Raw genomic sequence first — 43,712 nt, forward strand, 5'->3', positions numbered from 1 at the left:
TTATAGAATTATAATTATCGGATGAGTTTTCAACGATTTTTTGCGTTATGTCTCCTCATCCTGTTCGGAATGGGGGCGATCCACCCGCTGCAGGTTGTGAAGGCGGACGAAGTCCAGTCTGCCCCGGCGCAGCAGGTCAGCGCTTATGAGTTGATCCTTGCGATGAACACACTGCGCGTTGCGTACGGATTCCCCGCTCTGATCGAAGACCCGATCGTCAATGCGGTTGCCCAAAATACAGCGGCGATCATGGCGGCCAATAATATGTCGTGGCATATCGGCGATGTGCGCGGACGGATCGCATCCGCTGGGTATGGCGGCGGCGGAACAGTCTGGGCCACGGAAAACTTTGCTGTCAGCAGCGGAGGCATGGGCATTGACGAGATCATGGCGGTCTGGGCAGACGCGGAACACATGCGCCCGGCGGTCACTGCCGCGTATTGCAATGTCGGCGCGGGCGCGGCTCAAACCTCGGATGGGCGGATCTATTACATCCTGCAGGCTGCCTATGTCTCCGGGCAGGAATGCGGCAGTTCATCCCCTTCCATAGGCGGGACTCCACAAGTTGGGACCATTCCAAACCCGGTCTCGCAGTTGATCCTGCCGGTCAAGATCGCCACAGCGGATGCGGAAGGCAAGGTCTTTCATGAGGTTCAGGCGGGGCAATCCTTCTGGTCGATCGCGATTGCCTACCAGATCACCATCCACGACATCGAGGTCTGGAACAACCTGTCCCGTGATACCCCGCTCAAAGCGGGTCAGCGCCTGTTCATCCCGGGCAAGGACACGGCCGGCTACGCCACGCCGACTCCGATCGGCATGATCGTGCCCGCGGCACCGGACGCGGACGGCAGGATCGTCCATGAAGTGCAGGCCTATCAGGCGTTGATCACGATCTCTGACGCGTATCACGTCCCGATGGACCGCATCCTGGCATTGAATGGACTGCAGGCGGATTGGCCGCTGCAAATCGGGCAAAAGCTGTTGATCTCACCGGGCAACATCACCCCCAGCCCGACCCTGAGTTCCATCCAAAAACTCACCCCTGAAGCCGATGGCAGGTATTACCACACGGTCCAGAGCGGCGAAACACTCTTCTGGATCTCCGGCCTGTATGATGTTTCACTCACGAATCTGATGGCCTGGAATGGGCTGGATACCAGCTCCGTCATCCGCCCGGGACAAAAATTGCTGCTGCTCGTCACCCCGCCGCCAACGGCCACTGCCATCGAAACGCCGACTCTCCCCCCCACGCCGGTTACGCCGTCTGCAATCCCATCCCTGACTCCACCGCCGCCAACGCAAACTCCGCTTGTCACTGAGACAGAAACTCCGCGCGGATTTAGCCTGATCCTTATTTTAGGTGTGATCGTTCTTGTGATCGGCGGCTTGCTTTGGTGGAGGTTTGCACGCAAAAGTTAGAAATAAACTTTTGCGGTAACAGCAAAAAATTCAAATCTGCGCAACACCGCACTGGCGTACGGCGCAAGTGTCTGCCAAACATGTTGAGTGAAAAATATTCCACTCCACGAGCAACGCCGGACGCCAAAACAAAGCTCCGAGATCATCCTCGGAGTTTTTTATTCCCCCATCCTGCTGATCTCGGTATGCATATTACTGTTTGCAATTCTCTTCAATTAATCGTATGATATATGTAAAATCTGGAGAGAACATGTCCGAAAACCCTGCCGAACTGTTTATCGAAGTATTGTTGGAAGAGGGGCACGAAGCCGAGCTGGATGAATTAACGCGCCAGTTGAAAGCCGAGGTACAAGACCTGAGCGTGGATTCGGTTGAAGACGTCACAAATGGAAGCGCCCCAGACGGCACAAAAGCGCTGGATATCACAGTCATCGGTCAGATGGCTGTGACATTGGCCCCGACCATCATTCCTCCGCTTTTTGAATTGCTGAAATCATGGGTGGAACGCAAACCGTCCACACCGGTCAAGATCAAGGTCAGGATCGGGAAAAGAACGGCACAGATCGAATATGATCCAACGAAAACAACCGCAAAAGATATGGAAGTTCTTGTAAAGACTTTGGGCAAATCCCTAAAGGTGTGACCTTCCATGAAATACGCGCTGATCATCGGTAACAATCAATATGACGACCCAAAACTGGCACAGCTGAAAACTCCCGCCGCCGATTCACAGGCGCTGGCAAAGGTGCTGGCAGACAAGGATATCGGCTCCTTTGATCAGGTCACGCCGCTCATCAATAAAAATGAAACCGAGATCCGCCGCGCGATCAGCACTTTCCTGACCAATAAAAAACCCGATGATCTTGTTTTGGTTTACTTTTCAGGGCATGGAGTTTTGGATGACCGCGGCCGTTTATTTCTCAGCCTGAAAGATACAGAAACCACTTTGCTGAAAGCGACAGCCATCCCGTCCACATTTATTTCGGATGAGATGGATAGCTGCCGCTCGAGAAGACAGATCCTGATCCTGGATTGCTGCCACAGCGGAGCGTTTGCGCGCGGGACCAAGGGCGAGCAAAAGGCGGTCACCGAAGCGACCTTTGAAGGCAGCGGATATGGACGCGTCGTCATGACCGCCTCCGACTCGACACAATATGCATTGGAAGGGGATCAGGTCATCCGCCAAACCGACCTGTCCCTGTTCACCCACTTTTTATTGGAAGGTTTGAAAACGGGGGAAGCTGACACGGATCACGACGGGCATATTTCTCTTGACGAATGGTATGACTATACCTATGCCAAAGTCGTCTCGGAGACTCCCAGACAGATTCCACACTGCTGGTCGTACAACCAGCAGGGCGACCTGATCATTGCCCGAAATCCGAACGCCAGAAAAAGAGTCGTGGAACTTCCGCTTGAACTTGCGCAGGCTGTGGAAAGTTCGTTCACGTCCATTCGGGAGAGCGCCGTCCATGAATTGGGAAAGTTGTTAAGTTCACGTGATACTGAACTGGCAAATCTGGCGCGCCTCTCTCTTGAGAAAATGACGGGGGACGACAGCCGAAGGATCTCTTCCGCGGCAGAGAGATTACTTTTGGAATTTGAAAAGACGCATGTCCCAGCGAGCAAAACGGGAGTTTCCGCGCCACCTGTGGAGATGAGACCTGAAACAGCAAAGTTGTCGAGTGACGCTGCGACGGCTGAAATCGACATGCCACCCACGCCAGAGACCATATCATCACGGCCGGTTGCTGATGGCACTTCAGAGTCCTTTTTTAATCGTTCGTTCTGGCCCAAATGGATCCAAGCCAGTATTGCAGCAATTTTGCTCTCAATCGTATTCTATTGGTATAACATGTCACAACGCCTGTTCATCAATTCACGGTGCTGGCATTCGTATCGAGCTTGATACAGTGGTATGTCTTTCGAGATCGATTGAATATCGGGTGGATCGGGACCAATACGGTCGCAGGGATCGTTCTTTCTATGGCTTTGCATAACTTTCTCTACTCCAGTCCGGGTCTTGATTGGTGGAGTCTTCACCTGGGAATATTACTGGCTGGCTGTGGCCACGGGGAATTTTGCCTTCGGACGAAAACTGGTTGGCTGGGCGGCATTTTTAGGTGGGAGCAAGTAATTTTCGTAAAAGCTTTGTGGCTGTTGGGTTTTGTCTGGGGGTTGTCAGGTGTTGAAACTCGCATGCCTTCATGGTTAAACAACTGGTAAAATCACCTCACTATGGCAAATGAATCCCTTGTAATCTACTCCATGAACAAAGTGGGACGTCTGATCCCATCCAGCAACAAAATGATCCTGCGCGATATTTCGCTCGGGTTTTATTACGGCGCGAAGATCGGCGTGCTCGGTCTGAACGGCGCGGGCAAGTCCACGCTGCTGCGCATTATGGCGGGCATCGATCACGACTACATCGGTGAAATATCCGCGGCGAAAGGCTACACGGTCGGCTTTCTCGAACAGGGAACCAAAGCTCGATGAAACAAAAACAGTCATCGAGGTCGTGAAGGAAGCGGTCGCTCCGATCGTTGAAATGCTGGCGCGCTTCGATGAGGTCAACGCCAAATTCGCCGAACCCGATGCGGACTTCGACGCGCTCGTCACCGAGCAATCCAAACTGCAGGAACAACTCGACAAGCACGATGCGTGGAATCTGGATTCACATCTCGAAGTGGCGATGGATGCCTTGCGCTGTCCACCGTCGGATACGCCGATCGAGATTCTTTCTGGCGGAGAAAGACGCCGCGTCGCGCTGACCCGCTTGCTGCTCAGCGAACCAGACATTCTCCTGCTCGACGAACCCACCAACCACCTCGATGCCGAATCCGTGGCGTGGCTCGAACATCATCTGCGCGAATATAAAGGAACCGTCATCGCTGTCACGCATGACCGTTACTTCCTCGACAACGTGGCGGGCTGGATCCTCGAACTCGACCGCGGCTATGGAATTCCGTGGAAGGGAAATTATTCTTCATGGCTCGAACAAAAAGAGAATCGACTCGCCAATGAAGAGAAGGCTGAAAGTCAACGCCAGAAGACTCTCATGCGCGAACTCGAATGGATCCGCATGTCGCCCAAGGCGCGTCAGTCCAAAGGCAAGGCGCGTGTCACTTCCTATGAACAGCTGCTCAACGCGGAAGCCGAGAAGCGCCGTGAGGACCTGGAAATTTATATCCCGCCCGGTCCGCGGCTCGGCGACCTGGTCTTTGAATTTGACAAGGTAACCAAATCCTATGATGATCGCCTCATTCTCGAAGGATTTTCTGCTTCCATTCTCCCGGGCAGTATCGTGGGAATCATTGGTCCCAATGGCGCGGGTAAAACCACGTTGTTGAAAATGATCACGGGTAAAGAGACTCCCGACAGCGGCACGATCAAGATCGGCGAGACCGTCAAGCTGGCTTATGCCGACCAAACCCGCACTCTCGACCCCGAGAAAACCGTCTACGAAGAGATCTCAGGCGGCGCGGACTTCTTGGAGCTTGGCAAACGCAAAGTCAACGCGCGCGGATACTGCTCCTCGTTCAACTTCGCAGGCGCAGATCAACAAAAGAAAGTCGGCGTGCTCTCCGGGGGTGAACGCAACCGCGTGCATCTGGCCAAGACATTAACCGAAGGCGCGAATGTGTTATTGCTCGATGAACCGACCAATGATCTGGACGTGAACACACTGCGCGCGTTGGAAGAATCCCTTGAAGAATACGCGGGCGTGGCGGTCGTCGTCAGCCATGACCGCTGGTTCCTCGACCGCATCTGCACCCACATCATCGCTTTTGAAGGTGAGTCGATCGCAAAGATGTACGTCGGCAACTGGTCTGATTATGAAGAAATGATGATGGAAAAATTCGGAAAGGACCTGCAGCCGCACCGGGTCAAGTATCGACAGCTGAAACGCTAAGCTATTTTCCTAAAGCAAAGGAACCGCCCAAAAGGGCGGTTCCTTTGCTTTATTGGGTATTGACTTAAATAATATGTTGATATATTATATTAATATATGATAAGCATATAAGATAAAAGGAGCAGTAATGTCAACCGATAACTCACCTCACGATCAATTAACGGGGCTGATCACGCGCAAAGGCTTTGAAGAAAAATTAAAGGCGGCGGTGTTACACGCCCAGCAAACAGACCGGCCCCTCTCTCTGGCGTTTCTCGACATAGATCATTTCAAACGCCTGAACGACAGCCTGGGACACGAAGCGGGAGACGTGATCATCAAAGCTGTCGGGGACATTGTTCAGCGTGTGGCGGGAGACAAGGCGATCGTATGCCGCTATGGAGGCGAAGAATACACACTGATCTTCCCCGATACGGAACGGGAGCAGGCCTTCCTGGTCATTGAAAGCGCGCGCGCGGAAATCGCTCAATTAAAAAGCCTTTCTGACGGGAAGAAAAAAGTTAATGCTCAATTGACCATCAGCGGCGGGATCGCAGCCTTCCCCATTGATGGACAGGATGAAAATGAACTTCTCCGCAAAGCAGATCAGGCTTTGTATAAGGCGAAAATTAATGGAAGGAACAAGATCGTCCTCGCCTATGAAGAAAAGATGTCACCCAAGACATCGCACTACACTCTTACACAACTGGAACGTCTCTCCGAACTCGCAAAGGAGCAGGGCGTGGGTGAGGCGGTCCTTCTGCGTGAAGCGCTTGATAATCTATTGGTCAAATACAAACATGCTTTCGCATCAAAAAAATGACCCGTTGACTTCAAAGGCCAGTCCGTCACAAAAACGCAGACTGGCAACTGGTTCTATTATGAAGAGCTGCCGATTGAAAAAATTGCAGGGAAAAGCAGGCGGATCGACAGGCAAAGAGATAAAGGGGTCTAATCAGCCGGGTATTTTTTAGAGCAGATCTTTCATTGCGAACACAGGTCCATCTTTACAGATCATCTTCCATTCATGACGGATCGTTAATGCGCAGACGCCGCATTCAGCCAGCGCCCCGCATGGCATGGGAGCGCGGACCAAAACCTGCGCTTCACGCGGAGACTTTGCCTGCTCTTTCCCCCCAAACTTTTCTCTCCATGGCTTCAAATTCTCACGCCCCACGTCGAACGCGGCGTAATCAGCCCATTGATAAATTTCCAGCATGGCCTGAATGGGTTGAACTTCGACATCTTCGGGGACATTGTCAATGATGGAGTTGGAGACAAGCACAACTTCCGAGCCCTGCCGCAACGCAATGGAGATCAAGCCGTGTAATCGCGCAGGCGACTCGTCGAACGCGATCAATGCCACTTTGCGGGCAAATTGCGGGATCGAGAATCCATGTCCGAGCGGACCGCGCAGGTTGAGGCGTGTACCGGGCTGCCAGTCAATATTGCGCAATGGCGCGGAGCGGAATCCATTGGGCGCTGAGTCGCTGAAGAAAACAGGGACTGCCAGAGGTGAATCAGATCCGCCGGCGTGGGCGAGCAGATATTGCCCGGGAGAGGGGATCAGTTCGGGCGGACAAATGACCCCAAAAGAACGATCCAAATAAATTTCAAACAGTTGACCCGCGCCAAGTTTCATAGGAGAAATATTAACACGCAACGGGGGCATATGCAAGCGAGTTATAATTAATAATGTTAGATTTCGTACTCTCAAAAAACGTGCTATAAAAATATGTTTCGGAGGAAACCATGAATATTTCAACTTTACTGCAAGGGATCGCATCCTTTGCCTGGATCGGGTTTATTGGCGTGTTGGTTTTGATCTTTGTGCGCGCGAGCCGCAACCAGCCTGCCAAGGGACTGACCTCGCTTGTACTTGTTTTGCTGGTCGCCGCGCTTCTCTTGACCACAGTGGGAGCGGGACTGGTGTTCCTGCAAGCCAATGAATATGGCGTGGTCATTTCAGCGTTCGCGCCGAAGGGGTATCGCGAAGTAGCATTGACACCGGGCCTGCACTGGATCATCCCGTTCGTGGAGAGCGTACAAAAATATTCCATTGCGCGGCAAACGTACACAATGTCTTCCACAAGCAGCGAAGGCGCAGTGCAGGGTGACGATTCAATTCAAGCGCGCACAAAAGACGGCCAGCAGATCTTTATTGACGCTTCGGTCATTTATGCCGCAGACCCCACACAATTGATCCAATTGCATACAGTTTGGCAAAACCGTTATGAAGAAAATGTGGTGCGGCCGGTATCCCGCGCCGCGATCCGTAACGCAGTATCGCAATTTGGTGTGGAGGAATTGGTCAGCACCAAGCGCTCCGAATTGGAAAGCGCGATCCGGGCCGAGATCGAAACAAAATTAAAAGTCAATAACATCATCATGTCCGATTTCCTGATGCGCAACATTCGCTTTAGCGATGAATATGCTGCCGCAGTCGAACAGAAGCAGGTCGCCGAACAGCAGGCACAGCAAGCCAAGTTCGTTGTTGAGTCAAAAAAGCAGGAAGCCGAGCAGGCCCGTCAGATCGCGCAGGGTCAGGCAGATGCAGCGGTGATCGCTTCGAAAGGCGCGGCGGAGTCGGCAGTGATCGCAGCCAAAGGCGCAGCGGAAGCGCGTCTGGTTCAAGCCGATGCCGAAGCAAAAGCCAACACATTGCTCTCGCAGTCCCTCACGCCCACACTTTTGCAATATCAATATATTTTGAAACTCGCCCCCGGCGTGCAGACCATCTTTATTCCAAGCGGCAATCAATTCATCCTGCCGCTGCCCAATACAGAACAGATCCCCCAGTAGGCAGAACGAACGGGACAGGTAGGTATCAATGTGACCAGTGCCAGAAAGACTGGACACTGGTCACATTTTCTTTTGGAGGCAGAATGGCAATCCCACAAAGTGGACGCGAAATCCGCCTGACGACTCTTTCCGCCTGCGCGGGCTGAGCGTCCAAACTTAGCGCAGATGCGCTGACGCAGGTCCTGCGTCCCCTCAAAGATATCTTTGACCCCGCCTCGTATCCGGACCTGTTGGTTGGTCTTGCGGAACCGGATGACGCGGCTGTTTGGCGTTTAAGCGAAGACAAAGCCATCGTGGTCACCACGGATTTTTTCACGCCCGTCGTGGACACTCCTTATGAATACGGCGCGATCGCGGCTGCCAACAGTCTCTCGGATGTATATGCCATGGGCGGTCAGCCCTTTCTCGCGCTAAACATTGCCGCGCTTCCAGATAATTTACCGAATGAGATCTCCAGTGAAATATTGCGCGGCGGCGCTGAGAAAGCCCGCCACGCGGGAGTGGTCATTGCAGGCGGGCACACTGTCAAGGACAAGGAACCCAAGTACGGGCTGGTGGTGATCGGCTTTGTAGATCCGCGCAAGATGATCAGCAAAAGTGGATTGAGGGTCGGCGACGCGCTTATCCTCACCAAACCGCTCGGCGGCGGTGTGACCACCACCGCGCTCAAACAGGAAAAATCCACAGAAAGACATATCCAGGAAGCCATCCAATGGATGTCGCGCTTGAACAAAAAAGCGGGGCAGCTTGCAACTGAGTTTGACCTGCGCGGCGGCACGGACATTACAGGCTTTGGCTTGCTCGGTCACGGCATGGAAATGGCGGATGCATCCGGCGTGATGCTGTCATTTAAAAATTCCACACTTCCCATGCTCAGCGGCGCACACAGTTACGCAAATAGCGGAATTTTCCCCGGCGGTGCATTTGATAATAAAGATCATTATGGCGGAAAGGTCCGTTTTGACGAGGATGTTAGCGAGCCGGATCAAATGCTGCTGTTTGACCCGCAAACCAGCGGCGGATTGCTGCTCGGGGTGCCACAGGCAGAATTGAATTCATTGATAAAACGCGCCGATGAGATCAATCAGCCTGTCTGGGTGATCGGGGAAGTCCAGCGCAGGAAAGGGATTTGAGGTTCGGTGTTTGGTGGTCCCTCATTGTCCCGCTGATTCTGAAAAGCTTTTTCACGCAGATGGATAAGCGTTTGAAGAATATCGAAAACAAGATTGAAAAAAGAAGGAATAAATATGTGGGAAAATCTTTCACCCCAGTGGCAGGCTGCGCTTGAAATGGCGTGGGAAGCCTATTGCAGCGGAACAATTCCGATCGGTGCTGTGATCGCGGATGCGGAAGGAAACATCTACGCGCGCGGGCGCAATCGCATCATGGATACAAGCGCGCCAGACAACCAGGTTTGCGCCAATGAACTGGCTCACGCGGAGCTCAATGCGTTGTTAGCATTGAAATTGGATTACGCTGAATGTAAAGCAAAAAACGTTGCGCTTTACACGACCATGGAGCCATGTCCGCTTTGCATGGGAGCGGTATATATGTCAGATGTAAAAACGCTCCATTACGCGGCGCATGATCCCTGGGCGGGAAGCACGAATCTGTTAGGCACAACTCCCTATCTCAGTCGAAAGAACTTTAAGGTCATTGCGCCATTTGACCCGATATTGGAAGACTGCCTCTCCGCGCTTTGTGTTGAGTCGGAGATTCAAAAACGCGGCGAAAGCATCCTATCCTCCCGCTTTTATGACCTACTGCGCGAAACCCTGCCGAACGCCGTGGAAAAAGGCATCGCGCTTTATCGCTCAGGTGAATTACGTAAAAAACAAAAAGCAGGATTGCCTGCAAATCAGGTCTTTGATTGGCTTGCACATCAGGTACAATAAGAAAAGAAAAAGAGAAATCAATTAAAAACAACCATGTCAGAAATCCCCATAGAAACCAATTTTAGCGGCGGTCTCATCGCCATTGCCATTTTGCTGTTGTTGAACGGCGTGCTTGCCATGGCTGAAACCGCTTTCCTGTCAGTAAGAAAAACCCGCCTGCAAAACCAATTCAACAAAGGGGATGTAGCGTGCAGGGGTTGTTCTCAAATTGACCGATAACCCGAATCAATTCCTTTCCGTGATCCAGATCGGTATCACATCCATTGACCTGTTGATCGGTGCGTTGACCGGGGCTACTCTCGGCGTCTGGATCAACATGGAATTGGAAAGATTCCCAGCCCTGGAAGCCTACAGCGAAGTCATCAGTATTGTGATCGGCGTTTTTTCAAGGTGTGTTTTCTCCGATCGTAAAACTGCTCAGCTTTTCAACAGAAGCGATCTTGAACTTGATGGGCGTAAAGCTTCATCTGAAGAGCCGCCCATTACGGAAGAAGAACTTCAAATGCTGATCAGTCAGGGGACACAGGCCGGCGTCTTTGAAGAATCTGAACAGGATATGGTCGAGGGAATTTTCAGCCTCGGCGACTCGCGTGTTTATTCGTTGATGACCCCGCGCACAGATATTGTCTGGCTGGATGTCACAGATTCGATCGAAGAGATCCGCGAAAAAATTGCAGACTGCCCATTTTCGCGTTTTCCTGTCAGGCAGGATTCACTTGAGACGATTATTGGCATTGTAAAATCACGCGACCTTCTGGTTGAAAGTTTATCGGGGAATGAGATCGACCTAAAGACTTTGCTCAAGCCCGCATACTTCATTCCTGAAACCATGTTCGCTTCACGCGCTCTGGAATTATTTAAAGAGAAGAATACTGAATTGCTCCTTGTGATTGACGAATTTGGCGGTCTGCAAGGATTACTGACCATCAATGATATTTTGGAAGAGATCGTCGGGGCGATGGAATTCGAAGAACCGCAAGCCACCCAAAGACAGGATGGATCGTGGCTATTGGACGGCATGTTGGAAGTGGATGAATTCAAAGAGCTGTTCGAATTTACAACGCTTCCACATGAAGATGAGTACGAGACATTAAGCGGCTTCGTCATGACCTCGCTTGGGCGCGTACCGCAAGCCTCCGACAACTTCGAGTGGAACGGTTTCCGCTTTGAAGTGATGGATATGGACGGCCGCCGCGTGGACAAGGTGCTTGTCACGCTTCTCCCCAAACCGCAAGCCTAATGACAGATACTCAATTCCCCTCGCGCCGCTCGCCTGTGATGGGACGCAATGGCACGGTCGCCACATCACAACCATTGGCTACCGCGGCGGGGCTTTCGATTCTCGCGGCTGGCGGCAATGCGGCAGATGCGGCAGTTGCAACAGCCGCCGCGCTCAACGTCACCGAGCCGACTTCAACGGGTATCGGCGGAGATATGTTCGCGCTATATTATGATGCGCACACAAAACAAATCACTGCGCTGAATGGCTCAGGCCGCGCACCATCCGCTCTCTCATTGGAACGTTTACAAAAAGAGAACATTAAGGAACTTCCCCCCTTTCATCCATACACGATCACCGTTCCCGGCGCATGCGCGGGCTGGTTCGATCTGATCGAAAAGCACGGCACGCTTCCAATGTCGCAAATCCTTGCGCCTGCCATCAACCTCGCCGAAAACGGATTTCCCGTAGCACCCATCACCGCTCATTTTTGGGAGCGCGGAGCAGGGCGCCAACTCGCCTCTGCGTTGAACGGACATGAATTAACTATTGATGGCCGCGCGCCAAAAGCTGGCGAGATTTTTTCCAACAAAGGGCTTGCTCGCACCTTTCGCAAAATTGCCGAAGATGGAAAGAAAGCCTACTATGAAGGCGAGATCGCCGAGTCCATCGCGCAGGTCATCCAGCAGTCGGGCGGATGCCTGACCACGGCCGACCTCGCCGCGCATCATTCCACTTGGGATGAACCCATCTCGGTCAATTATCGCGGCTATCGCATTTGGGAATGTCCACCCAATGGGCAGGGACTCGCTGCGCTGTTGGCTTTGAACCTGCTCGAAGGCTTTGATCTCGCCTCGCTCGCGCCTCTCTCCACCCGACGACTGCACCTGCAGATCGAAGCCATGCGCCTCGCCTTTGCAGATGCGCGCTGGTACGTTTCCGACCCCGCCTTCTCATCCATTCCATTGAATGAACTGCTTTCCAAAGCCTATTCCGATGAGCGCAGAAAACTCATCAACTTGAAGAAAGCTACTTTGGATCAAAAACACGGTACGCCGATAAAATCTTCGGGCACGGTATATTTCTCAGTCGTGGACAAAGACGGCAACGCCTGTTCCTTCATCATCAGCAACTACATGGGATTCGGCACAGGCATCGTCCCCAAAGGCTGGGGATTCACCCTGCAAAATCGCGGACATAATTTCAACCTCGAAGCGGATCATCCCAACTCATTACAGCCAAACAAGCGCCCATATCACACCATCATCCCCGCCATGGCAACCCGTGAAGAAGATGGCAGTCTGTACGCATCCTACGGCGTGATGGGCGGATTCATGCAGCCACAGGGACACATGCAAGTCGCCTGCGCGTTGATCGACGATGGCATGGACCCGCAGACCGCATTGGATATGCCGCGCTTCTGCATCGAGCCAACCGAAGACGGCGGATTCGCCAGCCTCGAAGAAGGCATCCCTGACAAAACCATCGCCGCGCTCGCCCGCCGCGGACACCCGACCCGAAAAATCTCAGGCTGGGAACGCGCGCTCTTCGGACGGGGACAGGTCATCGTCCGCGAAAGAAGCGGGGTTTTGGTCGCCGGCTCCGATTCCCGCGCTGACGGCTGCGCAATGACTCTGTAAAACTCGTTTTTGTTCAATGGTATAATTTTTTCACGTATGAACCAAGAACCCATTTCCAGCAATAAAACAAAAGTCTGCCCCACCTGTGGAACGCGCCTGAGCGAGAACGCGGCGCGCTGCCTGGTGTGCGGCACCGAGTTCAACGCCCCGCCCGAGCCGAAAGCCGCCAAGAAAACTAAAAAATCGGTGCAGGCCAGCCGTATGCCTGAGGTAACCTTAAGCCTGCCGGCTGCAGTCGGGGTTATCGCGGTTGTACTTATTGTGGCTGCAGTCATTATGTTCTTCGTCTTGCGCACAGGCGCGGGCGGCGGGACTGCGCTCACACCAGCCGAATCCCCAACACCCACGGTGACACCCACGGCAAGTCAGCCGCCAACCGCCACCCAACCGCCCACGGACATCCCAACCGCCACGCCCCAGCCTCCATTCGAATACACAGTCGCCGTGGGAGATGGGTCGTGTTCACAGCTCGCATTTAATTTTGGCGTTTCTGTCCAAAGCATCATCATCACGAACAACCTGCCATCCACCTGCCCGATCAGCGTTGGACAGGTACTCAAGATCCCCTACCCAACCCCAACCATCCCTCCCCCGGCGACCAGTACCTCCCTGCCCGTGGATGCGACCAAGAACGCCTGCGAGACCGTTCCGATCACCGTTCAGGATGGCGATACGCTCTCGAGTATTTCCTTAAATTACGCCGTGCCGATGTCTGCCATCAAGGAATTCAACGGGCTGACGACTGACAACGTATTCGTCGGGTCGAATTTGCTCATCCCGCTGTGTATGCGCGCCGCGACGCCTGGGCCGACTCCCACAGCGACGATCCCGCCTCCCTACCCCGCCTCGAACCTGCTCCTGCCGGCGGACGGCGCTGCCTTCACCCTGGCAAATGATGTCGTGACCCTGCAATGGGCATCTGTTGGCGTCCTGCGCGATGTGGAAGCCTACCAGATCACCGTTGAAGATGTGACCGCCAACCAGACCCGCCGCCTGACGGATTATGTGACCGACACCAAATACATCGTGCCGACCTCATTCCGCCCGAAGGATAATGTGGCGCATGTCCTGCGCTGGTGGATCACCCCAGTCCGTCAGTCCGGCTCAGATGAGCAGGGACAACCGATCTGGGTCGCATCCGGCGCGGTCAGCGAAAAGCGCGTCTTTACCTGGGTAGGTGTTGCCGTGGTTGGCACACCGGTTCCATAGGAAATAAAGATCACACACAAAAAATGGCAGTCACTTCGCGAAAGTGACTGCCATTTTTTTATTATTCCTGAGTGAAGGTTTGGTAACCTACTGTTCCGCTTGGTTAAATATCTGGGCGCAGGCTGAATCAGGCGGGATATCCACAGCGGTACCCAATTTTTGGAATATCATTTCAAGGTTGACGAATGTATCACCGGCGACAACATAACGCAGCAATCTGCCATTTTCATCCTTGTTTGAAACATCCGCGATAAGGGAAACATCCTTGCCATAGACGAGCACAGAGTTAAGCTGTCTGGCAGCCCTGCCTATATATTCATCTTCGGGAGATTCCACTCCAATATAACGTACAACATATACCAGACCATCAATAAGCACCTTGATCGTGCTGCCATCGATCACCTCCACCACCCTGCCAATTTGCGCGGGATTATTGGGAATACAGCTTTTATTGACAAATACTTCAGGTGTTATTTGTTGTGTGAGCGTGCTCAAAACCATCCCTGTACTTGGAGTAAGCGCTGTTAAGGCTAACACAGGGGTTGCGGTATCCAAAGTTTGTATCGTTGGCAGGGAGGGAGCTATGGTTGGCAGGAAGGTGGGAGTACTTTTAAAGACCAGGGGGGTCGTAGTCCATTCGGGAGTATAGACAAGTGGATCAGCACTGGTCCGTGAAGGCTTCGGCAAAATCATCGAAACCGCATCAATTAATGATTTTTCGCCAGGCAGGTTTGCGAGCAGGTAAATGAACGCAAAGACCACGCCAGCCAGCAAAAGGCTGACGAGCATTATCAATTTGTTGATAATGTCCCTTTCCCAAAAATCACGAAAGCGTTTGATCAAATTCTAAATTCCGTCGTCACCTGAATTACTATTATCGCGCATAGTTTTCAGGATTATGGTTTTGTCCATGACAAGCGAGGGCACAACTCCCGCCATTTGCCGTTAGTGTAAAAGCGGTCTGACTATTAATCCCAGCGTCAAATGTAACCACGCTCGCGTCAAAATTGATCAGGCGAACCTGCTCACTGCCGTGCGAATTGTGACAGGTATAACAGGTTGCCGTTGTTAGCGAACCGTTCATATGCTCGCTGTGAAAATTGTTTCCGCCGTCCCTGAAGTTCGTATTTGCGAAAGGATCTGTACCTGTCACATACGTGGTGTACTTATGACACTTAAAACAAATCTCTGTCTCAAGAACCTGCGGACCATTTCCATTACCATTGGCAGTGGTGTAATCTGTTGCACCAGCAGCCGAACCATCAAGGATATGAAGAAGCGGTGATCCGTGCGGTCCTGCCCCGGGAACAGTGGGCGATGCATTGGTGTGACAATCTGAACAATAGACCCAGCTACTCACGCTCCAGCCAGCCACAAACCCTCCAGGGGGTATTGAGGCATTTTTACCTGTGGCTGCCAGTGGGTGGAAACTTGCATTGGCAGGGTTGAAAGCTGCTGCCAGATCACGCTGGTCTTTCACTTGATCCGCATTTGTGCTGGTAAGTTTAACCAAGCCATCGGGAGTATATGCGGGCAGGGTGGTGTAACTGGAATGACATTTGAAGCAGGTCTGATATTCTTTTTCAGCCTGGCTTAGGAAATTAAATCTGTCAGGCGCACCAGCCGCTACGCCATAATTGGCCGGCTCAACACCTGTTGCGCCCCGTTGCGGGAGTTTTATGTCAGGCGCAGCAGCAGTATTTGGATAGGAATCAATATGCGGCTCATGGCAGTCACCACACTCAACATGACGGTTGGCAAAACTAGAACCAAATATTTCCTTTGAATGATCCAATCCACGATCCACGCTGACATTGTGTGTATAAATTCGAGTTGGCGTATTTAAATTTACCCAGGTTGAGAAGGCTGACGAAACCGGTAACCCTGGTCCTGTGGTGTGACAACTGAAGCAGAATTTTTCTTCCTGTTCCAATGCGTCTGGAGCAGTACCTGCCAGGAAATTCCACGGTTTAAGAATCTTCGATTTGTTCGATCCATGACCGCTGTCGTGACAGTCCAAACAGGAGCCAGTGAAAGTGCCATCTATGGAATTGTGCGCCGCGGCCGACCACATCGTTCCGTCCAAAGAGGGCGCAAGCTTAAGATCGCTGAAGGGTGTCTGGTTTCCTGCGCGGCCGTCCCCGTCATGACAGGAAATGCAGAAGTTTTCATAATCCGCAGGGTCATCAACGGCATTAAGCACGTAATCCAGAGTATAGACAGTAGCGGGGACATCCACATCGAACAAGCGAACCTTGCCTGCCATGTGCTGGCTCATTTCATGACATACCTGACAATCACCGTCTGTGATCAAGTCGCTGCCGCTGACATGATGCGAGGCACGGGTGAAATCACCGCCGGTTGCGCCCACAATTTGTCGGCGCGGCGTGCCACGCCCAAGATCCTGTGTTGTGGAGTGACATGCGCGGCAGCTTGCCATGAAGCCATCCGCGGTGAGAGGTGATGAATCAGCGCTGTGCTTGTGGCAGCTCACACAGTCTGTTCCGCTGTAATTCACAGCACCATTGTGATTCGCCCCGCCCGAATGGCTGACCATGGGGCTGCCAGGGTTGGAAGGATTTACATGACAGGCCACGCATAAACGGTTGGCAGCCGCGCTGGCCCCATCATCATAGGAATTTGGACCGGTTGTGGCCGTAAAATTAATGGGACCCGTTGTGATGATCGGATTGGTATTTGAAGTCACCTGTACAAACGGACGTATCGAAAATAAATTAGTGCTGCCATGCGGTTCATGACATTGCGTGCATAACAACTCAAAAGAAGCCTCCACTCGCAAGCCTGCCCAATCTTTGTTCGAATGAGTGGAGACGACCACGTTTCCATCGGAGTGGCAGCTTAAGCAGAACGCGTTACCGGACAGCGGGGAAGCGATCAATTCGGGACTTTGAGCCGTATGTGTCCGGTGACAGGCAGCACATTTATCGGTAGTGGCAGTGTATCCGCCATGCGGATCCTGGTTCCTGGCGACAACAGTGATCGTGGCTGTGTCCTGACCGGTTCCCACCGAATTCACCGCGCTGGCAGTAATGGTATGGGTGCCAGGGGTCAGGCTGCTGTAACCCAAACTGGATCCCGTCCCAAAAAGACCATCAATACTTGAAGTCCATTGAATGGTGGAGCTGATATCACCGTTAACGGGAATCAGCGCCTGACCGGTAAATTGGAGCTTGGCTCCCTGAGAAAAACTGGAGCCATCGATCGGGGAGAGAATGGTCACAAGCGGCGCGGATGCAAGAATATTGTCGCTGGTCACCTGACTTGCGCTCGCCGCAGCACTGACTGACGTATCCCCCACCGCCTGAACACGCCAATAATAAGTTGTATTCGGCAGTAAACCTGCGGCATTATAGGTCACGGCATTGGCCGCGGTTGTAGAGACCAATGAGAAATTAACATTATCGACGGATCTGAGAACATAAAAAGCTGCCTCGTTATCCGAGTTGTCAGACCAGTTCAAGGTCATGGATGTCGCTGCGACGCCGGTAAAGTTCAACGCAGACGGCGCCGTCACTGAAGCTGAGATGCTGGCATTCCCTTCAACAACCGCATATACTTTCCAGTAATTATTGGCGCTATTCAATAAACCTGTTGCGTTAAAAGTGGTGGTATTGGCCGTGACTTGACCAAAGTAGGTATAGTTATTTCCATCTGTGGAGGTGTAAACGCTAAAACCGTCTTCGCCCGTGGAGTTGTCCGTCCAATTCAAGGTAACAGATGATTTAGTTACGTTGGATAAGCTTATATTACCAGGTGAAGCAAGCGGAACAAAAGCGGGGGTAAAAGTATAGATCGTATCGAGCAGGGGTTTGGCGCCTAAAGTTGTCGCATCGGCCACATTGCTCCAGGCCGGGCAGGCGGCAAAACTTTGTGCAGAGATGAAACTGGTATTTGATGTACCCGTAATCCCAATGGAAGCATTCGCTCCTGGATTTACATCGTTGGGATAATACATAAAATCGATCACGCCCGTACTCTCATGCAGAACAACACGCGCACTCATGCGGCTGCCGCTGGCGGCATTCCACTCAAAATTCCACCATTCGAAAGTAAATATACGGGTTGGGGCTATGCCAGATGTCGTATAAGAGGCGGCACTGCCTGCCGCAGCGCCTCCGAGATCATCCCATAATGGCGCAATGATCGGACGGGCAGCTGTGTTGTCGGCAATCCCTGCGCTGTTATCGAGAGCGTTCAACGGCAGGGAATTTCCACCCGGGGCATTGAACGATAGCCAGCCATTTGAACTAACGTACACATCCGTATAGCGGGTTCCCATATACCAGAATTCAAAACCGAGGGAAATAGGCGCGGAGACAGCATTATCAGCCAGGAGGGTCGGAACACTTATGCCGCTCAACTGTGCGCCATAAGCAGAAGTCCCACAACTGGGCGCATACGCATTCAGCGTTGACCCCGCCATGTCTGTCAAAATACCGACCTCTTCGCCGGGGACAGGCATGGAACCCATTCCAGGGATCGGCAGGATCGCCCCGTCATAATTCAACGCATCATAGGCCTGGATCAAACCATAACCAAAATAAGGATCATGTCCTGGAGCGCCGAGATCGAGAGCAGCGCCAAACAATGCGGATGTCAGGTAATCTTTATCAATGAACTGCGGCTGACTTGCCAGTAGTACAGCAACACCTGAGACATGCGCAGAAGACATGGACGTACCGGAAGCCTCTGAATACGCCCCGCCGGGGAATGTGGATCTAACCGCATTACCTGGTGCTGATATGCTGATGTGATTCCCGTATGAAGAAGATGCCGACAGCGCCAGGCCATTATCAACTGAACTGACCGCAACCACCCCCACATAGCCGGCCGGGTAATAAGTTGTATCGTCGCCTTTGTTGCCACCTGCGGCGACAACCACCACATTATGCGCAAGAGCATAATCAATGGCGTCCCGTAAAACATCACTGGAACCCGTACCGCCAAAGCCAAGATTGATAACGCGCGCGCCCATATCAACCGCGTACACGATCCCTTCAGCCACAGTAGCGTGAGTGCCATATCCACTGTTATCCAAAACTTTGACCGGCAGGATGCGCGCATTTGGCGCTATGCCGGCAATGCCAATCCCATTATTGGTTTGCGCGCCGATGATGCCCGCCAGATGCGTGCCATGTCCCTGGTCATCATTGGCATTATTATTTCCAGCCACCATATTCCAGCCCTGCCAGTCATCCACATACCCATTGCTGTCATCGTCAATGCCGTTGGTGCTTTTATCCGCGCCGTTTGCATCCAAACCAGCTTCAGCAGGATTCTGCCAAATGACAGTGGACAAGTCGGGATGGGTCGCATCCACGCCGGTATCAATGACCGCAACCAAAACCTGCGGCATGATTGGGAACATGTCCCAGGCCTGAGGCGCTTGAATGGCAGTTAAGTTGGTTTGAGCGGGAAACTCAGGATCATCCGGTGTGCCCGCCAGAGTTACCAAATAATTAAGGCCGGCAAATTCAATGCTACTGGCATTTTGTAATGCAGTCAAAATAGAATCAAGTTGTGATGCATCAACTTTTACGATCAGGCTTTCAAGGGATCCGATCGGAGTACTGTCTGTTGTTAAATCGATGCCAAGACTTTCAATGACCTGAAGCGCTTCCTCGGTATTTTTCGGATCGATCTTAACCACAATCTGATCCTGAATATGGGCAGATTCCAGCTGCTGGGCGATGCTCAATTCTGCTGAAGCCGAATCGGATGCAGGAGTGGCAGCGGGCGTTAAAGACGGTAATCCATAGATCACGCGGCGGGCGGATTCGATCTGATCCGCGGGCGGCAAAGCAACGCTATTTCCTGTGGTAATAATGTGTTCAACATAATCAACTGCGCTTTCACAGCCCGCCTGGAAATTCTTTGAAATAAACTTCCAGCGCAGCGGTTTTCTTTCCTTTAGCGTGGCGCGCATGGCATTGCTGGTACAACCAGGCCCGGCGTGGTAATTGGCCGTCGAAAGTTTCCAGACCTCCTGCCATTCCATCTGGCTAACAGCCGCCTTGCCAGTTAGATTTTTGGCAATCTGATCGATCTGATGAAAATTTGCCTTAAGCGCCGCGGCAAACACGGAAATGCTTTTTTCGGTGATCTCGAGGTCGATCCGATTGGGACAGTTGGCGCAGTCGGCGCGCACTTCGATCAAAGCGGAACCGCGTAAATAGGCGCGCTCAGAGGAAGAGATGCTTAGGTAATCTTTTTTGCAGTTTTCATTATCCAGTTTTTCCTGGCATATTTTTTTGAAATAAGCATTGTTCCACATCAAGAGCGTGTCTGAACCATTTTCAGTCAGCTGGCCAATGCCATATTCAGGCGGCACATGCCCGGATGCCTGGGGCCACATCTGACTTTCCTGGATCAACAGGTTCTTAAACATGTAGGCAGGAATGTTCTCTTTCACAGCCGAATCAAAAACGAACTCGTCAAATCGGTTTTGCCAGATAAACACATAGGGCTGTGCCGCAGTCATTCCACATGGGCTGGCATACCCGTTTGGAAGTAACGCGCTTCCATTGCAGGTACTGACGTCCACATACCCGGCGGCGATCAATTTGCCGGCGAGATATGTCAGCGGCAGATTCATTTGCAGTTCCGCAGCAGTGTCCGCAATATCCAGCCATGAATATCCTGATGCCATCGATGTGGCAGTTGGAACGGTCGATGCAGTCGGTGTGGCTGTCAGATCTGCTTTTGAGAGGTTGTAATCGCCGTTCTGCCAGCCTGTAAAAAGATCTTCCCCGCAGGTTTGTTTAACTTCATCTGAAGTCGGTTCGCCTTCATGCGCAACGTTGATCGTACACACAACCTGCGCGTTATTCTTGCGGATCAAATTCCATGCAAAACCCGAATCGCCAACTGCCGCGCTTACCACCTGGCTACTGAAAAGCAAGCTAAAACTGAACACAACCAACAGAACTGTTTGTGGAACAGATTTTATCTTTGCCAGAACGAAACGTTGAATACTTTGCAGCTGATCGTTTTGTTTTAACATGGAACGGGCATTTGTCATGTTTAATTTCACTTTAAAAAGGATTTGCCAATGGCAGGATTATATAAAAAAAATAAATAATTGCATTAAAAATCTTGTTAGTCTTCAAATGAGAAGATATAGAAAGCCAGATAGGTAGGGATGGCCGGGGTCGTCAACCCAACCACCATCCCTACCCTGCTGGCATGATCAATCATTATTTTTGGTGACAGACTTCGCAGGTCGCGCGGTTGTCCAGGCGCAGGAGTGCGCTGTCAGTCGCGGATGTATTACCTGGCAAAACCCCAGAGTTTGCATGCCCCGTCATCGCCGCGGAAGACCCATGCGGCAGATGGCAGGTCTGACAAACGACCGCATTGACTGTGCCAGTTTGAGCCAGAGGCAGAGTCAGACCACCCAAACCCACCGTTTCAGGGTTTTGATTTGGAACGCCGGGGCCGGCGTAGGTATAGGACATATCTACGCGGTGGGTATAACCACCCGTGGCAACCATTCCAAGATCAGAGCCGGAACCAGCCGCAGTCTGGTGATAAGCACTATGGCAGGCAGCGCAGAGCGCGCTTTGACCGGCTCCCCATTGCTCGGTATCATAATCCTTGGCAGCACCTTCATCAACCTGGGCAACATTCACAGCCACACCATTGACAGTGACGTTGATGGTGCGGTAATTGGTTGATCCATGCGGATCGTGGCAGGAGGCGCAGTTCATGTTGCCACCAGCCAGGTTAGCCGTGACACCGCGATTGACACCATTACCCCAGGCCGCAGCAGTTGTTTCCTGTACAGCATGATTGGAAGTTGTGGCGATCGTCTTGTAAAAGGCGAAACCGCCACCCAGCAAAGGAGCATTAATTGCGGTATTTGCATCGCCAGTTGTATCGGTCGGGTTTCGGCCTTCAAGCCAGATACCGTCGATAACATTGGAATCCGCTCCCGTACCCGTATTTCCATGACATGTCATGCATAGGGTATAGGTATTATTGATGATCAATAGTTTGGGACCGTTGGCGGTGTGTGTGCGATGACAACCGGCGCAGGCATCGGTTGTGGGTGTGAAACCGCCATGCGGACCACCATTTGCAGAAGCCATTGTTGTTAAAGTCAGGGCAGAAACAAGGGCTACTGCCAAAACAATTAGGATTTTTTTCATTGGACTTTCTCCTAAATACATGATTTGCATATCGTACTTAATATGGGGATACGATATGCACAGATTGGGTGAAATGTTTTGACGAGGAACCTCCTGAAAGAAAATTTGAATTATTCATGAAGCAGCAGTAGGCATTCGTCCGCCTACCCGCTGGATACAATCGGTTAATAGGACCAAACCTGAATGCGGTTATTCTCGCGGTCCACGACATAAATGATATTTGTACCGAACAGCACGACATCATTTGGATAATTGAATTGTCCATCATCCACGCCCAGGTCGCCAAAGGAATATAGGAACTCTGGTTGATCGCCGGCAAGACTATAAACCTTTACGTTCTGCCCAACAGCATCCACAATGAACAGGCGTTCTCTGGAATCCAAATAAGCGCCGCGCGGCAGGCTGACAGCGCCTTCGCCGGTGCCGCTGCCAAAATAATATTGGAATTGTTGTGCAGAGTCCCAAACAGAGATACGGGCATTGTTCCCGTCCACTGCGTAATAACGGCCTTTGGAATCCACCAGTACATCATTGGGAAAAATGAACTGTCCATCACCTTCGCCGTAAGACCCAAAGGTGGTGAATGTTGGGGAAAAATCCACCCAGTTTTCCGAGCTTGTTACAGAGGCAGGGTATTCGATGATATTGCTTTTCTCACTGATCACATTGGTAACCAGCATCCTGCCATCCGCGGTAATTGAAATCCCCAAGGGCGACCAGCCCTCAGGCGCAGGAGCCGGAAGAGTCGTCCAGTCTGTTGCCCCGGCAGATTGATACCAAACGCCCTCTTGAAAAATATTATAGAGATATTTTGTGCCTTGCGGCAAGCCGCCCAACTGACTGGAAACATAGGCGCTAAGGGTTAAGTTTGGAGCAATGATCGTGTCGAGATACTCGCCGTCGCCGGTATAAATAAAGATGGCGTGTTGAAGACGATCAGTCACATACACGCGCCCGCGGGCATCCACGGCAACATATACAGGAGACCGTTCACCGGGACCAGTATTGGGGGGCATAAACTCTTTGAGCAGTCGTCCACTGTCAGCTTCAATGATCTTGATCAGGCGGTCGCCGCCAGCTTCTGCAACATACAGCCTCTTGCCATCCTGTGAAACGGCCGCCCCCACCGGCTGATCGATGCCATAAACAGAATACAAGTAATGCGGAGAATAATTGACATCCACCGGCAGCGACATTAACTCAGGCAGCGGCGCGGGATTAAATAAATAGCGCAAAAATAATACAGCGCAGAAACAACTTAAGAACAGCAGCAAAAGCAAAAATAACAACAACAAGCGGCGACGTTTTTCTTCTCTTTTCGATTCTTCAGCAGAATTCGTAAGAATACCGCCCTCAGGCTCAATTTTTGGAGTGGTGTCTGTTGTCATGAATTAACCCTGAGCCTTTATCGCAGCTTCAATACGTTCCTGCACTTGTTGAAGAGAAAAATTATTAGGGTCAAGCTGGAGCGCAATCTTAATGCTGATCAAGGCATCATCCAGGCGGTTTAACTGTTCGTATGTCAACGCCAGACCAAAATGCGCCGAGGAGAAATCGGGCAGGGCTTCTCTGGCAGATTCAAGATATTTCTGCGCGGTCTTATAATCCTTGAGGGAAAAGGCCTGCATTCCGCGCGCATAATCAGTATGATCAGGTTTATTGAGCGCAGTATAACTTTCGATCATGCCAGCATAGGCTTCGGTAAAATCTGGGACAAAGAGTACAGCGCGATCAAAGAACTCTATCGCTTTTTTATGATCATTCATGGTTTGAGATGACAACCCAGCTTGAAAGAGCGCATCAGCATCTGTCGAGTTAATCTTAAGCGCAGCTTCAAGCGCAGGCAGTGCTTTGTCCGCTTGATCCAATGTATTGTAGCTTTCACCGAGAAAATAATAAGCCGTCTGCAGTGCCGTATCACTCATGGCCATTGGGTCGTCTTTACGCAGGTCAATAAATTTTTCAAGCGGCGCAATTGCCTTTTGTGACTGTCCGGATCGTGTATATGTGATCCCGGAGATCAGGAGCGCACCCGTATTTTCAGGGAAAGTACTTAAGACCTGATCGGTTTGCTCAATGGCCTGGGAATACAGCCCCTTGCCCAGATAAAACTCGGCCAAAGCGACCCGTGCCTCGGGGTTTTCTGGATTTTCACGCACGGCAATCTCAAGCTGATCAATGCTAATATCCAGCGGAGACTTGTCATCCACGCGCACGTAACGATCCTTGTAGTAATAACCAAAGAACATTAAAGCGATCGCAGCAAAAGCCAGCCCGGCGGTCCAGATATATTTAATTAATTCACGGCTGTGAATATTATTCAAACGTCCAAGAAACTTCATTACTTACGTCCTCTTTATCAAAACCGCTACGGGTTGCTTACGATACCGGCCGGGTGGCAGCGACTGCATAAAACATCCTGATGGCAGGTATAACAAACCTGACCACCGCTCTTTTTATATTCCTCTGGATGGGTAAAAAGCATATCTTCCGGATGAGAAAGATTATGGCAGGCGCCATTATTACAGAACGCCTGTCCATGACACTGGTAACAATCCTGAGTCGCTTCCTCTGTGGTCGTGCGGTGTTCGATCGTCCACCTGAAATCAGAGTGGGATTCAGGTACCACACCAGTGATCACCGGAGCTTCCACACTTAATTCGCTTCCGCGGCTGGAGATCGGAACAGTATGACAAAGGTTGCATTTTACACTGATAGTGGATACCTCATTTCCGGTTTCGTCCAAATTCACATGTTTATCATCATGGCATCGAAAACACCCTACAAATGCGGCATGTCCCAAATTATTGGGATTGGTTTTCCAAGTAAGGTTCATCTCAGGGAAATAAGTACGGGTATAAATTAATTTGATCTCCGCAATGGCAGCTTCCAAGTCAACGGGATCCGCCTCTGGAAAATGCGCCTTATAGTATTCAGCCAGTTTATCAATCGCAGCGTTGGCAGCAGATTGGCCAGCATATGATGTATTGAGAACTTCAACAGCTTTGGCACGAATAAAGGGAATATCTTTTGAAATGCGTTCACTTGAAATGGATTTATCCACAGCCTGTTCCGGACTGGGAATGTAATGAGAGGTGCGGTTATGACAATCAATGCAATCCAACTGACGCACATGGTCCTCTTCGCGCGCCTTTTCAACAAATTTTTCGCGATCCATATTCAGCATATCGCGCGAAAAATATTCCTTGAGAGTGCCATCAGGCTGTTCCACACCGACCCATGAAATTACCTGGCGTTGTTCGTCCGCGGCGATGTAATAGACCGGGCTCTTAATGTGCCAGTGAATACCTTGATTAATACCGGTGCTTTCCTCCCAGCCGCCCATTTTTAAGATAAGTGTGGTCTTGATTTCTGTATTCGTCTCGTCATTATCATAATGAGAGACCGTCTTGATCACATTGTCACGGAAGGAAGTCGGCGTATGACAGGTCTCGCAGGTCTCACGCGCCGGGCGCAGGTTATGGATCGGGCTTTTGATCGGGCGGTTAAAGTTATTGGTCAAAGTCCCATACACCTGGCGCATACCGGCGATCTTGGCCTCTACAAACGGAACAAGTCCAGGGCCAATGTGACATTTCACACACTCCACATTAGCGTGCGCCGAAGCTTCAAATTGAGCATATTGAGGATCCATGGAATGGCAGACCGTTCCGCAAAACTCGGAACTTTCCGAATACACATATCCCTGGATACCTCCTGCCAGCAGCACCAATGCAATCACAATGGTACCCAAACCTCCCACCATCAGTTTGACCCTTTGGGAGCGTTGGGATAGATCAATCGTGATCGTCGGCCAGCCCTTTTTAATTCTTTCGCGGATGGTTTTTATGATGCCCATGTTATTCTACGCTTCCTTCGATGTGGTTTTTTGAAACGACTTCATCTGCGTTTCCATTTTCAATCCGAGTGATTGATTCAGCGTCATTAATATTCTCGCCCCGAATCTCGATCTCGAGCGGCCAGCGTTTGTTCTCAATTGCGGCAGAAGCCTGCTCAAGATAGGCAAGCTCAAGAGGGTGCTCTTCCTTCATTTGCTCAATGGTCATTTTTCCATTGAAAATACTCAGGTTCAATTTCTTAAGTACAGTGTGATAAAAATGCCAGGTTAATACGGCAAGAACCATCAAGACAGCCTGCCAAAAGTGCAACGTACGACCAACCGGAATGACCCAGCCGGCTGGCAAGATCAAAGTCAATTGAGCTGGGAACATTTGCATAATTCCGGTAAGACCCATAATGAATATGCCCAATACCAACGCCCAATACTCCGCTTTTTGCTCGAAATTAAAACGGTCAAAAATGGGGCGGCGGGAAACCAGCCCGACATTGAACTTCATCAGCTGAACCGCATCGGTCACATCACGCCAGGCTGGGAGCATTTTCCCGAAACGGCGATGAACAAAAGCTCCATCGACAAAAATAGCGATGTGATACAGCGATTGAATTCCAAGGAAAAAGGCGGCCACATGATGCACCTGTCTGGAGGTATCAATACCGCCAAGCAGGGTAAGAATTAATCCACCGGACAGGGTATCGTAATAGGATTGAGCCAGCCCGGTAAGCGCCAACACAGTGAATGAAAGAATCAGGACAATGTGTTCAATACGCTGTCCGAGTGAAAAACGAATCACATAGCGTATTCCAATTGAAGAAACGCGCAAACGCTTAACTGCCTCGGCCGCATCACGATAAAAAATATTTTGTTTCATTACAGTTGGCGATTTCTCAGTTTTTGGCTTTGGCATCTCATTTTCCTGCTTTTTGTGGATCGGATGCTTCCACAGATGTGCTGGGATTTTTCTTATATCTATCCATCACACGGCGGGTGGCGTCCAGCGCGATATACACAACAAATAAACCCATCACAACCGGAATGAAAAACTTATAGAAATTATTGACCAAAAACAATAAAGGCGCATCTTCCCATGTCGGCGAATAATGGCTTAACCATGCCTGGGGGAAAGTAATGCCAATCTCGGTATGACATTGTTGGCAGGTCTTTTGCAAGTTGGCTGGATAAACAGAAGACAGCTTATTTTCATGGGATTGAATATTATGAACGCCATGGCAGTCGTAACAAGTTGCCTTCGCGATTTTCACCTCTCCTGCTTTATGAGAAGAATCCACCGTGCGACCATGAAAATCGTCCAGATAGGTTTGGAAGACATTGGTTGAAATGCCATATTTATTCATTAAACTCATATCGGCATGACAATTTCCGCATAAACCAATTGAGTCTGCCCGAAAATCAATATGAGTTGGGCCTTCCACAACATGACTGCCATGACAGTTGCTGCAGGTCGGCACATCAGGATTTGACTCTGCAGAAAGCGCCTCACCATGGACACTCGTCTCATATGTCGTATAGACTGACATATGGCACTTACTGCACATCTCAGCGACCTTTGTGCGGGGTTCGTTCGGGGAAGTAATATTATGGCCGCCGTGACAATCCACACAGATCGGCGCAAAACGATTTCCCTGCTCCAGCACACGGGTATGTTCGCTGTCGGTTATCTCCTGGAATTTTTCCTGATGACACTTGTGACAGGATGAATTGATATCCATAACGACAGCGCGCTCGTCCGCATAGGCAGTGATCTCAAAAACAGGTTCGCCCTGGGAATCTCCATCAAAAAACTGCGTGTGACACACGGTACAGGATTGTTCCTGTGAATTTTTGTGGGGGTAATCATGCTGAGCATCATGACAGGATCGGCAGCCGTCAATATGATCTGAACCCTCATGCTCCTGCGGATCATAGTATAAGGACATGGTCTTTCCATCCGCAAAACGCCCGAGCATATCAGGGTTTGAATGACAACCAAGGCAGTCTCCAGTCTGGTGAGGACTGCTAGCTGATGAAGAGGCAGTCGGAGTTGGCTCCTGGGCAAGAACCGGCAGGGACATTGCGTCATCCAGGAAGGTCAATCCCAGAACAAACAAGCCGGCAAGCAACGACACAAAATAACGATATCGCATCATAAAGTCACCCCGACATTCGAAAAGGATTGTATCAACCCCACCAGATCTGCCGCATGGGAGACCTGGAATTCAGCGCTTGAGAATATACGTATTCGATCACTGGAAAGATCAAGACGAATAATCTTCGCAGATGGAGCCCATTCGAGTAATTGTGTTACAGGAGTCTTTTTACAAACATCAGAATCGCCGGCGTCCAGAATAATAATGGAAGGCGATTCTGATTGAATGATTTCAGGGAAATTTATTAAATCGGAGTCTAACAAACGCACATTGAATACATTCTGGTACTCTCTTAATGTGCTTGCAACCCCGCGTGATAAGAGTGAATGGTGTGCCAATATGAGTACAGTAGGGAGGGGTTTGATGGTTTCCATATTGATCAGGCGGTATTGTGAATTTTTACTCACGCTATTTGTGTATATTAATGTAAGATTAGCAAAAGCGTCACACCTGATTAGTTAACCGCGACAAAAAAAATGGGTAGTTTTTCAAGATGAAAAACTACCCGTTTGAGCAGGGACAAAGGTTCGAAAAACTTGTCTTACGATCTGGGAGTTAAATTGTGCCTAACCGCATAGGCGGCGGCTTCGGCACGATTGTTATAGTTCAGTTTTTGCAATATATTCTTTATATGATATTTGACCGTGTTCTCACTGACACCCAACCTTGCGGCAATGGATTTATTCGGGAGTCCCTGTCCAAGAAATCCGAGAAGTTCCACTTCTCGATCAGTCAGGTTTTCATCAACAGGATCATTAAAACTGCTTTGTTGAGCAACATAATTTATCAGCCTTGCCGTGACAGAACCTGACATCGGCGGCTCCCCTCTCTCCACTCCCTGTAACAACTTGATAAACTCATCCGAATTCAAGCTTTTTAGCAAGTAACCTGCAGCACCTGCACGCAAGGCTTCCACAAGTTTTTGGTCTTCCTGTGAAATGGTCAACATAACCACTTTTATTTCAGGGAGTGTGCCTGTAATTTGACGGGTCGCCTCTATCCCGTTCATGACCGGCATATCTATATCCATCAGGATCACATCGGGCTTTAATCTTTGGGCTTCGCTGACAGCCTCCTGTCCATTATTTGCCTCGCCGATCACTTGCAGTCCGGCAGCTTTTAACAAACTAACCATGCCATCGCGAAATAATGCGTGATCATCCACAACTAAAATACGCAAAGCCATCAGGATTCTTCTCCTTTGCCTGCCAATGGCAGCCTGACAATCACTTGTGTTCCCTGTCCCTTTTCCGAATGAACTTCGAACGAGGCTCCGATCATTTTAGCGCGTTCACGCATGGATTCAAGACCATAATGAGGTTTGCGATCAGGCGAATCTTCAGCAGGATCAAACCCCGTCCCATTGTCGTGGATCGTTACAGTAAGGGTTTTCTGTTGTTCATACACTTGAATTGTTACTACGGCACGCGTCGCTCCAGCATGCTTGCGGACATTCGCCAGTGATTCTTGAACAATGCGCAAGAGGTGCACGTCACTACCGTCCGGCAGCTGGATGCGGTCCATGTCTTCACTAACAACCAGTTCAGTTGGAATATCACTATACCGTTCAAAACTGATAATGTATTCTGTCAGAACCAGGCCGATATCCTGTCCCCTCTTAATATTCGTTTTTAGATCAAGGATGGCCTGCCGAAGATCAGCAAAGACAGCCCCGGCCGCTTCATCCAACTGACGAAGTTCATTGACCGCATCAGGCAATTTATTCTGCTCGATAAGCATTCGTACCGCAAAGGCTTTATTTCTAACATATCCCAATATTTGGGCAGTGCTGCCATGCAGTTCGCGGGCCAGACGATGACGCTCATCCAGAACCACCCCATACCGGGCATCGTTCATCATTTGCTTTATTGTTAATTCCTCTTCTAACTTTTCAGCTGTGATATTAAACGTATTGATCAGGTCATCAATCTCGTCCCGATTCGCATTTACAGGGATGCGAACGGACAGATCGCCAAGCGCATATTGTCCCAGAGGTGCGCGCAGCATTTCCACCCGTTTTACGATTAAATAATGTGCGATACCATAAAGTATGATCGTGAATACCAGGGTCAGAATAATAGAAAAAACAAAATCAATCCATATATCATTCTCAAAGTGATCGGTTAAGGCCAGTAGCGAATAGTCTGTAATGATCGCGCCCAGCACCCTTTGTGACGGATCATGACATTGATGACAAGCCGGCTCATTAAAAACAGGAATACTGCTACGCAACATCGGTTCTTTGAAATCAGCCGTGCTCAGGATGATGCTGTTTTTCTGCAGGGTGCCTTCCGCTTGGTGGCATTCCACACAGCCGGGTGACTTCAAGGTCACGTCGGGATCAAAACCGTCCGCAGAATCGGTCATTTTCAATTGAGCGTTCCCATCAAATATGGCAACATGCAAAATGTTCTCTTGATTCCCAATATCCACCAGGGTCTCTTGCAGCATTTCACGATCGTTATTTAACATGGCATGCCGCACTCCCCCCCGCGCCAACTCTCCCAAGTCGACAGCCGAATGTTCGATCGTATCCAGCAAGATCGCCTTTTCACGATAGTAATGAAGGATCGAAAATCCCCAAAGAGATATCAAGATCGGCAACGCCAATCCCAACGCTACTTTCCAGCGAATACTTCGGAACATCTAACCTCGATAATACTCATCCAGCAGACTGATTTCAAAAGGCGGTCACCATAAAATATATTTGTAATCGAAACAGTTTTTTTGTCAAAGCCACGCTCTTGCATATCAAAAAAAGAATATGCAGGCTCACATTATAACGTGAGTTTAAACCCGCAGAGTCGACGGCGTATAGAGGAGGTTTCCTTTATATTTTTATCCGGTGTAAAATTCATTTCGTACTCCCCAACAGGTAAAATGAAGTAAATCATTATGCCGATCTGGGGTGTCCCTTACTCAACTTTTCTACAGATATTATTGGAGAATAAAATGGATATTAACAGTAATGTTCCATCTTTTAATAAGGAAGCTTGGGATCGTCAGGTTCAATCAGGTAAAAACCCTTGGACAGTGCCAGTTTCCCCAGAGTTGATCGCGCGGGCGCGAACGGGAGATTGGTCTGTTGTTTTGACGGAGAACAAACCTGTTCCACATGAATGGTTTCCGCCGATGGACGGACTCGCCATCCTCGGGCTCGCCTGCGGCGGCGGACAACAAGGTCCCATCTTCGCGGCGGCGGGAGCGAACGTGACGATCTTCGACAATTCCCCCGCTCAACTGGGGCGCGACCGCGAAGTGGCGGAACGGGAAGGGCTCAACATCCGCACCGTGGAAGGCGACATGCGCGACCTTTCCATCTTTGCGAATGAAAGTTTCGATTTCATTTTTCATCCCGTCTCGAATTTATTTATCCATGAGATCCGCCCGGTTTGGAAGGAAGCCTTTCGCGTCCTGCGCCACGGCGGCACGATGCTGGCGGGTTTTATGAATCCGCTTTTTTATATTTTCGATTATGAAGATATGGATAATGGGAACTTGATCGTCAAGCATAAGATCCCCTATTCGGATATTGAAGTGTACGGAATGGAGCAGCTAAAGAAGGAAGACCGTCCCGCCGAATTTGGACATTCGCTCAACGACCAGCTTGCGGGTCAGCTGGACGCGGGGTTCGCGATCATTGGCTTATATGAAGACCATCACAATGGTCTAAAGATCAGCGAGCACATCGAAACTTATTTAGCCACACGCGCAGTAAAATCATAAACACATAAAAGGAGCAATCATGAAAATTTTAATCGCTGCAGATATGGAAGGCATCACAGGTGTTGTGCATTGGGATCAGGTAAATCCCAATCACTCTGAATATGCCCGCTTTCGAAAGTTGATGACCGCAGATGTCAATGCTGCAATTCGCGGCGCATTCGCCGGCGGAGCCTCATCTGTCATAGTGACAGACGGCCACAACAATGGCAGGAATATTCTCATTGAAGAATTGGATGAACGCGCCTCCCTCACCTCCGGTTCGCCCGCGCCCCTTTCCATGGTCAGCGGCGTGGATGAAGATGTGGACGGTGTAATGTTTGTGGGATATCACGGACGCATGGGCGCGCAAAACGCCATCCTCGACCACACCTGGTCTGACGAGCGCGTATCCGGGTTATGGATCAACGGACGGGCATTTGGAGAATCTGGACTAAACGGCGCAGTCTGCGGACACTTCAATGTCCCCGTCATTATGGCCTCAGGCGATCAGACCCTGTGCGCAGAAGTACAGGAATTCTTTGGCAATAAGATCGAGACCGCGCAGGTAAAGAAAGCTGTCAGCCGCATGTCTGCCGAATGTTTGCCGCCGGCGGTAACCACCAAGTTGATCGAAGAAATCGCGAAACGCGCCGTGATCAACCTGAAAAGCAAAAAAGCGCCGAAACCGTTCAAAGTCGCCGCGCCAATAAAAATGACCGTGGAATTTGAACAATCGGACATGGCGGATAGAGCCGCGCTGATGCCATTTGCGAAACGGACAATGGATCGGCGTGTGGAATATTCGGCTGATGATATGGTGACGATCTATCTTGCCTTCCGCACTCTGCTGGCGCTGGCGCGATGATCTTAACGCTGGGAAAATCGGGTTTAGAAATAAGAATATTCTGTGGAGAATAAAATGAAGTCAATCGTTAAAACCATCCTGAAGATCTTTGCGATATTGATTTTTCTCGCAGGCGGAATTTGGTTCCTGCAAGGCATAAATATCCTGCCTGGCAGCTTTATGACCGGAGATCCGCAATGGTCGATCAATGGCGGTATTGCAATGATCTTCGGAGCGGGTCTATTCTGGTTTGCAAACCAAAAATAAGAATGGCACAACCCGTTCAGATCAACGATCGTGTCAAGATATATCTCGATTCAAAATTCGGAGAAAAAGAGGGCTGGTATGAAGGCACAGTCATTCGCATTGATCCCTACTCCAGACACCGCAGTTTCTACTGGGTGGAACTGAACGCAGATGCACAAGTGATTTTAGGTACCAGGCAAATATCAGTGATCAATCCGAAAAACATAAAGATCGTGGAATAAAATGCCAATAAAAAAACTATCCCTTTACCATTTGACAAAATTCCCCGCATCCGTCACGCCGGACCCTGTTCACCCGTCCATTCTCGCTCTGCATGGACGGGGCAGCAACGAGCGTGACTTGATCGCCCTGGCTGACTATTTGCCAAAAAATCTATTATGGATCAGTCCGCGCGGCACATATGACCTCGGCCCTGATTCCTATGAATGGTTTCAGATCACTCAGGTTGGAAAGCCCGATCCTGCCCGCCTTGCCAATGCGCTCAACACGATAGATAGGTTCATAGACGAGGTCATTGCAAATTATCCTGTGGATAAAAACAAATTGTATCTGCTCGGCTTCAGCCAGGGCAGCATCGTCTCCATGTCCTACGCATTGACCCATCCCCGGCGCATTGCAGGCGTCATCGCCCAATCAGGTTACATTCCACACGAGTCAGGCTTGCAGATCGATGAAGCAGGAATAAAACAGAAGCCTTTCATCCTTACCCATGGGGTACAAGATCCACTGCTCCCCGTGGATTGGGCACGCCGCAGCCGTGACACACTGCAAAAGCTGGATGCCGACCTTCAATATCACGAATTCAACATGGGGCATACAGTCAGCATGGAATCGATTGCCGTGATCAACTCATGGCTGGAGAATAAAATTAAAATGATCATCCCCCTGCTCGAAAAGGCCACCGCCTCGCGCGCACCGCTGATGGATCCCAAACACGAGACAGCCTTCCGCCTCTTCAACGGATTCAACGAAGGCTATCCCGATCTCGCGCTTGATGTTTACGGGAGCACGCTCGTCATCCACAACTACGCCGACGATCCATCTCAAAATCAAACATTGATCCAGGAAGTAACCACCTTCCTAAGAACCTCTCTGAATTGGCTTCAAGCCGGACTTGTAAAAACCCGCAGCGGTGGGACACAGGATGAAAAACGCGGCAAGCTATTATTCGGCACAGAGTTGACCCGCAAGATCAAAGAACACGAAACCTGGTACGCCGTCAATTTGACCTTGAACCGTGACTCGAGTCTATATCTCGATACGCGCAACCTGCGGAAATGGTTATTGGAAAATCTAAAGGATAAGAGTGTCTTGAATACCTTTGCCTATACCGGCAGTTTCGGCGTTGCTGCAAAAAAAGGCGGGGCCAGCCGCGTTGTGCAAATAGATCTCAACCGCGAGTTTCTAAACCTCGCCAAAGACTCTTATATGCTCAACGGATTCCCCATACAAAAGGGAGATTTCATATCCAGAGATTTCTTTGAACAGGTCGGGAATTTTAAGCGCGACAAAAAGTCTTTTGATTGCGTCATCATTGATCCTCCGTTCTTTTCCGCCACCTCCAAAGGCAAAGTGGATCAGGAAAAGGAAAGTGCGCGGCTGATCAACAAAGTCCGCCCGCTGATCAATGACGATGGATATTTGATCGCCATCAACAACGCCCTGTTCCTGAGCGGACAGGAATATATGCAAACCCTTGATGCACTATGCAAGGATGGATATTTAAAGATCAGGGAACTCGTTCCCGCCCCGGAAGATTTTACAGGGTATAACCCGCTTGGGAAAACAGTCACCGACCCCGCGCCATTTAATCACTCCACCAAGATCGCCGTGTTGGATGTGAAACGAAAGTAAAAATGACAGGTGAAGTTGATCTGAAAAAACTCATCCAAGGCATGCGGCCTGAACTCAACCAGGGCGAATATGTGTACTGTCTTATGGATTCAAAAGAACGCGCCAAAGAACTCGATCCGCTTTGTTATTTTCATGAAAAGGAAGGCGTGACCGTCATCCTGCCAAAGGAAAAAGCAGACTCGCTAAGCCTTCCTTATGACACCATCTGTGCGTGGATCACACTCACGGTTCATTCCTCGCTGGAAGCTGTTGGCTTGACCGCGGCAGTTTCCAACACCCTGACAGAAGCAAACATCAGCTGTAATATCGTGGCCGCATTCCATCATGACCATATTTTTACGCCGGTGAAAGATGCAAGACGAGCCATGGACACATTACATAAGTTAGCATCAGCAGGGTCTGAATAAAAAGAGACCGCGCTAAAGCGCGGCTCCAACTTTCACTGTTTATTTACGGTCTCCACGAGGGGGCGTACCAATCATAATCTGTGGACAGGCCCGGGGCCTGCAAAATTTTCTGTTCCATTGTCGCAAGGTCTACTACAAATAAATGACCGCCGCTGGCAGATGTCGTTTCCTCCACAAGCAAATACTTTCCATTCGGCGAGAAGACCAGGCGTCCCACAGTCGCCCCCTTATAAGCCGAGGTTAAGATCTTGCCATCGCGGCTGACCACAAAGACTTCCGCGCTCGGCTCACCGTTTGCTGAACTGGTGGAATAATTAAATGCGACGAATCTGCTGTCCGGCGACCAAATGTATGGATACAAGCTTCCGCCTGTAAAGTTTGCCAGCGTCACTGCGTTGGCGCCATCCGGTTCCATGATCTTTAATTCATGCAGTTGACCGTCTGCATTATAGTCATCATACGCAAGCAGGCTGGCATCCGGCGACGACACAAAAGGCACTTTGGTCTGCAGCGTTTCAAACATCAGGCGCGCCTGTCCATTCACCGCGCGCACCAGGTAGACCTCGCCTTCGGTGCCGGGCAAACCAGACCGCATAATGATGTTCTCAGTGTACCAGCCATCCAAAATATAAGGCTTTCCTTCTGGAGGAAGTCCCGGCGATATACTCTTCAACTCCCTGCCATCCCGCTGAACGATATACACATCCTCGCCGCCCGCTCCATCCTGCACGCGGAAGGCGATCCATTTATTATCGCGTGACCAGAACGGCGGATCAATGTAAGGAAACTCTGCCACTGAAGTCCACACATTCCCATCAGGGTCAAACAACCACATGCGGGTCGGCGTGCCATTTGGATTATTAGAATACGCAAAGGCAGCCTGCTTTCCATCCGATGACCAGTTCAACGGGCTGATCGTAAAATTAAATGCAAACGGCACTTTGATCTCTTCGATGGGCGGACATTTCTCTGTATTAAAAACACAGACACCTGACACACGCACCAACTGAATCGATTTCCGCCTGTCGCGGCTGAAGGAAGAAATATAAATCTCCCGCATCTTCTTCGGAAGTCGAGCCTGACACTGTTACTAAAGGTGTGATGCCAGTTGTGGAAGAACCCGTATCATTGAATGAATCAAACGGGATAGCGAACATCGAAGCGTCAAAAGATTGGTCAAAGTTAATCTGGTTTACGACACGCTCCCCTTGCAGTGTTCCGCTTCCATCTTTTCCAAACTCCTGCAATCTCAAAATGACCGCAGTCTGTGTATCAAGCCACATTCTCCATGAAACGAAGGAATTTTCAGCGAACATCCATTCAATAACAAGCGTGTCTCGCCCGGCTACTGATGTGGTCTCAACGGGTTTAAAGATCCCTTTATTTTGAGAATAATCCGACGGGAAAGCGAGCTGGGAAAGCGGCGTGCCGATCTGACTCCAGATTGGATTGGGATGAGATTCGCCGTCAACCAGCGGCGGTATATATTGGCCCACACGCGCAAAATCAGGATATGAAATAACCTCCGCCTGTGCCGAACTGCCATTTAAATTGTAAATATTTATGCCATCACTGATCGTGATCCGAGTATCTACAGCACTAGCTGTTCCAGTTAGTTCAACTTTGTATCTACTGTTTAATGGATCAATCCATACCTGTTCTTGATATGTTTGTAATACCCCGCCGGTTCCGTACCAGATAGTTTCACCTTGCATGTGGATAGTTCGCCACCTTCCAGCGCTTTCGAACATAGCCATCCGGATCTGTTCAGAGGTTGAATCAATTGTCAGGTTTACCGGAGCAGGCAAGGGCGCCGTACTGAGAGGAGAGATCGGCGCAGGATCAGTAACAGGGGTAGAAGAGGATGCCAATGGCGTACAAGCTGTCAGAAACAAAAGCGTTAAGAGCAATATCTTTTTCATTAAATCTCCTGCAATTACCGAATTAACAAATCAAATTCAAGACGATTGCGATTAAAAAAAGGTTCCCGTTATCTTTCGATAACGGGAACCTTCAAGATCTTTATTGCAAACAAACTGCGCTAGCTAATCTTCTTGGTATTGCTTACCGTTACGGGTTAGGGTAGGCTACGCTGTTATAGATAATGGGAGCAACCCAAAGCGCGCGATCGCCTGTTGGAGAACCATTTGAAAGAATGGTGAGAATGAACTTTATGTCCTTGCCTACCAGTGATTCGAGGCTGACATCGGCGGTACCGTTTAGTCCTTCATTTTTTTCACCAAATGCCCACATGGTTTGAATGGTGGAGCTGCCGGAAATAGAATAGTCCAAACGGAAGGTTACATTGCATTGTGCGGTACCTTCACAACCAACAAGGGAACGGAACTTATCGCCGCTTTTCACAGTATAGGCCGGATAAATACCCTGGATATAACCATTTGTAACATTCTGCGGGAAGGTTACCAAACCGGTGCGGTTATCGTAGGTACCGTTCTCCAATTTGGAAGGGTTAACCTTCAAAACAAATCCCTTTGCATCGCCATCGGTACCGGGGCAGGGTAACGAACCTGCTCCACTGTACCAGCTGGCATCACATACTTTTTGTGAAAAATCATAGGTCGTACCGGCTAAGGGAGTAGCGGTCGGGCCAGGGGTAACGGTCGGACCAGCCGAGCCTGTAACCTTGATCTCCACCCAGAAGGATTTCGTGCCGCCGGTGCCAATGCCGAATGAAGCACCTGCCGCGCTCTTTAGCTTCCAATATCCGCGGTATGTTCCAGAAGTTGGGGGAGCGGTCAGGTTGGTGGAGACATCGACGGTTTGACCAGGAGCCACGGTGGTTGGGATAACGCCATCAATCCCACCCATCTTTTCGCCGGTATCAAAAATCAAACTGTAATTACTCCACGAGCATGTACCTATGTTCTTAAGACGCCAGGTCTTTAAGAAAGGTGTGTTTGCCGGGAAGGAGGTGCCATCCGGCACATTGACATCAGCGATGAATTGCGCGAGATTGGTACAACTGGAAACAGGGGTTGCTGTTTTGGTTGGAGTAGATGTGGGTGGAGTTCCTGTGACCGTTGGTGCGGGGGTATTGGTTGCAACCGTACCACCTGAGCGGGCGATGACCGGGTTGATCCATAACGCGCGGTCGCCTGTCGGGGATCCATAAGCGGAAATTACAAGGATAAACTTGACATCTTTACCCGCAAATGAACTAAGGTCGAGGTTGGCGCCGTATGTCCAGCCTTCATATTTTTCACGGAATGTCCAAAAAGTTTTAACGGGATCTGAACCGATCTGGTAATCAAGACGATAAGCCACATAACAACTGGTGGCATTATATTCACAGCCAATGGTCGCTTGGAAGCGGTCCCCGCTTTGCACCTTAAAGGCGGGATAAATTCCCTGAACATAGCCATTATTGACATTGTTGGGAGCAAGTAAGAGACCGGCCAGTGTAGATTCGATACCGGTCTCAGGTTTGGGTTTATCCAACTTAAGCGCAAAACCATTCGCATTGCCATCCGTGCCGGGGAACGTAAATGCGCCCGCGCCAGTGGACCAGGTCGCATCAGAAGCCTTGGCAGTGAAGTCATAACCAGTTCCAGTGGATGAGCTGACATTGATCTCCACCCAAAAAGTACTATTAGCGTTGGAACCGATACCAAATTCGCCGCCTGAAGCGCTCTTGAGTTTATAGTAGCCGAAGTAATGTCCGCCAGAGGCCGGCGCGGTCATATCCACAGAAATATCAACTGTTGCGCCAACATTAACAGTAGTAGGAAGGGCAGCAGAAGTGGGCGCGCCCATCTTCTCTCCACTGACAAAGATCAAAGAGACATCGCTCCAAGCTGATGTCCCAATATTCTTGAGGCGCCATGTCTTCTTAAATGCAGTGCCAGGTGCGTAGGTTGTGCCATCGGGAACCGTCACATCAGCAACGAATTGAGCCCAATAAGCTGTTGCAGCCTGAGCAGGCTGAACGGCCGAAGCAGGCACGACGGAAAGCATCAGTGCAAGCAAAAGTAAGGTAGTCGCAAATTTTGATACAAGTTTCATTTCTTCCTCCATGCAATGCAAATACTAATCAAAAGACGCAAAATAATCTAAAAAAGTTCCATGACTATACGCCCTTCCTAGTATAACTTTTCTTAAGAGAATGTTCAATATATTAACAAGGCAATTTTGTGGTCATTTTGTACCATATCAATCAATAAACTATAATCACTTTATGTCCCGCACCATCCTACATTTAGATCTTGATGCCTTTTATTGCTCAGTCGAAGAGACTCAAAACCCTGAGCTGCGCGGTAAAGCCTTTGCAGTGGGAGGCAAACCCAACGAACGCGGCGTGGTCGCATCCTGTTCGTATGCGGCGCGCGCGGTTGGAGTTCGCAGTGCAATGCCCATGTCGCGCGCTCTTCAAATGTGCAGGAACTTAATCATCGTTCCCGGGCGGCATAAGCTATATGAAGAATACTCTAAAAATGTAATGAGTAAACTGCATGGATTAACAGGTCTGGTCGAACAGATTTCCATCGACGAGGCCTTTCTCGACATCTCAGACATGCGCGAAGCCCCGGCACGCATCGCACTTAACCTGCAAGCTGATATCAAAAACAATTTGCATTTACCCAGCTCGATCGGCATCGCATCCAATAAACTCGTGGCAAAGATCGCAACCGAGGTCGGCAAGAAATCAAGCAAGAAAAAAACCGAGCCACCATTTGGATTAACAATTGTCCCCGCAGGTGAAGAAGCAAAATTCCTCGCTCCCCTGCCCGCGGATATGCTCTGGGGCGTGGGTCCAAAAACATCTGCGCGATTAACTGAACTTGGTATTCACACCATCGGTGACATTGCCAACTGGCCTGAAAAGGAACTTGTCAATTTATTTGGTGAAAACGGGCGCGACCTGTGGCGTCATGCGCACGGCATTGACAACCGTCCCATCGTCACAGAATCCGAGACCAAATCCATCAGCCAGGAAATCACATTCAATATGGATGTGCGCGATGAAAAGACTCTCGAAAAAACCCTGCGTGAACAGTCCACGGAAGTAGGCAGGCAACTTCGCAAAAATGATCTTGCTGGAAAAACGATCAAACTCAAAATTCGCTGGACTGATTTCACAACCATTTCCCGTCAAGCCACATTACCCACATCCACAGATAACGATGATGAGATTTTCCGCACCGCCGTCAAGCTGATGAAAACTGTCCGCAAGCAGAATCAAGCCGTGAGGTTGATCGGAGTCGGCGTCAGCGGAATCGGCGCTCCGGTACGACAGCTCAGCTTGTGGGACGCGGGAAACGAGAAGTCCCGCAAATTGCAGGAAGTGGTCGATCGGCTTCAGGAAAAATATGGAAGAGATGTGATTCATAAGGGCGATCTAAATTTGTAAACGAATGGCGGATATGTCATAATTTGATAGATGTGCGGCATGTTTTTAACACGCAGGACGGGAAGCTCCTATGAACAATAAAACCATTGAATGGCTTCTGCAAGGCGAAGCATGGATCGAATATCGAACACGGGTGGATTTGTTTGGTCAAACTGAAAAAGATCCGCAGGTGATCTCTGCTCGAAAAGCCATGCTGGCTGATACGAAAATTCAATCCCTGCTAGCCGAGTTGAACGAGTGGCCTGGCACAGTTCTCAACAGTCACAAATCTGCCAGTCAGTCATTTCACAAATTGGCCTTCCTTGCAGATCTGGGATTGAATGTCAACGATGCCCCTGTGAAGAAGATCGCTGACAAAGTGATGAAGCATCAATCCAGTCAGGGACCATTTCAACTTACCATGAACATCCCAACCCATTTCAGCGGCAGTGGAGAAGATGAATGGGCATGGGCTTTATGTGACGCGCCTATTGTTGTATCTGCGTTGGTTCAAATGGGATTAGGCAATGACAAGCGTGTAATTTCAGCAGTTGAGCATTTGGATGGACTTGTCCGTGACAATGGCTGGCCTTGCGCTGTCTCGCCAGAGTTGGGAAAATTCCGCGGGCCGGGGCGAAAGGATGATCCCTGTCCATACGCGACGTTGGTCATGTTAAAGGTACTGGCGCACGTGCCTGAGTTGCACGAAGGTAAATCCGCAAAGATCGGAGTGGAGACCCTGCTCACCCTTTGGGAAGAAAGTAAGGAACGCCATCCTTATATGTTCTTCATGGGAGCAGACTTCCGCAAGCTGAAAGCTCCGCTGTTCTGGTACGACATTCTGCATGTGGTGGATGTGCTCAGTTATTTCAAGTGGGCAAGGAAAGATAAACGCTTCAAAGAAATGCTAAAGCTCGTTGAATCCAAAGCAGACGATGAAGGACGATACATCCCTGAATCCATCTGGACGGCGTGGAAGGATTGGGATTTTAGTCAAAAGAAAATCCCATCAAGAGGACTGACATTATTTGTTCATCTCATTCTGGAAAGAACCAAACAATAAAGGAGGCAGCATGCCAAAACCAACAACAAAACCTCAAATCATTGAAACTGCTCAAAAAGAACGCGCCGCACTGGAAGAACTGCTCGCCACATTGACGCCTGAACAAATGACTCAACCCAACCTCATCGGCGAATGGGCGGTCAAGGATGTGCTCTCGCATCTCGTTGAATGGGAAGGGATGGTGATGAAATGGTACGCAGAAGGTCTGAAGGGAAAAACTCCAGCCGTACCATCCGAGGAATACAACTGGGGGCAATTGCCGCAATTAAATCACGCCATCTTCCTCAAGCACCGTGATAAGACGCTTGCAGAAATAATGAAGATCTTCAAGACTTCGTATAAAAAGATCATGAAAACCATTGAAGAAATTCCCGAAAAGGATTTGTTCACCCGCAAGGTTTATAAATGGACGAATAACAATCCGCTGGCGGCATATTTTGTCTCAGCCACAGGCAGTCACTACCGCTGGGCGCGGACAACGATTCGGAAGGCAATCAAAAAGTAATCAGTTGTAGGAGATTGACATGAAAATTCTTGACCTGAAAAAACAATTCAAAAATCTGTATCAACCCTCGGCGAAGAAGATCGAAACGATTCAAGTCCCAAATCTGCAATTCGCCATGATCGACGGCGCGATTGAAAAAGGCTCCGAACCTGGAAAGTCACCCTCTTTTGCAGAGGCCACTCAGGCTTTATACGGACTGTCCTACACACTCAAGTTCATGCTCAAGAAGCGCAAGACGAACGCCATTGACTATCCCGTCATGGCACTGGAAGGTCTGTGGGGAGTGGAGGACGGATTCTTTGATATTACCGTGAAGGATAATTGGGTCTATACCTTGATGATCATGCAGCCTGATGTCATCACGAAAGAAATTTTTGAGGAAGCAAGGGAACAAGTCCGCAAGAAGAAGGGTGACAGTGAAATGCTCTCGAAGGTAAAGCTCGCCCACTTTGAAGAAGGCCTGTGTGTGCAGGTGATGCACATCGGACCATACGCCACCGAGCCCGCAACGATTGACCGCATGAAGGAATTCATGACAGAGAATGGATTGAAGGATAATGTTGGGCCAAATGGTTTGCACCATGAGATCTATATCAGCGATCCGCGCAAAGCCGCGCCTGATAAAATGAAAACTGTATTGAGACATCCAGTTGTGAAGAAGTGAGAAATAAAAAGTGAATTGTTTTTACCATCCTGAAATATCCGCCGTTGGATTATGTAAACACTGTCAGCGCGGACTTTGCTCCGAATGCGCCGCCATCGTGGATGATGTACTCGCCTGCAAAGGCCACCATGAAGAACAAGTCCGCGCGCTGGAACAGCTTACTGCCCGCAACTTATTTCAATCCAGGCGCGTTGCTTCCGCATACAATCGCAACGCGATATTTTATGGATTGGTCGGCGTGTTATTCTCGGGATTCGGAATCATGCAATACCGCTTTCTCGGATTGCAGGCCGTGTTCTTTATTTTGATCGGACTGTTTCTGCTTTACGCGGCAATTGCAAATTATCTTGAAGGCAGAAAACAAAAATAATGGGCACATGGATCTGTCACCTGCGCATCGCAGAAAAACTTCTTCCCCATTTCCCCGAATTGGATACAACATTATTCACATTCGGCAACCTCGCGCCTGATTCGGGCATTCCCAACGAAACATGGACAGAGTTCGACCCTCCCAAAGAAGTGACCCACTTCCTGCATAGAGGTGAGGGCGAAGATATGATTCGCGACCTGGTGTATTACCGCGAACACTTGAAAAATATTAATCCACAGAATGATATAAAAGCATACAGTTTCCGCTTTGGATATTTCACACATCTCATCTGTGATATTTTGTGGATGAAATTTCTCGGTATCACAACCAAAACTGCATTTCAGGAAATGCTCGCGGAAGATGAATCAAAAGCATGGGGAATGATCAAAAAGGATTGGTATGGTCTCGATCAGGTATATAACCACGCACA

General features: G+C 49.9%; 38 protein-coding genes and 1 pseudogene. 24 read left to right on the forward strand and 15 right to left on the reverse strand.

What is annotated here, in order from left to right; translation table 11 throughout:
- Positions 1-21 precede the first annotated feature (21 nt).
- The 5 genes and pseudogenes from IPL17_RS26560 to IPL17_RS26580 all read left to right on the forward strand — a co-directional run bounded on the left by IPL17_RS26560 (position 22) and on the right by IPL17_RS26580 (position 6,137).
- Complete coding sequence (locus IPL17_RS26560) at positions 22-1,422, forward strand: LysM peptidoglycan-binding domain-containing protein (RefSeq protein ID WP_345310107.1); 1,401 nt, start codon at positions 22-24, stop codon at positions 1,420-1,422.
- A 250-nt stretch (positions 1,423-1,672) separates the two neighbouring features.
- Complete coding sequence (locus IPL17_RS26565) at positions 1,673-2,065, forward strand: hypothetical protein (protein ID WP_345310108.1); 393 nt, start codon at positions 1,673-1,675, stop codon at positions 2,063-2,065.
- Between the two features lie 6 nt (positions 2,066-2,071).
- On the forward strand, positions 2,072-3,331 hold the full coding sequence (locus tag IPL17_RS26570; RefSeq protein WP_345310109.1) for a caspase family protein: 1,260 nt from the start codon (positions 2,072-2,074) through the stop codon (positions 3,329-3,331).
- Positions 3,332-3,660: 329 nt separating this feature from the next.
- Positions 3,661-5,335 (forward strand): annotated as a pseudogene (ettA, locus tag IPL17_RS26575) (energy-dependent translational throttle protein EttA).
- Positions 5,336-5,462: 127 nt separating this feature from the next.
- Positions 5,463-6,137, forward strand: coding sequence for a diguanylate cyclase (locus IPL17_RS26580; protein WP_345310110.1), 675 nt, complete (start codon positions 5,463-5,465; stop codon positions 6,135-6,137).
- Between the two features lie 147 nt (positions 6,138-6,284).
- On the opposite strand, the gene IPL17_RS26585 is transcribed toward IPL17_RS26580, so the two are convergent.
- Complete coding sequence (locus IPL17_RS26585) at positions 6,285-6,956, reverse strand: hypothetical protein (protein ID WP_345310111.1); 672 nt, start codon at positions 6,954-6,956, stop codon at positions 6,285-6,287.
- A gap of 110 nt (positions 6,957-7,066) precedes the next feature.
- On the opposite strand from IPL17_RS26585, the gene IPL17_RS26590 reads away from it, so the two are divergent.
- The 7 genes from IPL17_RS26590 to IPL17_RS26620 all read left to right on the forward strand — a co-directional run bounded on the left by IPL17_RS26590 (position 7,067) and on the right by IPL17_RS26620 (position 14,079).
- Entirely contained in the window at positions 7,067-8,116 is a 1,050-nt protein-coding gene (locus IPL17_RS26590) for a prohibitin family protein (RefSeq protein ID WP_345310112.1), read from the forward strand.
- Positions 8,117-8,199: 83 nt separating this feature from the next.
- Positions 8,200-9,249 carry a selenide, water dikinase SelD gene (selD, locus tag IPL17_RS26595; protein ID WP_345310113.1) on the forward strand — a complete coding sequence of 350 codons (1,050 nt, stop codon included), beginning with the start codon at positions 8,200-8,202 and terminating at the stop codon, positions 9,247-9,249.
- Positions 9,250-9,363: 114 nt separating this feature from the next.
- Positions 9,364-10,011, forward strand: coding sequence for a nucleoside deaminase (locus tag IPL17_RS26600; protein ID WP_345310114.1), 648 nt, complete (start codon positions 9,364-9,366; stop codon positions 10,009-10,011).
- A 33-nt stretch (positions 10,012-10,044) separates the two neighbouring features.
- Positions 10,045-10,230: a hypothetical protein gene (locus IPL17_RS26605; RefSeq protein WP_345310115.1), complete on the forward strand. Its 186-nt coding sequence runs from the start codon at positions 10,045-10,047 to the stop codon at positions 10,228-10,230.
- Positions 10,220-11,251, forward strand: coding sequence for a hemolysin family protein (locus IPL17_RS26610; RefSeq protein ID WP_345310116.1), 1,032 nt, complete (start codon positions 10,220-10,222; stop codon positions 11,249-11,251). Before IPL17_RS26605 ends, IPL17_RS26610 begins: the two co-directional genes overlap by 11 nt.
- Positions 11,251-12,870, forward strand: a complete 1,620-nt coding sequence (ggt, locus tag IPL17_RS26615; RefSeq protein ID WP_345310117.1) for a gamma-glutamyltransferase — start codon at positions 11,251-11,253, stop codon at positions 12,868-12,870. Before IPL17_RS26610 ends, ggt begins: the two co-directional genes overlap by 1 nt.
- Before the next feature lie 36 nt (positions 12,871-12,906).
- Positions 12,907-14,079 carry a LysM peptidoglycan-binding domain-containing protein gene (locus IPL17_RS26620; RefSeq protein ID WP_345310118.1) on the forward strand — a complete coding sequence of 391 codons (1,173 nt, stop codon included), beginning with the start codon at positions 12,907-12,909 and terminating at the stop codon, positions 14,077-14,079.
- 87 nt (positions 14,080-14,166) lie between these two features.
- Here the strand turns inward: IPL17_RS26620 and IPL17_RS26625 are convergent, their stop codons facing one another.
- The 11 genes from IPL17_RS26625 to IPL17_RS26675 all read right to left on the reverse strand — a co-directional run bounded on the left by IPL17_RS26625 (position 14,167) and on the right by IPL17_RS26675 (position 30,902).
- Entirely contained in the window at positions 14,167-14,922 is a 756-nt protein-coding gene (locus IPL17_RS26625) for a thermonuclease family protein (RefSeq protein WP_345310119.1), read from the reverse strand.
- A gap of 31 nt (positions 14,923-14,953) precedes the next feature.
- Positions 14,954-21,121 carry a S8 family serine peptidase gene (locus IPL17_RS26630; RefSeq protein ID WP_345310120.1) on the reverse strand — a complete coding sequence of 2,056 codons (6,168 nt, stop codon included), beginning with the start codon at positions 21,119-21,121 and terminating at the stop codon, positions 14,954-14,956.
- A gap of 175 nt (positions 21,122-21,296) precedes the next feature.
- The gene (locus IPL17_RS26635) at positions 21,297-22,250 is read right to left on the reverse strand and encodes a cytochrome c3 family protein (RefSeq protein WP_345310121.1); all 954 of its coding nucleotides are present in this window, start codon (positions 22,248-22,250) and stop codon (positions 21,297-21,299) included.
- Between the two features lie 164 nt (positions 22,251-22,414).
- The gene (locus tag IPL17_RS26640) at positions 22,415-23,638 is read right to left on the reverse strand and encodes an NHL repeat-containing protein (RefSeq protein ID WP_345310122.1); all 1,224 of its coding nucleotides are present in this window, start codon (positions 23,636-23,638) and stop codon (positions 22,415-22,417) included.
- 3 nt (positions 23,639-23,641) lie between these two features.
- The gene (locus tag IPL17_RS26645; protein ID WP_345310123.1) at positions 23,642-24,592 is read right to left on the reverse strand and encodes a tetratricopeptide repeat protein; all 951 of its coding nucleotides are present in this window, start codon (positions 24,590-24,592) and stop codon (positions 23,642-23,644) included.
- A 26-nt stretch (positions 24,593-24,618) separates the two neighbouring features.
- Positions 24,619-26,109, reverse strand: coding sequence for a NapC/NirT family cytochrome c (locus IPL17_RS26650; RefSeq protein WP_345310124.1), 1,491 nt, complete (start codon positions 26,107-26,109; stop codon positions 24,619-24,621).
- 1 nt (position 26,110) lies between these two features.
- Positions 26,111-27,016, reverse strand: a complete 906-nt coding sequence (locus IPL17_RS26655; protein WP_345310125.1) for a cytochrome b/b6 domain-containing protein — start codon at positions 27,014-27,016, stop codon at positions 26,111-26,113.
- A gap of 1 nt (position 27,017) precedes the next feature.
- Positions 27,018-28,256, reverse strand: a complete 1,239-nt coding sequence (locus IPL17_RS26660) for a cytochrome c3 family protein (protein ID WP_345310126.1) — start codon at positions 28,254-28,256, stop codon at positions 27,018-27,020.
- Positions 28,253-28,663: a hypothetical protein gene (locus IPL17_RS26665; protein ID WP_345310127.1), complete on the reverse strand. Its 411-nt coding sequence runs from the start codon at positions 28,661-28,663 to the stop codon at positions 28,253-28,255. Before IPL17_RS26665 ends, IPL17_RS26660 begins: the two co-directional genes overlap by 4 nt.
- A 134-nt stretch (positions 28,664-28,797) precedes the next feature.
- The gene (locus IPL17_RS26670; protein WP_345310128.1) at positions 28,798-29,442 is read right to left on the reverse strand and encodes a response regulator transcription factor; all 645 of its coding nucleotides are present in this window, start codon (positions 29,440-29,442) and stop codon (positions 28,798-28,800) included.
- Positions 29,442-30,902: a sensor histidine kinase gene (locus tag IPL17_RS26675; RefSeq protein WP_345310129.1), complete on the reverse strand. Its 1,461-nt coding sequence runs from the start codon at positions 30,900-30,902 to the stop codon at positions 29,442-29,444. Before IPL17_RS26675 ends, IPL17_RS26670 begins: the two co-directional genes overlap by 1 nt.
- A 306-nt stretch (positions 30,903-31,208) precedes the next feature.
- Between IPL17_RS26675 and IPL17_RS26680 the strand changes: the two genes are divergently transcribed.
- Genes IPL17_RS26680 through IPL17_RS26705 form a run of 6 tightly spaced genes read left to right on the forward strand, consistent with a single transcriptional unit; the run spans position 31,209 to position 35,333 of the window.
- A complete protein-coding gene (locus tag IPL17_RS26680) occupies positions 31,209-31,982 on the forward strand; it encodes a class I SAM-dependent methyltransferase (protein ID WP_345310130.1) in 774 nt (257 codons plus the stop codon).
- 19 nt (positions 31,983-32,001) lie between these two features.
- Positions 32,002-32,826 carry a M55 family metallopeptidase gene (locus IPL17_RS26685; RefSeq protein WP_345310131.1) on the forward strand — a complete coding sequence of 275 codons (825 nt, stop codon included), beginning with the start codon at positions 32,002-32,004 and terminating at the stop codon, positions 32,824-32,826.
- Positions 32,827-32,880: 54 nt separating this feature from the next.
- Positions 32,881-33,072 (forward strand): hypothetical protein, encoded by a 192-nt coding sequence (locus IPL17_RS26690; protein ID WP_345310132.1) that lies wholly within the window; start codon positions 32,881-32,883, stop codon positions 33,070-33,072.
- Positions 33,073-33,074: 2 nt separating this feature from the next.
- Complete coding sequence (locus IPL17_RS26695; protein ID WP_345310133.1) at positions 33,075-33,293, forward strand: hypothetical protein; 219 nt, start codon at positions 33,075-33,077, stop codon at positions 33,291-33,293.
- 1 nt (position 33,294) lies between these two features.
- A complete protein-coding gene (locus IPL17_RS26700) occupies positions 33,295-34,926 on the forward strand; it encodes a class I SAM-dependent methyltransferase (protein ID WP_345310134.1) in 1,632 nt (543 codons plus the stop codon).
- A gap of 2 nt (positions 34,927-34,928) precedes the next feature.
- Positions 34,929-35,333: an ACT domain-containing protein gene (locus IPL17_RS26705; protein ID WP_345310135.1), complete on the forward strand. Its 405-nt coding sequence runs from the start codon at positions 34,929-34,931 to the stop codon at positions 35,331-35,333.
- Positions 35,334-35,376: 43 nt separating this feature from the next.
- Here IPL17_RS26705 and IPL17_RS26710 read toward each other — a convergent pair whose 3' ends face one another.
- The 3 genes from IPL17_RS26710 to IPL17_RS26720 form a co-directional block, all read right to left on the reverse strand.
- A complete protein-coding gene (locus IPL17_RS26710) occupies positions 35,377-36,273 on the reverse strand; it encodes a hypothetical protein (RefSeq protein ID WP_345310136.1) in 897 nt (298 codons plus the stop codon).
- Between the two features lie 34 nt (positions 36,274-36,307).
- Positions 36,308-37,255: a hypothetical protein gene (locus IPL17_RS26715; RefSeq protein ID WP_345310137.1), complete on the reverse strand. Its 948-nt coding sequence runs from the start codon at positions 37,253-37,255 to the stop codon at positions 36,308-36,310.
- Between the two features lie 148 nt (positions 37,256-37,403).
- Positions 37,404-39,356, reverse strand: a complete 1,953-nt coding sequence (locus tag IPL17_RS26720) for an NBR1-Ig-like domain-containing protein (protein WP_345310138.1) — start codon at positions 39,354-39,356, stop codon at positions 37,404-37,406.
- 172 nt (positions 39,357-39,528) lie between these two features.
- On the opposite strand from IPL17_RS26720, the gene dinB reads away from it, so the two are divergent.
- The 6 genes from dinB to IPL17_RS26750 all read left to right on the forward strand — a co-directional run.
- Complete coding sequence (dinB, locus tag IPL17_RS26725) at positions 39,529-40,701, forward strand: DNA polymerase IV (protein ID WP_345310139.1); 1,173 nt, start codon at positions 39,529-39,531, stop codon at positions 40,699-40,701.
- A gap of 70 nt (positions 40,702-40,771) precedes the next feature.
- Positions 40,772-41,743, forward strand: coding sequence for a hypothetical protein (locus tag IPL17_RS26730; protein ID WP_345310140.1), 972 nt, complete (start codon positions 40,772-40,774; stop codon positions 41,741-41,743).
- 10 nt (positions 41,744-41,753) lie between these two features.
- Positions 41,754-42,248, forward strand: coding sequence for a ClbS/DfsB family four-helix bundle protein (locus IPL17_RS26735; RefSeq protein WP_345310141.1), 495 nt, complete (start codon positions 41,754-41,756; stop codon positions 42,246-42,248).
- 19 nt (positions 42,249-42,267) lie between these two features.
- Complete coding sequence (locus IPL17_RS26740) at positions 42,268-42,912, forward strand: GyrI-like domain-containing protein (RefSeq protein ID WP_345310142.1); 645 nt, start codon at positions 42,268-42,270, stop codon at positions 42,910-42,912.
- Between the two features lie 10 nt (positions 42,913-42,922).
- Positions 42,923-43,282 (forward strand): hypothetical protein, encoded by a 360-nt coding sequence (locus tag IPL17_RS26745; protein ID WP_345310143.1) that lies wholly within the window; start codon positions 42,923-42,925, stop codon positions 43,280-43,282.
- Positions 43,282-43,712, forward strand: a 431-nt coding sequence (locus tag IPL17_RS26750) for a zinc dependent phospholipase C family protein (RefSeq protein WP_345310144.1), incomplete at its 3' end; no start/stop codon positions are given. The genes IPL17_RS26745 and IPL17_RS26750, both read left to right, overlap by 1 nt.

It is taken from the genome of Candidatus Villigracilis saccharophilus, assembly GCF_016711665.1.

Excerpts from the sequence above, each read along its gene's own strand:
- IPL17_RS26560 (WP_345310107.1), top strand. The coding sequence starts at position 22 with ATGAGTTTTCAACGATTTTTTGCGTTATGTCTCCTCATCCTGTTCGGA.
- IPL17_RS26565 (WP_345310108.1), top strand. The coding sequence starts at position 1,673 with ATGTCCGAAAACCCTGCCGAACTGTTTATCGAAGTATTGTTGGAAGAG.
- IPL17_RS26570 (WP_345310109.1), top strand. The coding sequence starts at position 2,072 with ATGAAATACGCGCTGATCATCGGTAACAATCAATATGACGACCCAAAA.
- IPL17_RS26580 (WP_345310110.1), top strand. The coding sequence starts at position 5,463 with ATGTCAACCGATAACTCACCTCACGATCAATTAACGGGGCTGATCACG.
- IPL17_RS26585 (WP_345310111.1), bottom strand. The coding sequence starts at position 6,956 with ATGAAACTTGGCGCGGGTCAACTGTTTGAAATTTATTTGGATCGTTCT.
- IPL17_RS26590 (WP_345310112.1), top strand. The coding sequence starts at position 7,067 with ATGAATATTTCAACTTTACTGCAAGGGATCGCATCCTTTGCCTGGATC.
- IPL17_RS26600 (WP_345310114.1), top strand. The coding sequence starts at position 9,364 with ATGTGGGAAAATCTTTCACCCCAGTGGCAGGCTGCGCTTGAAATGGCG.
- IPL17_RS26605 (WP_345310115.1), top strand. The coding sequence starts at position 10,045 with ATGTCAGAAATCCCCATAGAAACCAATTTTAGCGGCGGTCTCATCGCC.
- ggt (WP_345310117.1), top strand. The coding sequence starts at position 11,251 with ATGACAGATACTCAATTCCCCTCGCGCCGCTCGCCTGTGATGGGACGC.
- IPL17_RS26620 (WP_345310118.1), top strand. The coding sequence starts at position 12,907 with ATGAACCAAGAACCCATTTCCAGCAATAAAACAAAAGTCTGCCCCACC.
- IPL17_RS26630 (WP_345310120.1), bottom strand. The coding sequence starts at position 21,121 with ATGACAAATGCCCGTTCCATGTTAAAACAAAACGATCAGCTGCAAAGT.
- IPL17_RS26635 (WP_345310121.1), bottom strand. The coding sequence starts at position 22,250 with ATGAAAAAAATCCTAATTGTTTTGGCAGTAGCCCTTGTTTCTGCCCTG.
- IPL17_RS26640 (WP_345310122.1), bottom strand. The coding sequence starts at position 23,638 with ATGACAACAGACACCACTCCAAAAATTGAGCCTGAGGGCGGTATTCTT.
- IPL17_RS26645 (WP_345310123.1), bottom strand. The coding sequence starts at position 24,592 with ATGAAGTTTCTTGGACGTTTGAATAATATTCACAGCCGTGAATTAATT.
- IPL17_RS26650 (WP_345310124.1), bottom strand. The coding sequence starts at position 26,109 with ATGGGCATCATAAAAACCATCCGCGAAAGAATTAAAAAGGGCTGGCCG.
- IPL17_RS26655 (WP_345310125.1), bottom strand. The coding sequence starts at position 27,016 with ATGCCAAAGCCAAAAACTGAGAAATCGCCAACTGTAATGAAACAAAAT.
- IPL17_RS26660 (WP_345310126.1), bottom strand. The coding sequence starts at position 28,256 with ATGATGCGATATCGTTATTTTGTGTCGTTGCTTGCCGGCTTGTTTGTT.
- IPL17_RS26670 (WP_345310128.1), bottom strand. The coding sequence starts at position 29,442 with ATGGCTTTGCGTATTTTAGTTGTGGATGATCACGCATTATTTCGCGAT.
- IPL17_RS26675 (WP_345310129.1), bottom strand. The coding sequence starts at position 30,902 with ATGTTCCGAAGTATTCGCTGGAAAGTAGCGTTGGGATTGGCGTTGCCG.
- IPL17_RS26680 (WP_345310130.1), top strand. The coding sequence starts at position 31,209 with ATGGATATTAACAGTAATGTTCCATCTTTTAATAAGGAAGCTTGGGAT.
- IPL17_RS26685 (WP_345310131.1), top strand. The coding sequence starts at position 32,002 with ATGAAAATTTTAATCGCTGCAGATATGGAAGGCATCACAGGTGTTGTG.
- IPL17_RS26690 (WP_345310132.1), top strand. The coding sequence starts at position 32,881 with ATGAAGTCAATCGTTAAAACCATCCTGAAGATCTTTGCGATATTGATT.
- IPL17_RS26695 (WP_345310133.1), top strand. The coding sequence starts at position 33,075 with ATGGCACAACCCGTTCAGATCAACGATCGTGTCAAGATATATCTCGAT.
- IPL17_RS26700 (WP_345310134.1), top strand. The coding sequence starts at position 33,295 with ATGCCAATAAAAAAACTATCCCTTTACCATTTGACAAAATTCCCCGCA.
- IPL17_RS26705 (WP_345310135.1), top strand. The coding sequence starts at position 34,929 with ATGACAGGTGAAGTTGATCTGAAAAAACTCATCCAAGGCATGCGGCCT.
- IPL17_RS26715 (WP_345310137.1), bottom strand. The coding sequence starts at position 37,255 with ATGAAAAAGATATTGCTCTTAACGCTTTTGTTTCTGACAGCTTGTACG.
- IPL17_RS26720 (WP_345310138.1), bottom strand. The coding sequence starts at position 39,356 with ATGAAACTTGTATCAAAATTTGCGACTACCTTACTTTTGCTTGCACTG.
- dinB (WP_345310139.1), top strand. The coding sequence starts at position 39,529 with ATGTCCCGCACCATCCTACATTTAGATCTTGATGCCTTTTATTGCTCA.
- IPL17_RS26730 (WP_345310140.1), top strand. The coding sequence starts at position 40,772 with ATGAACAATAAAACCATTGAATGGCTTCTGCAAGGCGAAGCATGGATC.
- IPL17_RS26735 (WP_345310141.1), top strand. The coding sequence starts at position 41,754 with ATGCCAAAACCAACAACAAAACCTCAAATCATTGAAACTGCTCAAAAA.
- IPL17_RS26740 (WP_345310142.1), top strand. The coding sequence starts at position 42,268 with ATGAAAATTCTTGACCTGAAAAAACAATTCAAAAATCTGTATCAACCC.